The organism is Sandaracinobacteroides sayramensis (assembly GCF_022014495.1).
Lineage (GTDB): Bacteria > Pseudomonadota > Alphaproteobacteria > Sphingomonadales > Sphingomonadaceae > Sandaracinobacteroides > Sandaracinobacteroides sayramense.
In genome coordinates this window covers 1-57,671 of record NZ_JAKLSQ010000001.1, presented here as the reverse complement: position 1 = coordinate 57,671, position 57,671 = coordinate 1, and the positions used below count along the sequence as shown (strand labels likewise).

General features: G+C 68.0%; 44 protein-coding genes (1 of these 44 running past the window's edge). 23 read left to right on the top strand and 21 right to left on the bottom strand.

Annotated features, from left to right (window positions below):
- Both L6Q21_RS00220 and L6Q21_RS00215 read left to right on the top strand, forming a co-directional pair.
- Positions 1-440: the 3' end of a DegT/DnrJ/EryC1/StrS family aminotransferase gene (locus tag L6Q21_RS00220; protein ID WP_237828337.1), read on the top strand. 664 nt of this gene lie to the left of the window's left edge; the window shows 440 of its 1,104 coding nt (coding positions 665-1,104); its start codon lies beyond the left edge, outside the window; the stop codon is at positions 438-440.
- A complete protein-coding gene (locus tag L6Q21_RS00215) occupies positions 437-1,489 on the top strand; it encodes an FAD-binding oxidoreductase/lyase (RefSeq protein ID WP_237828335.1) in 1,053 nt (350 codons plus the stop codon). The genes L6Q21_RS00220 and L6Q21_RS00215 overlap by 4 nt, the downstream gene beginning before the upstream one ends.
- On the opposite strand, the gene serB is transcribed toward L6Q21_RS00215, so the two are convergent.
- On the bottom strand, positions 1,465-2,388 hold the full coding sequence (gene serB / locus L6Q21_RS00210) for a phosphoserine phosphatase SerB (protein WP_237828333.1): 924 nt from the start codon (positions 2,386-2,388) through the stop codon (positions 1,465-1,467). The genes L6Q21_RS00215 and serB overlap by 25 nt on opposite strands.
- Between serB and miaA the strand changes: the two genes are divergently transcribed.
- From miaA to L6Q21_RS00180, 6 genes are all read left to right on the top strand, one after another.
- Positions 2,366-3,271, top strand: coding sequence for a tRNA (adenosine(37)-N6)-dimethylallyltransferase MiaA (gene miaA, locus L6Q21_RS00205; protein WP_418895785.1), 906 nt, complete (start codon positions 2,366-2,368; stop codon positions 3,269-3,271). The genes serB and miaA overlap by 23 nt on opposite strands.
- A gap of 120 nt (positions 3,272-3,391) precedes the next feature.
- Positions 3,392-4,543, top strand: coding sequence for a collagen-binding domain-containing protein (locus L6Q21_RS00200; protein WP_237828331.1), 1,152 nt, complete (start codon positions 3,392-3,394; stop codon positions 4,541-4,543).
- Positions 4,544-4,846: 303 nt separating this feature from the next.
- A complete protein-coding gene (locus L6Q21_RS00195) occupies positions 4,847-6,598 on the top strand; it encodes an acetolactate synthase 3 large subunit (protein ID WP_237828325.1) in 1,752 nt (583 codons plus the stop codon).
- Positions 6,598-7,131: an acetolactate synthase small subunit gene (ilvN, locus tag L6Q21_RS00190; RefSeq protein ID WP_237828323.1), complete on the top strand. Its 534-nt coding sequence runs from the start codon at positions 6,598-6,600 to the stop codon at positions 7,129-7,131. Before L6Q21_RS00195 ends, ilvN begins: the two co-directional genes overlap by 1 nt.
- Positions 7,132-7,188: 57 nt before the next feature.
- Positions 7,189-8,208 carry a ketol-acid reductoisomerase gene (gene ilvC, locus L6Q21_RS00185; protein ID WP_237828322.1) on the top strand — a complete coding sequence of 340 codons (1,020 nt, stop codon included), beginning with the start codon at positions 7,189-7,191 and terminating at the stop codon, positions 8,206-8,208.
- 218 nt (positions 8,209-8,426) lie between these two features.
- The gene (locus L6Q21_RS00180; protein ID WP_237828320.1) at positions 8,427-8,930 is read left to right on the top strand and encodes an EF-hand domain-containing protein; all 504 of its coding nucleotides are present in this window, start codon (positions 8,427-8,429) and stop codon (positions 8,928-8,930) included.
- A 4-nt stretch (positions 8,931-8,934) separates the two neighbouring features.
- Here L6Q21_RS00180 and L6Q21_RS00175 read toward each other — a convergent pair whose 3' ends face one another.
- From L6Q21_RS00175 to L6Q21_RS00165, 3 genes are all read right to left on the bottom strand, one after another.
- Positions 8,935-9,471, bottom strand: a complete 537-nt coding sequence (locus tag L6Q21_RS00175; protein ID WP_237828319.1) for a hypothetical protein — start codon at positions 9,469-9,471, stop codon at positions 8,935-8,937.
- A gap of 230 nt (positions 9,472-9,701) precedes the next feature.
- Positions 9,702-13,292, bottom strand: coding sequence for a transcription-repair coupling factor (mfd, locus tag L6Q21_RS00170; protein ID WP_237828317.1), 3,591 nt, complete (start codon positions 13,290-13,292; stop codon positions 9,702-9,704).
- Position 13,293: 1 nt separating this feature from the next.
- Complete coding sequence (locus L6Q21_RS00165; protein ID WP_237828316.1) at positions 13,294-13,566, bottom strand: FAD assembly factor SdhE; 273 nt, start codon at positions 13,564-13,566, stop codon at positions 13,294-13,296.
- Positions 13,567-13,639: 73 nt separating this feature from the next.
- Between L6Q21_RS00165 and recG the strand changes: the two genes are divergently transcribed.
- Both recG and L6Q21_RS00155 read left to right on the top strand, forming a co-directional pair.
- A complete protein-coding gene (recG, locus tag L6Q21_RS00160; RefSeq protein WP_237828315.1) occupies positions 13,640-15,721 on the top strand; it encodes an ATP-dependent DNA helicase RecG in 2,082 nt (693 codons plus the stop codon).
- Between the two features lie 51 nt (positions 15,722-15,772).
- Positions 15,773-16,270: a tetratricopeptide repeat protein gene (locus L6Q21_RS00155; protein WP_237828313.1), complete on the top strand. Its 498-nt coding sequence runs from the start codon at positions 15,773-15,775 to the stop codon at positions 16,268-16,270.
- A gap of 51 nt (positions 16,271-16,321) precedes the next feature.
- Here L6Q21_RS00155 and L6Q21_RS00150 read toward each other — a convergent pair whose 3' ends face one another.
- The 4 genes from L6Q21_RS00150 to L6Q21_RS00135 form a co-directional block, all read right to left on the bottom strand.
- Positions 16,322-17,788 (bottom strand): AMP nucleosidase, encoded by a 1,467-nt coding sequence (locus tag L6Q21_RS00150; RefSeq protein WP_237828311.1) that lies wholly within the window; start codon positions 17,786-17,788, stop codon positions 16,322-16,324.
- A 148-nt stretch (positions 17,789-17,936) separates the two neighbouring features.
- Positions 17,937-18,272: a 2Fe-2S iron-sulfur cluster-binding protein gene (locus L6Q21_RS00145; protein ID WP_237828309.1), complete on the bottom strand. Its 336-nt coding sequence runs from the start codon at positions 18,270-18,272 to the stop codon at positions 17,937-17,939.
- Complete coding sequence (locus L6Q21_RS00140) at positions 18,269-19,402, bottom strand: cysteine desulfurase family protein (protein ID WP_237828307.1); 1,134 nt, start codon at positions 19,400-19,402, stop codon at positions 18,269-18,271. The genes L6Q21_RS00145 and L6Q21_RS00140 overlap by 4 nt, the downstream gene beginning before the upstream one ends.
- Positions 19,392-20,483, bottom strand: a complete 1,092-nt coding sequence (locus tag L6Q21_RS00135) for a cysteine desulfurase family protein (protein WP_237828304.1) — start codon at positions 20,481-20,483, stop codon at positions 19,392-19,394. Before L6Q21_RS00135 ends, L6Q21_RS00140 begins: the two co-directional genes overlap by 11 nt.
- A gap of 96 nt (positions 20,484-20,579) precedes the next feature.
- Between L6Q21_RS00135 and L6Q21_RS00130 the strand changes: the two genes are divergently transcribed.
- Both L6Q21_RS00130 and L6Q21_RS00125 read left to right on the top strand, forming a co-directional pair.
- Positions 20,580-21,227 (top strand): alpha/beta hydrolase, encoded by a 648-nt coding sequence (locus tag L6Q21_RS00130; protein ID WP_237828303.1) that lies wholly within the window; start codon positions 20,580-20,582, stop codon positions 21,225-21,227.
- Positions 21,228-21,506: 279 nt separating this feature from the next.
- Entirely contained in the window at positions 21,507-21,842 is a 336-nt protein-coding gene (locus tag L6Q21_RS00125) for a UrcA family protein (protein ID WP_237828301.1), read from the top strand.
- Between the two features lie 219 nt (positions 21,843-22,061).
- Here the strand turns inward: L6Q21_RS00125 and L6Q21_RS00120 are convergent, their stop codons facing one another.
- Positions 22,062-23,180 (bottom strand): anhydro-N-acetylmuramic acid kinase, encoded by a 1,119-nt coding sequence (locus L6Q21_RS00120; protein ID WP_237828299.1) that lies wholly within the window; start codon positions 23,178-23,180, stop codon positions 22,062-22,064.
- A 25-nt stretch (positions 23,181-23,205) separates the two neighbouring features.
- On the opposite strand from L6Q21_RS00120, the gene tyrS reads away from it, so the two are divergent.
- Positions 23,206-24,417 carry a tyrosine--tRNA ligase gene (gene tyrS / locus L6Q21_RS00115; protein WP_237828298.1) on the top strand — a complete coding sequence of 404 codons (1,212 nt, stop codon included), beginning with the start codon at positions 23,206-23,208 and terminating at the stop codon, positions 24,415-24,417.
- A gap of 194 nt (positions 24,418-24,611) precedes the next feature.
- On the opposite strand, the gene L6Q21_RS00110 is transcribed toward tyrS, so the two are convergent.
- Positions 24,612-28,247: a TonB-dependent receptor gene (locus tag L6Q21_RS00110; protein WP_237828296.1), complete on the bottom strand. Its 3,636-nt coding sequence runs from the start codon at positions 28,245-28,247 to the stop codon at positions 24,612-24,614.
- Positions 28,244-36,697 carry an SdrD B-like domain-containing protein gene (locus L6Q21_RS00105; protein WP_237828294.1) on the bottom strand — a complete coding sequence of 2,818 codons (8,454 nt, stop codon included), beginning with the start codon at positions 36,695-36,697 and terminating at the stop codon, positions 28,244-28,246. The genes L6Q21_RS00110 and L6Q21_RS00105 overlap by 4 nt, the downstream gene beginning before the upstream one ends.
- 405 nt (positions 36,698-37,102) lie before the next feature.
- Here L6Q21_RS00105 and L6Q21_RS00100 point away from each other — a divergent pair, with 405 nt between their 5' ends.
- Both L6Q21_RS00100 and L6Q21_RS00095 read left to right on the top strand, forming a co-directional pair.
- The gene (locus L6Q21_RS00100; protein ID WP_237828292.1) at positions 37,103-37,549 is read left to right on the top strand and encodes a hypothetical protein; all 447 of its coding nucleotides are present in this window, start codon (positions 37,103-37,105) and stop codon (positions 37,547-37,549) included.
- A gap of 72 nt (positions 37,550-37,621) precedes the next feature.
- The gene (locus L6Q21_RS00095) at positions 37,622-38,419 is read left to right on the top strand and encodes an SDR family NAD(P)-dependent oxidoreductase (protein WP_237828291.1); all 798 of its coding nucleotides are present in this window, start codon (positions 37,622-37,624) and stop codon (positions 38,417-38,419) included.
- A 4-nt stretch (positions 38,420-38,423) separates the two neighbouring features.
- Here L6Q21_RS00095 and mtgA read toward each other — a convergent pair whose 3' ends face one another.
- The 7 genes from mtgA to L6Q21_RS00060 all read right to left on the bottom strand — a co-directional run bounded on the left by mtgA (position 38,424) and on the right by L6Q21_RS00060 (position 46,193).
- On the bottom strand, positions 38,424-39,101 hold the full coding sequence (gene mtgA, locus L6Q21_RS00090) for a monofunctional biosynthetic peptidoglycan transglycosylase (protein ID WP_237828289.1): 678 nt from the start codon (positions 39,099-39,101) through the stop codon (positions 38,424-38,426).
- Positions 39,098-39,814, bottom strand: a complete 717-nt coding sequence (locus L6Q21_RS00085) for an N-formylglutamate amidohydrolase (RefSeq protein WP_237828288.1) — start codon at positions 39,812-39,814, stop codon at positions 39,098-39,100. The genes mtgA and L6Q21_RS00085 overlap by 4 nt, the downstream gene beginning before the upstream one ends.
- A gap of 225 nt (positions 39,815-40,039) precedes the next feature.
- Entirely contained in the window at positions 40,040-40,348 is a 309-nt protein-coding gene (locus tag L6Q21_RS00080) for a hypothetical protein (protein ID WP_237828286.1), read from the bottom strand.
- A gap of 476 nt (positions 40,349-40,824) precedes the next feature.
- On the bottom strand, positions 40,825-41,349 hold the full coding sequence (locus L6Q21_RS00075) for a type III secretion system chaperone family protein (RefSeq protein ID WP_237828285.1): 525 nt from the start codon (positions 41,347-41,349) through the stop codon (positions 40,825-40,827).
- Between the two features lie 181 nt (positions 41,350-41,530).
- On the bottom strand, positions 41,531-41,839 hold the full coding sequence (locus tag L6Q21_RS00070) for an accessory factor UbiK family protein (RefSeq protein ID WP_237828283.1): 309 nt from the start codon (positions 41,837-41,839) through the stop codon (positions 41,531-41,533).
- 92 nt (positions 41,840-41,931) lie between these two features.
- Positions 41,932-45,072, bottom strand: coding sequence for an efflux RND transporter permease subunit (locus L6Q21_RS00065; protein WP_237828282.1), 3,141 nt, complete (start codon positions 45,070-45,072; stop codon positions 41,932-41,934).
- Positions 45,069-46,193: an efflux RND transporter periplasmic adaptor subunit gene (locus L6Q21_RS00060; RefSeq protein ID WP_237828281.1), complete on the bottom strand. Its 1,125-nt coding sequence runs from the start codon at positions 46,191-46,193 to the stop codon at positions 45,069-45,071. The genes L6Q21_RS00065 and L6Q21_RS00060 overlap by 4 nt, the downstream gene beginning before the upstream one ends.
- Positions 46,194-46,524: 331 nt before the next feature.
- Between L6Q21_RS00060 and clpS the strand changes: the two genes are divergently transcribed.
- The 5 genes from clpS (at position 46,525) to pheT (ending at position 51,327) form a co-directional block, all read left to right on the top strand.
- Positions 46,525-46,860, top strand: a complete 336-nt coding sequence (gene clpS, locus L6Q21_RS00055; RefSeq protein WP_237828280.1) for an ATP-dependent Clp protease adapter ClpS — start codon at positions 46,525-46,527, stop codon at positions 46,858-46,860.
- A gap of 303 nt (positions 46,861-47,163) precedes the next feature.
- A complete protein-coding gene (rpmI, locus tag L6Q21_RS00050) occupies positions 47,164-47,367 on the top strand; it encodes a 50S ribosomal protein L35 (RefSeq protein ID WP_140929513.1) in 204 nt (67 codons plus the stop codon).
- Between the two features lie 13 nt (positions 47,368-47,380).
- A complete protein-coding gene (rplT, locus tag L6Q21_RS00045; protein WP_237828279.1) occupies positions 47,381-47,740 on the top strand; it encodes a 50S ribosomal protein L20 in 360 nt (119 codons plus the stop codon).
- Positions 47,741-47,893: 153 nt separating this feature from the next.
- Positions 47,894-48,967 carry a phenylalanine--tRNA ligase subunit alpha gene (gene pheS / locus L6Q21_RS00040; RefSeq protein WP_237828278.1) on the top strand — a complete coding sequence of 358 codons (1,074 nt, stop codon included), beginning with the start codon at positions 47,894-47,896 and terminating at the stop codon, positions 48,965-48,967.
- Positions 48,964-51,327, top strand: a complete 2,364-nt coding sequence (pheT, locus tag L6Q21_RS00035; protein WP_237828277.1) for a phenylalanine--tRNA ligase subunit beta — start codon at positions 48,964-48,966, stop codon at positions 51,325-51,327. Before pheS ends, pheT begins: the two co-directional genes overlap by 4 nt.
- Positions 51,328-51,384: 57 nt before the next feature.
- On the opposite strand, the gene L6Q21_RS00030 is transcribed toward pheT, so the two are convergent.
- Complete coding sequence (locus tag L6Q21_RS00030) at positions 51,385-52,077, bottom strand: YiaD family glycine zipper/OmpA-like lipoprotein (protein WP_237828276.1); 693 nt, start codon at positions 52,075-52,077, stop codon at positions 51,385-51,387.
- 351 nt (positions 52,078-52,428) lie between these two features.
- Between L6Q21_RS00030 and L6Q21_RS00025 the strand changes: the two genes are divergently transcribed.
- Positions 52,429-53,727 carry a hemolysin family protein gene (locus L6Q21_RS00025; protein ID WP_237828275.1) on the top strand — a complete coding sequence of 433 codons (1,299 nt, stop codon included), beginning with the start codon at positions 52,429-52,431 and terminating at the stop codon, positions 53,725-53,727.
- Complete coding sequence (locus tag L6Q21_RS00020; RefSeq protein ID WP_237828274.1) at positions 53,724-54,128, top strand: hypothetical protein; 405 nt, start codon at positions 53,724-53,726, stop codon at positions 54,126-54,128. Before L6Q21_RS00025 ends, L6Q21_RS00020 begins: the two co-directional genes overlap by 4 nt.
- Before the next feature lie 151 nt (positions 54,129-54,279).
- On the opposite strand, the gene L6Q21_RS00015 is transcribed toward L6Q21_RS00020, so the two are convergent.
- Together L6Q21_RS00015 and purD are read right to left on the bottom strand one after the other, a co-directional pair.
- Positions 54,280-55,365: a phosphotransferase family protein gene (locus L6Q21_RS00015; protein WP_237828273.1), complete on the bottom strand. Its 1,086-nt coding sequence runs from the start codon at positions 55,363-55,365 to the stop codon at positions 54,280-54,282.
- 42 nt (positions 55,366-55,407) lie between these two features.
- Positions 55,408-56,682 carry a phosphoribosylamine--glycine ligase gene (gene purD / locus L6Q21_RS00010; RefSeq protein ID WP_237828930.1) on the bottom strand — a complete coding sequence of 425 codons (1,275 nt, stop codon included), beginning with the start codon at positions 56,680-56,682 and terminating at the stop codon, positions 55,408-55,410.
- 78 nt (positions 56,683-56,760) lie between these two features.
- On the opposite strand from purD, the gene xseA reads away from it, so the two are divergent.
- The coding region (xseA, locus tag L6Q21_RS00005) for an exodeoxyribonuclease VII large subunit (protein WP_237828928.1) at positions 56,761-57,671 on the top strand (911 nt) is incomplete at its 3' end.

Here is a 57,671-nt window from a genome sequence, read left to right as displayed (position 1 = left end):
CGCTGTTCCGGGAGTTGGGCTACAATTCCCAATTGCCCAGTCTGGCCGCCGCCATTCTCAACCTGAAGCTTGACCGGCACACGGAATGGACAGCGCGGCGCGCGGCCCTGGCGGACCGCTATCGAGCCGGGCTGGCAGGCCTTCCCGCACAGCCGCTGCCTTTGGAGGAGGGGGTGCGCCATGTCTGGCACAAGTTCGTCCTGCTCGCGGACGATCGCGACGAGCTGGCGCTTGCACTGGGCCGCGCGGGCATCCCCACGCGCATCCATTACGAGCGTCCGCTGCACCGGGAATCGATCTTTCAGCAAAGTCAGCCCGACGGTGAATTTCCAAACGCCCTGGCCTATGCGGATCGCACCCTGTCGCTGCCGATTCACAGCCATCTTTCACTGGACGATGTGGACAGGGTCCTAGACGGCATCGCCCGCCACTACGCATGACGCGACCGGCCACGATGCTCGCCGTGGGCACCAGCCCGCTGATGATGATGCATGCGCTTGCCCATGCGCGCGCCGGCTGGCGCGTGACCGTCCTGGACCGGGCGGACGTCGTCGGCGGATCCTGGTCGACCCCCGCCATGCTCGGCCTCTCGCAGGTGGAATGCGGGGTGCATCTGCTGGAGAATCGCCCGGAGTTCCATGCCAGCCTGCAAGGGCTCGGCGTGGCGCTGGAGCGGGACGATCGCTGCTTCTCGCTCTGGCGGGGGCGACGGTCCGGCATGCGGGGCTCGCGCGCGCTGTTTCATACGCTCGTCGCCCTGAAGGCTGCGCGTGGCGGCCGCCTGGATTCCTTTCGCCGCATCAGCCGCAGCGCCCTTCTGAGCGCGCGGCACTCAGCCACACCCTTTCATTACCCCCGGCAGGGTTGCCGGGAAATCAACAGCCGTCTCGTGCAGCTGCTGGAGGCGGCGGGGGCGGAAATCCGCCTGCGCATCGCCATAGAAGCGATCCATGTCGAAAGGGGTGGCGGGGTGGTCTGCGCCACTGCCGCCCAGAGCTTCGAGGCCGAGCGGATTCTGATCGGCTCGCGCGCCCATGCTCCCATCCATATCGACGGAATGGCGCAGACTATCCCGATGGAGAGTTCCGGAACTCTGACGATCCTGTTGCGCTGGAGCGGCGATTGCCCGCCGGGCTATTCCTATGTGGAGATTCTCGGGGACCGGCTTCTGAAACGGGTGCGAGACATAACCGCCTTCGCGCTTCCGCTTTTGCCCGATGGCCAGTTTCTGCTGGCGGCGCAGTTGCGCGATACGAATGCAGGCGCCCTTTCAGCCCCGGGTGTCGCCGAAATCATCACGCAGCTTCGAAAGCTGCAATTGCTGCCCGCGGATGCCCGGATCGCAGAATGGGATTGCGCGGCCTATCCGTTGCAGACGATCGGCGACCGGGATCTCATGGAGCTTGCCGCGCGATCGGCTGGACGTATCGTTGCTGTCCGCACGACCGATCTGGCCGATGGTTTTCAGGCCGCTCCGATTCCGTCCTGAGCGTCCACCCAGTCGGCGCGCGGCAGGCCCTGCGCCCATAGCAGCGTCGTCAGATCGCCCACCCGCACGGCGGCGTCGGCGGCGGCCGCCGCCTTCGGCTTGGCGTGATAGGCGATCCCGAGCCCGGCGGCTTCCAGCATCGGGATATCGTTGGCGCCGTCGCCCACCGCCAGCGTCTCGGTCGCGCTCAGCCCCAATGTATCGCGCTCGGCGAGCAGCGTCGCCCGCTTCACGGCGGAATCGACGATAGGCTTGCCGACGGTGCCGCTCAGCCTGCCTGCCTCCACATGCAGCAGATTGGCTTCGTTGCGGTCGAAGCCGATCCAGCCGGCGATCGGCCCGGTGAAGGCGGTGAAACCGCCCGACACCAGAACCGTGCGCGCGCCCAGCGCCTTCATCGTGGCGATCAGCGTCCGCGCGCCGGGCATCAGCTCGATCCGCTCTTCCAGACAGAGCCGGATGGCATCGGCGTCCAGCCCGGCGAGCGCCGCCACCCGTGCCTCCAGGGCTTGGGCGAAATCCAGCTCGCCCTGCATCGCCCGCTCGGTGATGGCGGCGATTTCCGCCTTCAGCCCGGCGAAATCCGCCAGTTCGTCGATGCACTCCTGCCGGATCATCGTCGAATCCATGTCCGCCAGCAGCAGCCGCTTGCGCCGAGGCCCGGTGCCGGGCTGCACCACCACATCCACGTCCGGCAGCATCGCTTCCAGCACGCCGCGCGCTTCCGCCGCCGCCGCGCCGCGCACGATCAGGTCGGTGGCGTGCGGCGGGTCGAAGGCGACTTCGGCGCTGACGATTCCGCCGAGGGCGTTGAGCGCCTCGCTTGCAGTGGCGACATGCGCCTGCGACAAGCCGGCAGGGGAAATCAGCGTGACGATGAGCGGGTCAGATACAGCCATGGGTTCGGGAAAGCCTCCGCTCGCCGTCATTGCAGGGCCGACCGCCAGCGGCAAGTCGGCAATGGCGCTGGAAATGGCGGAAGCGGAAAAAGGCGTGATCATCAACGCCGACGCCAGCCAGCTTTACGCCGAGCTTTCGATCCTGTCCGCCCGCCCGTCCGCCGCCGAGATGGCGCGCGCCCCGCACCGGCTGTTCGGTGTGGTCGACGGGGCGGAAAGCTGCACCGCCGCGCGCTGGGCCGAACTTGCGCGCGCGGAAATCGCCGCCGCGCATGAAGCCGGGCGGCTGCCGATCCTCGTCGGCGGCACCGGCCTTTATCTGCGCACCCTGCTGGAGGGGATCGCCCCGGTGCCGGAAATCCCCGATGAGGTTCGCGCCGATGTCCGCCGCCTGTCGACCGGGGAGGTCCGCGCCGCGCTGGAGCGGGAGGATCCGGCGATGGCCGCGCGCCTCCACCCGCATGACACGCAGCGCAACGCCCGGGCGCTGGAAGTCGTCCGCGCCTCGGGCCGGTCGCTGGCAAGCTGGCAGCAGGCGGAAGCCGATGGGGGGCTCGGCGCCGAGGTCGCGCTCCGGCCGCTGGTGATCGACATCCCGCGCCCCGCGCTGGTCGAGCGGATCGACGCCCGGGTGGGCGCGATGTGGCGGGAAGGGGCCTTGGAGGAGGTGCGGCATCTGGCCGCACGCGGGCTGTCGCGGACGCTTCCGGTGATGCGGGCGATCGGCGTTCCGCCGCTTCTCGCCTTGCTGGCCGGCACGCTTTCCGAGGAGGCGGCGCTGGCCCGCTGGCGCCTCGACACAAGGCAATATGCCAAGAGGCAGGCCACCTGGCTGCGCAACCAGATGGGCGGCTGGCCCAGAATTCCCGCGCGGCTGGGCTAAAGCCGGCCCGGCCGAGGCCGTGAGAACCGTTACAATCCGTCACGGTTAACGCTCTGGAATTCTGCTAAGGGGTTCCCACATCGAATGTATCAGAACAACTTTTTCGGGACGCAACGCACCATGAAACTCCGCACCCTTGCCGCCTTCGGGTTCGGCGGCCTCATCCTTGCAGCGCAGCCGGCTCTTGCCGCTGCTCCGGTCGGCGATCCGCTCGCCGGCCTGCAGGCGATGCGCGAAACCAACGCCATCATTCTCGGCAACGCCCAGGGCTGGCTCACCGTCGAAGGCAAGACCTTCATCGGCGGCAATCTTTCGGGCGGCGGCCAGTTCGGCGGCGGGAACGGCACCCAGGGTGCGGCGGCCTCGAACCGCGCCACGCTGACGGTCGGCGGCAACACCAGCGGCGGCATCGTCAGCCTGTCGAACGGTTCCAACGGCGGCAACGGCAATGTCGGCGCGCCGGCGAGCGTGGTGGTCGGCGGCGACTTCGGCGGCGCCAATGTGAACACCAGCGGCGCGACGGTGAAGGTCGGCGGCAGCGTCAGCAACATCAATGGCTCGCAAGGCACCACGGTGGAAGCCGGCGGCGCCGGCAAGGGCTATCTGAACGCCGGCGGCGGCAGCATCGCCGTCAACAAGGGCGACCAGTTCACGACCGATCTCCGCGCCGGCATCGCCGCGGAAACCGGCAAGCTGGAAGCCGATCTGAAGGCGCTTTCGCTCTCGCTCGCGCAAGTGAAGCAGACGTCCGGCAACAGCATCGTCGAAAATTATGGCGCGCGGACCCTGAACGCGGTGGACAATGGCACCGGCGTCAGCGTCTTCACCCTCTCGGAAGCCGATCTCAACGGCTGGCAGTTCAAGCTGAACGTCGCCGATCCGGCGCTGACGGTGGTCTTCAACATCCTGGGCGACGGCAATTACAACTGGAACACCGGCCTCGCCGGCGCCTTCGGCCCGGACTTTGCCGGCAATGTGATCTGGAACTTCTCGGACGCGGCTTCGGTTCATGTCTCGCAAGGCGTTTTCGGCTCGATCCTGGCGCCCTTCGCGAATGTCGTGACCCAGTCGGCCGTTTCCGGCTCGATCGTCGCCAACGGCCTGCGGGCGCACAGCGCGGTGAAGCTCGGCACCTATGACGGCGGCAACCTCGGCTTCGGGGCCGCCGACGCGGTCCCCGAGCCCGCCACTTGGGCGATGCTGATCATCGGCTTCGGCCTGGTGGGCATGGCCATGCGCCGCCGCGAGGGGATCGCCCGCCTCAGCGCCTGAGGCGCGGCAAGCCATGGAACGGGTGGCGCCAGGCGCCACCCGCCAGACCTGCGGCTTGCGTCCGGCTGGCGGACATGGCCTTATCCTTTCCGCCGGCCGACTCAAGTTTCAGCTTCGTGGCCACGCCTTTCCAACGAATAGTGGCATTTTTTGCAGCAATAAAATCTTTTATGTCTCAATCATAAAATAAAATTACTCATAACAGTTTATGGTAGACATAAAATTCCATAACGGGCGTTGACAGCCCCGCATTGCATCCCTATGCCGCCCGCTCACGCCAGAAGCGGGCAGGAAGGAAGATCAATGCAAGGCCGGGAGTTGAGCGGCGCGGACATCATCGTGAAGGCGCTGGTCGATCTTGGCGTGGATACGATCTTCGGCTACCCTGGCGGCGCCGTCCTGCCGATCTACGATGCGCTTTTCCGGCAGAACAAGATCCGCCATATCCTCGTCCGCCACGAGCAGGCGGCGGTGCACGCGGCCGAGGGCTATGCCCGTTCCACGGGGCGGCCCGGAGTCGTGCTGGTCACCTCCGGCCCCGGCGCCACCAATGCCGTCACCGGAATCACCGACGCGCTGATGGATTCCATTCCCCTCGTCGTGCTGACGGGGCAGGTGGCGACGCATCTGATCGGTTCGGACGCCTTCCAGGAGTGCGACACGGTCGGCATCACCCGCCACTGTTCCAAGCACAATTATCTGGTGAAGGAGACGGCCCGCCTCGGCGCCGTCATCCATGAGGCGTTCCACATCGCCACCGCCGGCCGCCCCGGTCCGGTCGTCGTCGACATTCCGAAGAATGTGCAGGTGGCGACCGCCCGCTATGAGAAGCCTGCCCGCATCGAGCACAAGACCTATCGCCCCAGGGTGAAGGGCGATCTGGCGGCGATCGAGGCGGCGGTGGACATGCTGGCCTCGGCCGAGCGGCCTATCCTTTACATCGGCGGCGGGGTGATCAATTCCGGCCCGGGTGCCGCGCAGCTGCTGCGCGACCTCGCCCGGCTGAGCCATGCCCCGGTCACCTCCACGCTGATGGGCCTCGGCGCCTTCCCGGCCTCCGATCCGCAATTCCTCGGCATGCTGGGGATGCACGGCACCTATGAAGCCAATTTCGCCATGAACCAGTGCGACCTGATGCTGTGCCTGGGCGCCCGCTTCGACGACCGGGTGACCGGCCGTCTGGACGGTTTCAGCCCGTCGAGCCGCAAGGTGCATGTCGACATCGACCCGTCCAGCTTCAACAAGACGGTGCGGGTGGACCTGACGATCGAGGGCGACGTCGGCCATGTGCTGGAGGATATGGTGAAGCTCTGGCGCGCGCGCGGCCTGCAGCCGGCGGACCAGCAGGACTGGTGGTCGCGCATCCGCGGCTGGCGGGAGAAGAACAGCCTGGCCTTCCGGCAGGAGGGGGCGAAGATCCAGCCGCAGCACGCCATCCGCCGCCTGTGGGAAGCGACGCACCGGCGCAATCCGATCATCACCACCGAAGTCGGCCAGCACCAGATGTGGGCGGCGCAGCATTTCGATTTCGAGCAGCCGAACAAATGGCTGACCTCGGGCGGGCTCGGCACCATGGGCTATGGGCTGCCGGCGGCCATCGGCGCGCAACTGGGCAATCCGGGATCGCTGGTGATCGACATCGCCGGGGAAGCGTCGATCCAGATGAACATCCAGGAGCTGGCGACCGCCACCCAATATCGCCTGCCGGTGAAGGTGTTCGTGCTGAACAACGAATATATGGGCATGGTCCGCCAGTGGCAGGACCTGACCTACGAGGGCCGGCATTCGCAAAGCTATTCCGACAGCCTGCCCGATTTCGTGAAGCTGGCCGAGGCCTATGGCTGGAAGGGCATCCGCATCGAGACAGAGGACCAACTGGACGCCGGCATCGCCGAAATGCTGGCGCATGACGGGCCGGTGTTCGTCGACTGTCTGGTGGAGAAGCACGCCAATTGCTTCCCGATGATCCCGTCCGGCGCGACGCATGTGGAAATGCTGCTGTCGCCCGATCAGGTGTCGGGCAAGGTGGCGAAGTCGGCGGAGGCGCTGGTCTGATGGCGCCCCGCACGAAATCGCTCTTCCCCGAGGAAATCTCGGAACGGCACACGCTGTCGATCCTCGTCGACAATGAGGCCGGCGTGCTGGGCCGCATCGTCGGCCTGTTCTCGGCGCGCGGCTACAATATCGAAAGCCTGACGGTCGCCGACATCACCCAGGATGAAGCGGTCAGTCGCATCACCATCGTCACCTCCGGCCCGCGCCGGGTGATCGATCAGATCACCGCCCAGCTCGACCGGCTGGTACCGGTGCACAGCGTCACCGACCTGACGGAGCTCGGCCCGCATGTGGAGCGCGAGCTGGCGCTGGTGAAGGTGGCCGGCACCGGCGAAAGCCGCGCGGAAGCGCTGCGGCTGGCCGGCATCTTCCGCGCCCGGCCCGTCGACACCACCACCCAGAGCTTCGTGTTCGAGATCAGCGGCTCCACCGTCAAGGTGGACCAGTTCATCGAGCTGATGCGCGAAGTGGGCCTCGTCGAGGTGGCCCGCGGCGGTGTCGTCGCCCTCTCGCGGGGGGCGGAAGCCCGATAGTTTTCAGCCTGTCATGGCCGGCCAGACAGCCGGAGTCTTCAACCCAAGAGGAAGAATATGCGCGTTTATTATGATGCCGATGCCGATCTGGCGCTGGTGAAGTCGAAGAAGGTCGCCATCGTCGGCTATGGCTCGCAGGGCCATGCCCATGCCCAGAATCTGCGCGACAGCGGCGTCGCCGAAGTGGCAATCGCGCTTCGCCCCGGCTCGGCGACCGCAGCCAAGGCCGAAGCCGCCGGCTTCAAGCTTCTGTCGAACGCCGAAGCCGCCAAATGGGCCGACATCGTGATGATCCTGGCGCCGGACGAGCATCAGGCCGCCATCTACGCCGACGACCTCGCCGCCAATCTGAAGCCGGGCGCCGCGCTCGCCTTCGCCCATGGCCTCAACGTCCACTTCGGCCTGATCGAGCCGCGCGCCGACCTCGACGTGATCATGATCGCGCCCAAGGGACCGGGCCACACCGTGCGGTCGGAATATCAGAAGGGCGGCGGCGTGCCCTGCCTCGTCGCCGTGGCGCAGGATGCGTCGGGCAACGCCATGGACGTGGCGCTTTCCTATGCGTCGGCCATCGGCGGCGGCCGGTCCGGAATCATCGAGACCAACTTCCGCGAAGAGTGCGAGACCGACCTCTTCGGCGAGCAGGCGGTGCTCTGCGGCGGCATCACCCACCTGATCCAGGCCGGTTTCGAAACGCTGGTGGAAGCCGGCTACGCGCCGGAAATGGCCTATTTCGAGTGCCTGCACGAAACCAAGCTGATCGTCGACCTGCTCTATGAAGGCGGTATCGCCAACATGCGCTATTCGATCAGCAACACCGCCGAATATGGCGACATCACCACCGGCCCGCGCATCATCACCGATGAAACGAAGGCAGAAATGAAGCGCGTTCTGGCCGACATCCAGGCCGGGCGTTTCGTGAAGAACTTCATCCTCGACAACCGCGCCGGGCAGCCGGAACTGAAGGCCGCCCGCAAGCAGGCCGCCGCCCACCAGATCGAGCAGGTGGGAAGCGAACTGCGGGCGATGATGCCCTGGATCGCCAAGAACAAGCTGGTGGACAAGGCGAAGAACTGATCGCCCGAGATGGAAGGGGCGGCCATCGCCGCCCCTCTATCTATCGCCGGTTCAGGAAAGCGCGCTAGAACGGCGGGCATATCCGGAGACCCGCCATCCTGACCCTCATCCTCCTTCTCGCCGCAGCCGCCGAACCTCCCTCTCAGCCCGCGGGCCAGCAGCTTTTCCTCGCCCCTTCCGGCCAGCCTTTCCGCGCGGCCTCGGGCGCGCCCTATCCGGTGGCGGACTGGTTCCGGCAGGCGGACCGGGACGCGGACGGGCGCCTGACGCGGGACGAGTTCCTAGCAGACGGGGAAGCCTATTTCCGCACGCTGGACCTGAACGGCAACGGGCAATTGGAGGCGGCGGAGATCGACGCCTATGAAGCCGCCGTCCTCGCGCCGCTCACGCCCCGGCCGGGGCAGCGCGCGCCCGACGCAAAGGCCGAAGCGAATGCGGGCGAGCGCCCCATGCCGATGCCGGCCAGTGCCCCGCCCCGCCGCACCCGGCCAACGCCCGGCGCGCCACGGGGCGCGGGGCTTTATGGCGTCATAGACATCCGCCACCCGGTCAAGGCGGCCGATCAGGACATGAACAGCCGTGTCACCGCCGAGGAATGGCGCAAGGTCCTGAACGGCCGCTTCGCCATTCTGGACAGGCAGGGGCAGGGCTATCTGACGCTGGAGACTCTGCCGCCGACACCGTGGCAGACGATGCAGCCGGGCTTCAAGGCGAAGAAATAGCCGGTTATTTCTTCGGATCTTCCTGCACCACCGTCAGGTCGATCATCTCGGCATTGTAGCGATAGCCCAGCTCGATCCAGACCAGCTTGTCCTCCTGCCGGATCAGATATTGCCGGAAGCGATAGGGCCAGGGGTCGTAGAGATCCTGCACGAAGCGGGGCGCATTCTCCTCGATCAGCTTGCGCCCGGAATCGGGGATCGCGCCATCGAACACCCGCACGCCGCCCAGGCCGGTGATCTGCCGGTCGAGCTGGCTCAGCAGCAGCGTTTCGTTCCATTCGCCGCCGTTGGCGAAGATGTCGGCATGATAATAGGGGCCGCTGACGATCAGGGGCTGGCCGCCGGCGAAGATATATTTCTCCTCGAAGCCAAGCTTCTTGCCGTTGCGGGCGACGAAGCCCGCGGGAGCTTTCACGAAGGGGAAGCTGCCGAGGTCGTGCGCCGAAACCGGCACGGAAGCCGGGGCGGACTTCGCCTGAGCGGCGAGCGGCGCGGCGGCAAGGGCGATGGCGGCCATTGCCAGAAAGGCTTTTGAAATCACGGACATTCCTTGGGCATGCGATTGAAGCGGTCAGTGCCTAGGCGCCGCATATGACATTCATGCGTCAGCAGCCAGACAGCGCCCAGGTTGAGGACTCATATTCCCTGTCGTTTCGTCACCCCGGGCTTGACCCGGGGTCCAGCTTTCCGGCCGGCTGAGCCAGGAAGCGGGATCCCGGGTCAAGCCCGGGATGACGGAAAACACATCCATTACTTGTATGAGGTCTCAGCCTAGCGCCGTTTCGACTTGAACACCCCCGGCACCACCGGCCGCTTCGCAGCGGGCGCGACCACTGGCTGCGGCGCCTTTTCGCCGCCCTGCAACGCCGCCTGCGCCAGCCCGCGCGCCAGCGACAGCGCGCCCGCCAGCCGCGCTTCCGGGCCGCCGAAATCGCGGGCGAGGAACAGCTTCTGGTCCGGGCGCAGCTTCGCCTGGCCCTTCAGCCGGTTGATCCACTCGACGAGGCCGACCGGGTTGGGGAATTTGTCGTCCACGAAGGTGACGAGCGCCCCCTTCGGCCCCACTTCGATCTTCTGGATATGCGCCTTCTTCGCGGCGTTGCGCGCCTCCACGATCTTCAGCAGATTGGCGGCCGCTTCCGGCAGCTTGCCGAAACGGTCGATCATCTCGGCGGCGAAGGCTTCGATCCCCGCCCGATCCTGCAGCTCCGCCGCCCGGCGGTAAAGCGCCATCCGAAGCGCGAGGTCGGGCACATAATCCTCGGGGATCATCACCGGCGCATCGACCGAGATGGTCGGCGAGCCCGGATCCTCCGGCGGCCGCAGCCCCTTCGCCTCGGCCTTGGCGACGAGGATCGCGTCCTCCAGCATCGACTGGTAGAGTTCGAAGCCCACCTCGCGGATATGGCCGGATTGCTCGTCGCCCAGCAGGTTGCCGGCGCCGCGCTGGTCGAGATCGTGGCTGGCTAGTTCGAAGCCGGCGCCCAGCGAATCGAGGCTGGCCAGAACGTGCAGCCGCTTTTCTGCGGACGCGGTCAGCGTGCCGTCGGTCGCCGTCGTCAGCAGCGCATAGGCCCGCCGCTTCGCCCGGCCGACGCGCCCGCGCAACTGGTAGAGCTGCGCCAGTCCATACATATCGGCGCGGTGGACGATGAGGGTGTTGGCGTTCGGAATATCGATCCCGGATTCGATGATGGTGGTGGCCAGCAGCACGTCGAAACGGCCGTCGGTGAAGGCCATCATCCGCTCCTCGATCTCGCCCGCGGCCATCTGCCCGTGCGCGGTCACCGAACGCACTTCGGGCACCTGCTCGCGCAGGAACTGCTCGATGTCGGGAATGTCGGAGATGCGCGGCACGACGATGAAGCTCTGCCCGCCGCGATAATGTTCGCGCAGCAGCGCCTCGCGCACCACCACCGGATCGAAGGGGGAAACCGTGGTGCGGACCGCCAGCCGGTCGACCGGCGGGGTGGCGATCACCGACAACTCGCGGATGCCCGACAGCGCCATCTGCAGCGTGCGCGGGATGGGAGTGGCGGTCAGCGTCAGCACATGCACATCGTGCCGCAGCGATTTCAGCCGCTCCTTGTGGGTCACGCCGAAGCGCTGCTCCTCGTCGACGATGACGAGGCCGAGGCGCTTGAACTCCACGCCCTTCGAGAGGATGGCGTGGGTGCCGACGACGACATCCACCTGGCCGTCTGCCAGCCCGTCGCGGGTGGCCTTTGCCTCGGCGGCGGGCACCAGCCGGGAAAGCGCGCCGACCGAAAGCTCCGTCTGCTCGAAGCGCTGGCGGAAGGTCTGCGCGTGCTGCCGGGCGAGAAGCGTGGTGGGGCAGACCACCGCCACCTGCGCCCCGGCGGCGGCGGCCACATAGGCCGCGCGCAAGGCCACCTCCGTCTTGCCGAAGCCGACATCGCCGCAGACCAGCCGGTCCATCGGCCGCCCGGCGCAAAGGTCATCCAGCACCTCGTCGGTGGCGCGCAACTGGTCGTCGGTCTCGGCCCAGGGGAAGCCGGAGAGGAAGGCGGCATAGCCCTGCTGCTCCACCTCGAAGCTGTCGGCGGAGCGGGTGGCGCGGAGCGCGGCGGTCTTCAGCAGGGCGTGGGCGATCTCGCGGATACGCTCCTTCATCCGCGCCTTGCGCTGCTGCCAGCCGGTGCCGCCCAGCTTGTCGAGCGCCACGCCCTCGCTCTCGCTGCCGTAGCGCGACAGCACGTCGAGATTCTCGACCGGCACATAGAGCTTGTCGCCGCCGGAATATTCCAGCGCCACGGTGTCATGCTCGGCGCCGGTCACCCTGATCGCCACCAGCCCGATATAGCGGCCGATGCCATGCTCCTGGTGCACGACCAGCTCGCCGGCCTCCAGCGATTGCAGGTCTTTCAGGAAAGCGTCGGCCTTGCGGGCGGAGCGGCGGCGGACCAGCCGGTCGCCCAGCATGTCCTGCTCGGTCCAGAGCTCGATTTCCGGCAGGCGGAAGCCGCTTTCCAGCCCGAGGACGACGGCGGGCACCAGCCCCTTCGCCGCCAGCCCCTGCGCTTCCTGCCAGTTCTTCACCGGCTCGATCGCCCCGGCGCCCTGCTCGCCCAAAAGCCCCAGCACCCGCTCGCGCGAGCCTTCGGAATAGGCGGCCAGCGCCACCCGGCGGCCAGCGGCCAGCGCTTCCTTCAGCCGCTCGGCGACCGCCTGATAGATGGTCGGCCCGCCGGCCGCGGCGGCGACTCGCGCGGGCGTGAAGTCCGGCGCGCCCAGCGCCCCCAGATCGATCCCGACTTCGCCGGGAAGCGGGCTGGTTTCATGCGCCCGCCCGGTGTCGGCCTTCCACTCCCCGGGCGAAAGGTAAAGGGCGTCGGCCTCCAGCGGACGATAGACCGACGCGCCCAGCTTCGCCTTGCCCTTGCCGGCCGGCGCTTTCAGCGCGGCCAGCCGGTTCTGGTGGTAATCGGCGATCGCCTCGAAGCGGGCCTCCGCCGCCGCGCCGACTCCGCTGTCGGTCAGGATGATGTCGCTGTCGCCCAGCCAGTCGAACAGAGTCACCAGCCGCTCTTCGAACAGCGGCAGGAAATGCTCGAGGCCGGGGATGCGCCGGCCTTCGCTTGCCGCCTGGTAGATGGGGTCGGCTGTGGCGTCGGCGCCGAAACGCTCCAGCCAGCGGCCCCGGAAGGCGCGGATTCGCGCTTCGTCCAGCAGCAGTTCCGAGACCGGCAGCAGGGTGAAGCCTTCGGCCCGGCCGATGGTCAACTGGGTGAGCGGGTCGATGGTGCGGATGGCGTCCACTTCGTCGCCGAAGAAATCCAGCCGGTAGCCGCGCAGCTTTTCCCCGTCAGCCGGCGGCACCAGATCGACGAGGCCGCCGCGCACGGCGAAATCGCCGGCGTCGGCGACGGTCTCCACCCGCGTATAGCCGGCGCGCATCAGCGTCTGCACCAGCGCTTCCCGGTCGATCCGCGCGCCTTGCCTCACTTCCAGCGAGGCGCCCGCCACCACCTCCCTCGGCAGCAGCCGCTGGCTGGCGGCGGCGACGGTGGTCACCAGCAATTCCGGGCCTTGCGCCGGACGCGCAAGCGCCGACAGGGCGGCCAGCCGCTCGGCCAGCACCTTCTGCGCCGGGCTGGCCCGGTCGTAGGGCAGGCAGTCCCAGGCGGGCAGCCAGATGGTCTTCAGTTCCGGAGCGAAGAAAGTGGCGGTTTCCACCACCGCCCGGCCTGCGGCCTCGTCGCTGGCGATGAGAGCCACGCGCCGCCCGTCCAGCCCGCCCGCTCGCGCCAGATCGGCCAGCAGCCAGGGCAGCAGGCCGGCGGGTGCGCCGGTCAACTTCAGCGGGCGCAGGCTGGCGGCGATCTCGGCGACCGGCAGCATCTCAGCGCGGCACCAGCCTGATATAGTCCAGCGCCTTCAGCCGCTCGAACATCGGCCCTTGCAGGCGCTCGGGCGGCTCGCCGCGCCCGAAGGCCCAGGCCATGATGTCCACGTCCTGCTCGTCCATCAATTCCTCGAACCAGGCGATTTCCGTTTCGTTCAATTCGGTCAGCCAGCGGTCGGCGAAGCCGCCCACCATCATGTCGGCTTCCCGCGTGCCGCGATGGTGGGCCCGCCAGAGCAGCTGTTTCCGCCTCGTTTCGTCTAGCGCCATCGCCGGTCATCCAATGCAGCAGGGCGGCACGCGCGATTTGCGGGCCGCCGATCACTTCGCTAGCGCTTAGGGCATGCGCCCCGAACGGCTCAACCCCTTGTTCGCAGACGTGGCCTCGCTGGCTGGAGTCGGTCCGGCCGCCGCGCGCGCGCTGGAGCGGCTGGAGATCCGCCGCGTGCGCGACCTGCTGTTCCACTTCCCCATCGGCTGGCGCCACACCAGCCGCGTGGAAGGGTTGGGGAACGCGCGGGAAGGGGAGAGGGTCTCCCTCTCCGTCGACATCCTCTCGCACGAACCCAGCCGGGGCCGGGGGCCGTTCCGAATCACCGCCGACGACGGGTATGGAATCGGCCTGATCCTGGCTTTCTTCGGCCCCAAGGGCTCCGGCCTCGCCAATCGCTTTCCGGTCGGCTCGGCCGTCACCGTCGCCGGCCGGCTGGAGTTGTGGAACGGGCGTTTCCAGATGATCCACCCGGAACTGGTGCGCGCCGCCGATTCCGAAGGCGGTGCGGACTGGGCGGAGCCGGTTTATCCGCTGACCGAGGGTTTCACCAGCCGCCGGCTCGCCACACTGACACAGGCGGCGCTGGAGAAGCTGCCGGAACTGCCCGAATGGATCGAGCCTTCGCTGCTAGGCGCGCGCGGCTGGCCCGGCTTCGGCCCGGCGCTGCACAGCGTCCATGGCGAGCCCGAAAGCGCAAGCGCCCGCGACCGGCTCGCCTATGACGAGCTTCTGGCCGCGCAACTGGCCTGGGCGCTGGTGCGCGCCCGGAGGCGGCGCAAGCGCGGCACGCCGCTTCAGGGCGACGGGCGGCTTTCGCGGCCGCTGCTCGCCGCCTTGCCCTTCCGCCTGACGGGCGCGCAGACACAGGCCATTTCCGAAATCGCCGGAGACCTCGCCGCGCCGCACGCCATGCTGCGGCTGCTGCAAGGCGATGTCGGCGCGGGGAAGACGCTGGTGGCGCTGATGGCGCTGCTGCTCGCGGTGGAAGCGGGCGCGCAGGGCGCCTTTCTCGCGCCCACCGATCTTCTCGCCCGCCAGCATATGGCGACCTTGCAGAAGCTCATCGGGGACTTGCCCGTCCGGCTCGGCTTCCTGTCCGGGCGGGAGAAAGGCAAGGCGCGCGAAGCCCTTCTGGCCGACCTCGCCGAGGGGCGGATCGACATATTGATCGGCACGCACGCGCTCTTCTCGGCCGACGTCAACTACCGCAATCTCGGCCTGGCGGTGGTGGACGAGCAGCATCGCTTCGGCGTGGCGCAGCGGATGATGCTGGCGGAAAAGGCGGACCGGCCGCCGCATCTGCTGGTGATGACCGCGACCCCCATCCCGCGCACGCTGGCGCTCGCCAATTATGGCGAGATGGACATCTCGAAGCTCGGCGAACGCCCGCCGGGCCGGCAGCCGGTCGACACCCGCGTCGTCGCGCTGGGCCGAATCGAGGAAGTGCTGGACGGGCTCGGCCGGCATCTGGCCGCCGGCCGCCAGGCCTATTGGGTCTGCCCGCTGCTGGAGCCTTCCGAGGAGGAGGTGGAAGGCGCGCCCACCCCGGCCGTCACCCGCGCGGAAATGCTGCGGAAGCGCTTCGGAAACAGCGTCGCCCTCGTCCACGGCAAGCTTCCCGGGCCGGAGCGGGACCGGGAAATGGCCCGTTTCCAGTCCGGCGAGGCGAAGCTGCTGGTCGCCACCACCGTCATCGAAGTGGGGGTGGACGTGCCCAACGCCAGCCTGATGCTGATCGAATCCGCCGAGCGTTTCGGGCTGGCGCAACTGCATCAGTTGCGCGGGCGTGTCGGGCGTGGTTCGGACAAGTCCGTCTGCCTGTTGTTACGCGGCGAGACGCTTTCGGAAACCGCGCGCGAGCGGCTGAAGATGATGCGCGCGACCGACGACGGCTTCGCCATCGCCGAGGCGGACCTGAAGCTGCGCGGCGCCGGCGAACTGCTGGGCACCCGGCAGTCCGGCGACGAGGGATTCCGCCTGGCCACGCCGGAGCAGGTGCAGCGCTTCATCGAAACCGCGAGGGACGACGCCCGCCTGCTGGTCGAACGCGGAGGCGGCAACAGCCTGTCGGGCCCTCGTGGCGAGGCCGCGCGTCTTCTCCTCTATCTGTTTGAAAAGGATGCGGCGATCGCGACGCTCCGTGGCGGCTGATCGGCAGACGGCACTTGGAAAGCGGCCGGCACTGGGTTAATCAGCGCCATAATGCGAATGTTTTCCATTGCGTCGGCGGCGGGCCTGATCGCGCTCGCCACGGCTTTGCCCGCCTCCACGCAGCCGGCGGGGGTGCCCGTTTCCCGGCTCCTGGCTCCGGAGGCGGCTGCCGAATCCACCATGCAGATGGGCCTCAGCGCCTTCAAGGCCGGCGACCACAAGGCCGCGCAGCGCCACTTCCGCACGCTTGCGAGCCGGGGCGACCCGGCGGCCGAGACGCTTCTGGGCACCATGGCCGCCAACGGCCAGGGCGGCGCGCGCGACGACGCGGTCGCGGCCGCCTGGTTCCTGCGCGCTGCCCGGCGCGGCTATGCGCCGGCGCAACTGGCGCTTGCCGACAGCTTCGCGCGCGGCCGGGGCGTGCCGCAGGACCTCGCCCGGGCACGCACGCTCGCCCGCGCCGCCGCCGTGCAGGGCCACCCCGGCGCGGCCCAGTTCGCCGCCCGCATCACCCCGGAACGCTACGCCCTGCTGGCGGTTCGGCGCTGAGGGAAAAGCCGGGGTTCGTTCCCGGCTCGTGCCCGGAACGCAGACCCTGACTCAGCGGAACGGCGGCTCGTCGAAGGCGCGGAGCTTGCGGCTGTGCACCTTGCCGCCTTCCGCCCGCAGCCGTTCGACGGTGGAAATGCCGATTTGCAGATGCTCGGAAATGGCGCCTTCGTAGAAGCGATTGGCCTGCCCCGGCAGCTTGATCTCTCCGTGCAGCGGCTTGTCCGACACGCAGAGCAGCGTTCCATAGGGCACGCGGAAGCGATAGCCCTGCGCGGCGATGGTCGCCGATTCCATGTCCACCGCCACCGCCCGGCTCTGGTTGAAGCGGCGGGCCGTCAGGCCGAAGCGCAATTCCCAATTGCGGTCGTCGGTCGTCACCACCGTGCCGGTGCGCAACCGGGGCTTCAGCGCCTCCTGGTCGAGGCCGGTGACGGCGCTGGCGGCGGCGGACAGCGCCAGCTGCACTTCGGCGATGGCGGGAATCGGGATTTCCGGCGGCAGCATGTCGTCCAGCACATGATCGTCGCGCAGATAGGCGTGCGCCAGCACATAGTCGCCGATGGACTGGCTGGGGCGAAGCCCGCCGCAATGGCCGATCATCAGCCAGGCCTCGGGCCGCATCACCGCCAGATGGTCGGTGATGGTCTTGGCGTTGGAAGGGCCTACGCCGATGTTCACCAGCGTCAGCCCCTGGCCGTCCGCCGCCATCAGGTGCCAGGCCGGCATCTGGTGCCGGCGCCAGCTTCCGTCCCCCTGCGCCGCTTCCGGCGTGGCGTTCGACGCATCCAGCAGCGCCCCGCCCGAGCAGGAGAGATGCGTGTAGCGGCTGTCCGGCTTCGTCAGTTCCGCGCAGGCCCAGCGCACGAACTCGTCCACATAGCGGTGGTAGTTGGTGAACAGGATATGGTTCTGCGTGTGGTGCGCCGGCGCGCCGGTGTAATGCTTCAGCCGGGCGAGCGAGAAATCCGTGCGCGGCCCGTCGAACAGCGCCAATGGTCGGGCTTCCTCCGGCGCTTGCAGCCAGAGCCCGTCGGGCAGTTCGTCGCCGATATGCTTCAGGTCCGTCGTCGGGAAATGCCGCGCCAGCTCGCGCGCGGCGGTGGCGTCCAGTTCCAGCCCGGCGCCGTCCAGCACATAGGGGAAGGGAATCTCGACTCCGGACAGGCCGGCTTCGAAGCCGGCGCCATAATCCTTCACCAGCAGCGCCATCTGCTCGGTCAGATAGCGGCGGAAATGGTTGGGATGGGTGATGGTGACGGCATAGTCCCCGGGCTGCACCAGCCGGGCATAGGCGCGGCTCAGGCGCGGCGGGCTGGCCTCCGGATGGTAGGAGAGGCGAAGCTCGGGATAGGCGAAAAGCCCGTTCGCGCGTTCGTCCGCCCCGGGCGGCGGGCCGCCCTCCAGGAAGCGCTTCAGATGCGCGCGCAGATTCTCGACGGAGCGGGCGTGGAGGCGGGCCAGTTCATCGACCAGGGCCTCGGGCGTGGTTTCGATTCTTGTCGTTGGGATGTTCATCCCCGGGGTCTATGCCACGACATTGTGGCATTTGCCAGACAAGCGGAAGGCGCCTGACCAGAACCGGCCGATACCATCCGTCACCCCGGGTCAAGCCCGGGGTGACGAAGAGCTGGAGACGGGCGCTGGTTTCCGTGCTTCCGCCGCTTCAGCGCCCCTGCATGTTGGCGTGACCAGGCGGCAGCTTCACTTCCAGCCTCTCCAGCGCCGCCGTCAGCTCGATCTGACAGGCCAGGCGGGAAGTCGGCCCGACATGCGGGGTGAAATCCAGCATGTCCTCTTCATGCGCGCTGGGGGCTGGCAGCTTCGGTAGGTCCGCCGGGGCCACCAGCACATGGCAGGTGGAGCAGGCCATGGCGCCTTCGCAGGTGCCTTCCAGCGGCAGGCCCAGAATCTGCGCCACGCTGAGCAGCGACTGCCCCGCGGCGGCCTCCGTCTCGATCGCCAGGCTGCCGTCCGGGTTCAGGATGGTGAGGCGGGTCATGCCGCCGGCCGAAGGCGGGTGGCGGCGGCCACAAGCTGGTGGAGGGCATCCAGAAGCATGTCCGCCGAAATGCCGTCGTTCCAGCCGAGGCGCAAGGTCTGCCGCGCCTCGACGGTCGGCAGACCCAGCGCCGCCAGCACATGCGAAGGCCGCCCCGACCCCGAGGAACAGGCCGAGCCGGAACTGAGAGCAAGGCCGGGAAGGGCGGAAATCAGCCGCCCGGCTTCGATTCCGGGGAAGGTGACGGAGAGGTTGCCGGGCCAGCGATCCGGCCCCAGCGGCGCCGGGCCGTTGATCCGGTGCGGCACGGCCGCCAGAGTTTCGAGGGCGATTCCGGCCAGAAGCCGCGCATGCGCCTCTGTCGCCTTCGGGTCGGCGGCGCTGGCGGCGGCACCGAAGCCGGCAGCCAGCGCCGGCGCCTGCGTGCCGGAGCGGATCCCCGCTTCCTGCCCGCCGCCGTCCATCTGCGGCACCAGCTTCACGCCGGGGCGGACCCAGAGCGCGCCGATCCCCTTCGGCCCGCCGATCTTGTGGGCGGAAAGGGAAATCATGTCCGCGCCGGAGCCGGAAAGCCCGAGCTTCGCGAAGGCCTGCGCGGCGTCGGTGTGGAAGCGCGCGCCATGGGCATGGGCCATCGCCGCCATTTCGCGGATCGGCCAGATGCTGCCGACTTCATTGTTGACCCACATCGCCGAAACCAGCGCGACCTCGCCCGTCGTCAGCGCCGCTTCATAGGCGGCAAGATCCGGCAGGCCATCGGCGCGGACCGGCAGCAGGATCAGCGGAACGCCCTTCCTTTCCAGGTGCCGGGCGGATTCCAGCACGCAGCTATGCTCGGTGGCGAAGGTCAGCAGCGCCTTGCCCGGCGCGGACTCCATATAGCCCTTCAGCGCCAGATTATTGGCCTCCGTCGCGCCGGAGGTGAAAACCAGCCCTTCCGCCGCCTCCCCCAATTGCGCCGCCACCTGTGCCCGCGCCACCTCCAGCGCCGCTTTGGCGATTCGGCCGCCGCGATGGGCGCTGTGGGGATTCCAATGCTGCCCTTGCAGCAGCGGCAGCATCGCCTTCAGGGCCGCGGGCGAAAGCGGGCTGGTCGCCTGCGCGTCGAGATCGATCGGCTCAGGCGGCACTGCGCGCCTTCCGGGCGAGCGGCGCATAGGCTTCCAGGAATTTGTCGATCTCCGCCTCGGTGGTGCGCCAGCCGGTGGATATCCGCAGAGACTGGCCGGCCGCCTCTAAAAGCCCCATCGCCTCCAGCGTCGGCGAGGATTTGAGCGTGCCGGACGAGCAGGCGGAGCCTTGCGAAACAGCGATGCCCGCCATGTCCAGCTGCATCAACTGCGTGGCCGCCGGCACGCCGGGCAGGTGCAGGCTGCTGATGGTGGGAAGGCGCGGCGCACCCGCGCCGTTCACCCGGGCGCCCACCTCCACCGCCGCTGTCTCCAGCCGCTGCTGCAGCGCCGCCGCCCGCGCGGGAAATTCGGCGTTCCACAATTCCAGCGCCGCCGCCCAGCCGATGGCGCCGAGCAGATTTTCCGTGCCGCCGCGCCAGCCCTGCTCCTGCCCGCCCCCCCTTTGCACCGGCCGGAAACCGTCCTTGCAGCGCACGACGAGCGCGCCGATCCCGGCCGGGCCGCCCAGCTTGTGGCCGGAAACCGCCACGAAGTCGGCCGGGGGAATCGGCAGCTTGCCGGCCGACTGCACGCAGTCCGCCAGCAGCCGCGCGCCGGCAGCGTGCACGGCCTCGGCGATCCGCGCCATGTCCTGCACCACCCCGGTTTCGTTGTTCGCATGCTGAATCGCCACCAGCGCGCCTGCCGGGATTTCCGGCAGTTGCGCCCGGCCTTCGCGGTCCACGGGGATGCGGATGGCCCCGGGCGCGGCTTCCAGCACGGCCGGATGCTCGGTGGTCCCCAGCAGCCGTTCGCGCGCGTCGGCGCCGTTCAGCGCCAGCGCCAGCGCCTCGGTTCCGCCGCTGGTGAAGATCAGCGCGTCGGCGGGCACCCGCAGGAAGGCGGCGATGGTTTCCCGCGCGGCGTTCAGCGCCCGGCGCGCGGCCCGGCCCGGCGCATGCACCGAGGAGGGGTTGGCATAGGCCCCCGATTCCAGCTTCGAAGCGGCATCCGCCATTGCCGTGCGCGCGGCCGGATGCAGCGGCGCGGTCGCCGCCCAGTCGAGATAGGCCTTCGGGATTTGAGTGGGAGCCTTCATGGTGCTTGCAATATTCCTGCCGGCTTTCTTATAGGCCAGCTTTCCCGGATGCCACCCGGCGCTGCAAGAGACGCCGGGCAAGAATAAGGAACGTCCGTGCCGGAAGTGATTTTTCCCGGACCCGAGGGCCGGTTGCAAGGCCGATATCAACCCGCCGGAAAGCCCCGCCCGCCGATCGCCATCGTGCTGCACCCCCATCCGCAGGCCGGCGGCACCATGAACAACGCCATCAATCTGGCACTTTACCAGATGTTCGTGAAGCGCGGCTTCGCCACCCTGCGCTTCAACTTCCGGGGGGTCGGCCGCTCGGAAGGGGTGTTCGACAATGGGGTCGGCGAATTGTCCGATGCGGCTTCCGCTCTCGACTGGCTGCAGGCGATGAACCCCGAATCGTCGGGCACCTGGGTGGCGGGCTACAGCTTCGGCGCCTGGATCGGCATGCAGCTGCTGATGCGGCGGCCGGAGGTGAAGGGCTTCATCTCCATCGCCCCGCCGGCCAATCTCTACGACTTCGGCTTCCTGGCGCCCTGCCCCTCCAGCGGCATCATCGTGCAGGGCACCTCGGACGAGGTGGTGACGGAGCCGGCCGTGCAGAAGCTCGTCGACAAGCTGAAGACGCAGAAGCACATCACCATCGATTATGAAAAGATCGAGAACGCCAACCACTTCTTTGCCCATGAGATGGACGAGATGATGGGCAAGGTGGAAGCCTATCTGGACCGGAGGCTGATGAGCGCCCGCTGATCGATATCCTGTTGCGGAATAACGAAAAAGCCCGACTTGTTCGGGCTTTTTTTGCGCCTGGAAGGCAGGCATGGGATCGATGTATTTCGAATCGGGAAAAATATTATAGAGATTTTAGTTACAGTTTAATGACGATCGATTGACATATTTCTGACATCGACATAATCTCCAATTTGTAAGGGAAAGATTGCCGGCCGGCACGGCGCCGACGGCGAGGGAAGGCGGAGGATCCGACGACCGGCAATGGAGCCCCTTCATGACGCATGAGGGAGTTTGCGTATGTCTATCTTCTCGAAAGCCGCCGCAGGGCTTGCCGCGGCCGCCCTGTTCACCCTTCCGGCCATCGCTGCCGATCCCGCCAGCCAGCCGCAAGGCGTGCGCACCGTGGCGTTCAGCGACCTGAACCTGGAAACCGAAAACGGGCGCCTGGAATTGCAGCGCCGTCTGGTGCGCGCCGCCAAGTCGATCTGCGCGACCAACCCGGTGCTGGAAAGCTCCGCCATCCGCGCCGAGCGGGAGCGCTGCGAAACCGAAACCGCAGCCCAGTTCGACGCCCAGATCGCGGCCGCCATCCAGGCGAACCGCGCCCGGGCGGAAGCCTACGCCAGCCGCTGAAGCCTTTCCACGGGAGGGAAGGAGAGGCCGGGAGGGGAAACCCTTCCCGGCCTTTTCCTTTGGCGATCATGCAGTTTACGAACCAACGGCAATTGTGCGCTCGCCGACCTGAGAACGGACATTTCCAACACCGTCACCCCGGGTCAAGCCCGGGGTGACGAGGGAGTTTCATAGCCGCCCGCACAATCACCCTTCCTTTTGTGCGTGGCGCCCCTCACGTCACGACGGGCGGACGAGGCGGCCACCGCCAGCCGGCGCTGGCACCCCGGTCGTCTCGGGCCAGCTGAGCGGCAGGCCCTTCAGGTGGCGAACGGCGAGCCAGGCGAAGGCCTCGGCTTCCAGCGCGTCGCCGTTCCAGCCAAGCTCCTCCACCGGCCCGGCGGGCAGGCCGGTGCGGCTGGCGATCATGTGCATCAGCGTCGGATTGTGGCGCCCGCCGCCGGTCACGAACAGGCGCGTGAGCCGGACGGGCAGATTGTCGAGCGCCAGCGCGACCGTCCGCGAGGTGAAGGCCGTCAGCGTCGCCGCGCCATCCTCGGGGGAAAGGGCTGCCACCGCCGCAAGCGAGAAATCGTCCCGGTCCAGCGACTTAGGCCCTTGCGTCCGGAAATATTGCAGGCCTTCCATCCGCTGCAATATCGGCTCATCTACCTTGCCCGCCGCCGCCAGCCGCCCGCCCGCATCGAAGCGGCCGCCTCCATGGTGGGCGACCCAGTCGTCGATCAGGGCATTGCCCGGCCCGGTGTCGAAGCCCCCCCAGCGGGCGCCCGGATCGGCTGGATTCTCGAACCAGGTGAGATTGCCCACCCCGCCCAGATTCAGCACGCCGACGCCCCGATCCAGCCCTGACAATCGCGCCCGGTGGTAGCCGGGCGCCAGTGGCGCGCCCTGCCCGCCCGCCGCGACATCGGCGCTGCGGAAATCGTGCACGACCGGCCGCCCCGTCAGCCGCGCCAGCAAGGCCGCGTCGCCGATCTGCCAGGTGAAGGCGGCCGGGTGGCCGGAACCGGGGGGGCGGTGCGCCACCGTCTGCCCATGGAAGCCGATCAGCGTCGCCTGTTCCTGCCCGGGCAGGCGGGCGAGCAGGTCGGCGTGGGCATGGGTGAGAATCGCCTCGGCCTCGGCGATCAGCGGGTCCGTCCCCGGCGCCTGCATCTCCAGCGCCCGCTGCGATGCGGCCCGGATCAGGCCACGCTCCGCATCGTTGTAGGGGCGGTCGGCGAAGGCGAGGGCGCGGATTTCCGCTTCCCCGTCCGTCTCCAGCAGCGCCGCGTCCACGCCGTCCGCCGACGTGCCCGACATGAAGCCTATGACGAGATGCCGCTTTCCATCGCCCATGGCTTTCTTTAGACCGCCCGTCGCCATGACCTACAAGTCCGATTATCTGCAGACGCTGCAACGCCGCGGCTATATCCACCAGATCACCGACGCGGAAGGGGTGGACGCGCGCGCGTCGAAGCCCGGCCTCATGGCCTATATCGGCTTCGACCTCACCGGCCCGTCGCTGCATGTCGGGCATCTGATGTCGATCATGATGCTGCGCCGGCTGCAACAGCATGGCGGCAAGCCCATCGCGCTGATGGGCGGCGGCACCACCCGCATCGGCGATCCTTCCGGCAAGGACACGCAGCGCCAGTTGCTGGACAACGACACCATCGCCGCCAACAAGGCGAGCATCCGCCGCGTGTTCGAGCGCTTCCTCACCTTCGGCGACGGCCCGAACGATGCGATGATGCTGGACAACGCCGACTGGCTGCTGGACCTGAACTATGTCGAGTTCCTGCGCGACTATGGCCGCCACTTCAGCGTCAACCGCATGCTGACGATGGACAGCGTCCGCCTGCGGCTGGACCGAGAGCAGCCGCTTTCCTTCCTGGAATTCAATTACATGGTGTTGCAGAGCTACGACTTCGTCGAGCTGAACCGCCGCTATGGCTGCGTCATGCAGATGGGCGGCTCCGACCAGTGGGGCAATATCACCATGGGGGTCGACCTCGGCCGCCGCGTGGCCGGCGCCGAGCTTTACGGCCTCACCACCCCGCTCATCACCAACGCCGACGGCTCTAAAATGGGCAAGACGGCGGCCGGCGCCGTCTGGCTGAACGCCGACATGCTGGCCGACTGGGACTATTGGCAATTCTGGCGCAACGTCGACGACCGCGACGTAGGCAAGTTCCTGCGCCTGTTCACCGACATGCCCGACGACGAGATCGCCAGGCTAGAGGGACTGGAAGGCGCGGAAATCAACGACGCGAAGATCGTTCTGGCCAACGCCGCCACCACGCTCTGCCGCGGCGCGCATGCGGCGGAAGCCGCCGAGGCCACCGCCCGCGCCACCTTCGCCGAAGGCGGCGCCGGGGAGGCGCTGCCGCATGTCTCGGTGCCGTTTCCGATCGCCCTCGTCGACGCGCTCACCGCCACCGGCCTTGCCGCTTCGAAGGGCGAGGCCCGGCGCAAGCTGGGTGAAAACGCTGTCCGGCTGGACGGCGAACCCGTTTCGGACCCCAACCATCTGATCTCCGGCCCCGCCAGGCTGAGCCTCGGCAGGAAGCGCCACGCGCTGCTGGTGAAGTGATCCCGGAGCGGGTTCCGGCAAGCCAGCCGGAACCCGTCCGGATAGGGCGTGACTAGCTTGGGCCTCCTATTCCCCTTCGTCACCCCGGGCTTGACCCGGGGTCCAGCTTTTCGCCCGGCGTTGGCAAGAAGCGGGATCCCGGGTCAAGCCCGGGATGACGGAAAATACATCCGTTGCGCCAATGGGTTATCGACCTAGAACTTCCCGATGATGTTCACGAACACCCCGCCGTCGTCATAGCTGAGGTCCGAGAGGTCGTCGGAATAGTCGGTGAAATTATAGCCGACGCCGATCTTCAGATTGTTGCCCAGATGGCGATAGACGCCGACGAGGGCGCCGAGCCTCGCGTCCTCGGCTTCCTTCACCGCCAGACGGCGGACTTCGGCCAGCACGTCCCAGCGGGCGATCACCCGATAGTCGGCGCGCAAGGCCCAGAAGGTCGCCTCGCTGGCGAACCACTGCGCGCTCTCATCGCGGGAGGCGCGAAGCTCGCCGCGCCGATAGGCGACCTTCGCCCCGACCGCCAGGCGCGGCGTCAGCTGATAGGTGCCGTCCACCGCGACGATATGGCTGCGCTGCGCATAGTCGAGGTTGAGGCCGAGGCTGTCCACCTGCGCGGGGGAGGGCAGGTCGTAGAGGAAGGTGTATTTCGCCAGCACGTTCAGCCGGTCGTTGTCGACCGGGCGGTATGCGCCCGCCACCACGAACTCGTAGAAGTCCGCGTCCAGCGAGGTGCCGCTGTTGTCGCCTTGCGAGACGGAGACATTGGCCCGCCCGAACAGGCGCAGCGCGTCCGTCGCGCGGAAGGTGATCTGGTTGCGCGTGGCATAGGTGTGCCGGTCGCCCAGGCTGTCGCTGTCGTCGCGGCGATACTCCACCGCCGTCGCCCAGCGCAGTTCCTCATTGCCATAGTCGACGGTGCCGCCGACCACTTCGCGGCGGATGTTGTTGCCCAGCGCGTCGGCCAGCGCCCCGCGCTCGTAGCGGGCGCCGAACGTCCAGCCGGGCAGCGGCGTGAAGTCCACCCCATAGGCCTGCGTCAGTCCTGTGGGGCCGGCGCCATGCTCGTAGCGGCCCTCGGCGAAGACCGAGGTGGAGCTGCTGAGCCGCTCCCGGGCACCCGCCGTCAGCCGGCCGAGGCGGCCGCTGTTGAAGGAGTCCGGGTTTTCGGCGGCCAGCGCATAGCCGAGGTAGAGCGAGCCGCGCTCGCCGCGATTGAAGGTCGCCCGCGCGTCGGCGCCGAAGCCGAGGTCGCCGTCCGACAGGGCGCCGCGCACGCCGAAGCGGTCGGACACCTGCATGTCGCCCTGCACGCCATAGCGGTCGTTGCGCTGGCGGCCGCCGCTGCGGTCGAGCGTCTTCTGCCCGAAGACCGAGGCCGACCATGGCCGGTCCTTCAGCATCGGCGTGCCCTGCACGGGCGCGGCGATTTCGGGCGCATGCCGGTAGCCGGCGCTGACGGCGAGGTCGGTGCGGGTGCCGGTGAGGTCGGGGCTGGAAGGGAAGGGGGAATAGGCGCTCGCCTGCCCCTCCTGCTTGTCGGAGCGGAGGCCGGCGCTGCCGAACCAGCCCTTCACCGGCTCGTAGCGAAGCCCGCCTTCGATGGCGTGGCGGGAGGTGATGTCACCCTGCGTCAGGTCGGCTTTCGCCTGCAGCCGCAGGTTGTCCGTCAGCTTCACGTCCGCCTTGCCGCCGAACTGGTCCAGCCCTTCGGAGAAGGTCAGTTCGCCCGGCCCGGAATAGCCGGCTTCGCGGCGCTTCCAATAGGCCGCGACCTGCCCGTCGCCACCGAAGATTTCGGCGAGATCGGCGACGCCCTCCACGTTGAAGGCGTTGGCGGAGGTGTCGGTGGTGGCGATCTGCGTGAAATCATAACCGCCGGTCGACGACCAGGAAGCGCCGGTGCCCGGCCCCCTGGAATGGGCGAATTCGCCCTTCAGCCAGGTGCCTGGCTGCAGGCGCAGCAGGATGTCGGTGCCGTAAAGGTCCTGCGAGGCCTGATCCTCGCCCTGATGGTAGCCGGTCACGCCGACGCGGATATTGTCCGTCAGCCAGTGCTGCGCCCGGCCGCCCAGCGTCATCGCGTCGGGCCGGGTGAGGCCGGGCACATATTCGTAGGTGGCGACCAGCCAGACGGGATTGCCGGCAAGCGAGGCGTTCTGCACGAACAGGCTGTTGTCGGCGGTCAGCGGCAGCGCCTCGCGCAGCATCACCCGGCCCTGGATATAGTTCACTTCATAGTCGCGCGCGGCGATCAGTTCCCGCCGTTCGAGGACGAGGCCCGAATCCTTGTCGCGCACTTCCACGAACAGCCGCTCCGATCCGGCCGCCAGATCGCGGTTGCGCAGATAATAGACGGAGCCGCCAGTGGAGGTGAAATCCTCCCGCGCGCCGATGGTGCCGGGGTCGGCGGCGAAGCCGGTCACGTCCGTCCGCCGCTCGCCGAAGCTGGTCACATCCGGGTTGCGCCACTTCGCCTGCGCCCCGTAGAGGCCGCGCTGGTAGCGGATCAGCTCGTTGCCGGCGAGCTGGGTCTGGAAATTCCCCCACATCGCCTCGGTCGTCTCGCTCTCCGCCCGCACATAGAAGCGGCCGTAGGTGGGCGCGTCCTCGATGGTGGTCGAATCGTCGCCATAGACCGGATAGTGCCGCTCCGGGTCGAGTCGGCGCAGCAGCGAGCGCGGGTCGCGCTTCAGGAAGCCGTCGAACAGGTCGGAAACCGGATGCTCGCCGGTGTCGGCCGAGGCCGTCAGCCGCCAGTCCTCCGAAAGCCGGCCCCGGTAATAGAAGGCGAGGCGGCCGTCGACGAAGTCCTTGCGGGTGTCGCCCTGGTCCTCGCCCTGCAGGATCTGCCGGTTGCGGTCGAAGCTGCGATGCCCCGCCGTCAGATCGGCGATGGCGACGAGGAAATGGTCCTCGTTCGGGGCGTTCAAGGCGCGGCGATAGTCCATCGCCGGGCCGCCCGGCTCCGCCACGCGCACGACGATCTCCTTCGTTCCGGCCGGCACGATCTGCTGGCCGACGAAGCGCCGGGCGGGATCGACCGGGATGCGGGTGCCGAAGGCCGAAACCTCGGCCGAGGCGTCGGCGACGCCGCCGCTCACCGTCACTTCCGTGCCCTTGACCGGGATGTTCGCCCTCAGGCGCATATTCTCGAACGAGGGGCCGCTGCGCGCGTCGTCGTGGCGATCCGGATGCGCGGCGGTCGCCCGCACTTCGGCGGGCGCGGTCTCGTCGAAGAGGCCGGCCTTGTCGTAGACGCGCAGCAGGATTCGGTAGCTGCGCTCGCCTGCCTCCTCCGGCACGGTCCAGAGGGTCGGCTCGCCCAGCCGCACCGGCACCACCGTCAGCGGCGTGCCTTCCGGGCTGTCGCCGGGGCCGAAGATGCGAAGCTCGGCCCGGTCGATGAAGGCGGCGTAGTTGGTAAGCGTCTCCACCTTCAGCGTCGCGCCGGGGCGGATGTTGGGAACTACGGGGGCGACGCTCAGCATCGGCACCGCGTCCAGCCGGGTCACCTGCACCAGGATTCCGGATTGCGCGAGCTCCTTGTCGGCCGCGCGTTGCAGGTCGGCGTCGGCCGGCGTGTCGCTTTCGCCATCCACCGTCACCCGGAAGGCATCGTCGGTGGAGGCCGAGGTGGGGGCCGGCGCGCCGCGCTCCAGATTGGGGGCGACCCCACGCCGGGGCGTTGAGCTGTCGTCGTGGAACGGGCCGCAGGGGCGTTCCGTGGTGCCACAATGCGCCTGCTCCTGCGCGAAGGCGCCGGAAAGCGTCAGCGGAGAGGCGCTCAGCATCAGGGCCGCGAGGGTGCGCAAGGGAAGGCGGTTCATTGGGCGTCTCCCTTCTTGGGCTTGGCCGGGATGCTGGTCTCCTCTTCGATGATCAGGCGGTATCGGTCGGGCTCGCTTCTCCAGCGGTCGCGGATGGCGTCCTTCACGGCTTCCAGCCGCGCCTTCACCAGCCGCTTCTCCTCGCCCCGCACCCCGTAGGAGAGGCGCAGCACCGAGGGCTTTTCGGCCAGCGTCGCCACCAGCGCGTCGAGGCGGGGCAGGAACGCATCCGCCAGCTTCTCGCCGGCGAAGGCGTCGCCGTTCACGTCCAGGCGAACCACCCGGCCAAGGGCGGCGGCGAAGTTCATCGTCACCATCTTGCCGCGCGTAAGGCGAACCGTGTCCGGGTTGACCGAGATCATCCGGTAGCCGGTCGGCAGGGTGCGCTCGTCCAGCTTCAGGATGAAGTTGGAGCCACGGTCCTCGTTCGGGATCATAGGACAGGTCACATGGTAGCGGCCTTCCGAGTCCGTGGTGATGAGGAGGCCGCGCGCCGAGGCGACGCGAACGCCCGGAAGCCCCGGCTCGCCCTTGTCCTGCACACCGTTCATGTTGCGGTCGTCGAACACCTTGCCGATCACGTCCGAGCAGTCGAAGTCGGGATCGGGGATGATGCGGACCGTCGCGTCGGCGATGTTGGAGACGATCCCGCCCACCAGCGTGTTCACCGCATGGGCGCGGTTCACATGCTCGCCCTCGCCGACGCCGGCACCGACCGTCAGGATCAGCTGTACGGTCTTTTCCTGACCGGCGGTGAAGCTCTGGTTCGGCCAGCTCAGCGTCCGGCCGGAGACGACCGGCTCGGTCGGCACGCCGTCCACCGTGGCGCTGCCTTCGCGGTAGCGGAAGCCGGCCGGGGTCACGTCGGTGATGGCGATGTTGCCGATCGCGCCCGACAGCGTGTTCCGGGCGGTGATGGTGTAGGGCACCAGCTGGCCACGGCTGACGTTCGTCATCGGCGTGCGCTTCGTCACTTCGATGGCGCCCTCCACGACCGGGTCGAGCGGGATGTGGTTGTTGACGATGTTCGCCGACACGCCGGGCACCAGGGCGAAGGCCAGATAATAGGCCGTCGTCTGCCCGCCGGGGTTGCAGGCGGCCGCCGCGCTGGTCGGCGGGGCGCTGTTGTAGGTGGACATCAGCAGCGGGTCCGGCTCGCGCTGGACGCTGTAGGCGCCGCCGCAGGGCGGGATCATCGCCGAGGGCTGCAGCGGGTTGTAGCTGCCGTTCGGCGGCGTCACCGCCAGCGTGTAGGTGCCGGCCGGAGCGCCGGGCAGCAGCAGGAACTGGTAGATCCCGCTGGAACCCGTCACCTGCGAGGCATTGGCCGCCCCGCCCAGCAGATGCACGGCCGGATCGAAGCCGGCCGGGCCGCCGATGCGCACGGTGGCGCCCTCGACGGGCGTGCGGCGCACGGCGTCATAGACCACGCCCGACGGATCGAGCGGCAGCGACTGCTGGCGGATGTCGGCGCCGGGCTGCACCGTCATGGCGGAGAGCGTGCCGCCCTCCATGGTGGCGCCGGCCGGGTTCGCGGGCGAGACTTCGCCGTTCACCGCCGCAGCGCCGGTTTCGTTCGGGCGGGCGCTGCCGAAGGCGGCGTTGTTCACCGGGTTGCGGAAGCGCACACCATAGCCGCTGCCTGGCGCCACGCCCTCGAAGGCGTAGCCGCCATCAGCACCGGTGGTGGTGGTTTCCACCACTTCGCCGTTCAGCAGCAGCTCGACGATCCACTCGCCCTGCAGCGCTTCGCCTGCGCCGAGCGCGCGGTCGTGGTTCGAGTCCAGCCAGACATGGCCGGAGATGCGTGCGCCATCGCCCTGCTCGCCGAAGAGATAGCCGCTGGAGTCGATGCCGCCGCCCAGCTCGATCGCCGAGATGACGTCGCCCGAGACGATGCCGCCCGAGGTGCCGGCGCTGTTGCTGTGCGTGCGGTAGCCGGCCGGCTGGGTTTCGCGGATGCTGTAGCTGCCGCCCACGAGCGCGGTGAAGCGGTAGCTGCCGTCGGCCGCGGTCACCACCGTCTGGCTGACGGGGTTGCCGCGCGCGTCGGTGCCGCTCAGCGTCAGCATGACTCCGGGGATTCCGGGCTCGCGCGGATCGAAGGCGCCATTGCCGTTGGTGTCGTTATAGACGCGGCCGGCGATGGAACCCACCCGCTCCCCGAAGTTCACCGGGGTGACGGGCTGGTCCACGCCCACCTTCAGCGGCACGCGGTTGCCGGGATTCTCCGGCCCCTCGCCATAGCCGGCGGGCTGCTTCTCGACGATCACATAGTCGCCGGCTTCGATTTCCGCGAAGTCGTAGCGGCCGTCCGGGCCGGTGGTGACGCTTTGCACCACCGTGCCGTCCGGGCGCTGCAGTTCCACGGTGACGCCGGGGATTCCGGGTTCGCCCGGATCCTGCACGCCATTGTTGTCCAGGTCGACATAGACGGTGCCGCCCTGCGCCTGCCCGCGCTCGCCGAAGCCATATTGGCCGGCGTCGATTCCGGCGCCGAGCGCAATGCCGCTGACGACATCGTTGCCGACGGTGCCGCCGGCGGTGCCGGCCGAGTCCAGCCCGTCCGAATAGGCGGAGGGCTGGGTTTCGCTCAGCGTGTAGCTGCCCGACAGCAGGTCCTCGAAGCGGAAGTCGCCGTTGGCGTCGGTCGTCGCCGTCCGCTCCACCGGATTGCCGGCAGCGTCGGTTCCGGTCAGGCGAATGCTCACGCCTTCGATCCCGCGCTCGCCGGTCTGGCGCACGCCGTCGTTGCTGCTGTCCACGAACACCGAGCCGGAGAGGGTCGAGAGCGTCTCGCCGAAGTCGATTTGCGCGGATTCGCCCGCCGTCACCGCCACTGAGCGCGAATCCGGCGTGGAGGAGCCATAGCCGGCCGGCTGGGTCTCGACGACGGTGTAGCTGCCCGCCGGCAGATTGTCGAAGCGGTAGCTGCCGTCCGCGCCGGTGGTGGTGGTCGCCACCACAGCGCCATTCTGCATCAGCGTGATGGTCACGCCGGCGATGCCGCTTTCATTGTCGTCGACGCCGTCGCGGTCGCGGTCGAGATAGACCCGGCCGGAAAGGCTGGTCGCCCGCTCGCCGAAGTCATAGCCGCTGCCGTCGGCGCCATTGCCCAGCGGGATGGCGGTGATGCCGTTGGTGGCGGCGCCGGGGCCGAAGCTGCCGTTGTTGACGCTGCCGCCCGGCGTGCCGGCGGATTCGCGGCCATCGGCATAGGCGCTCGGCTGGTCCTGCACCAGGTCGTAGCTGCCGGCCGGCAGGTCGTCGAAGCGGTAGTTGCCATTGGCGTCGGTCGTCGCGGTGCAGGAAAGCGCCGGATCGAGGGCGGCGCGCAGCGCGCAGATGTCCTCGCCGGTGGCGGTCCGGCCCGAAAGCGTGACGGTGACGCCGGGAAGCCCTGCCTCGCCCGGCTGGCGGATGCCGTCGTCATTGCCGTCGATATAGCTGCTGCCCGAAAGCGAGCCGGCGCGCTCGCCGAAGGCATAGTTCACCCCCAGCTCGCCGGTGCCGATGACGATGCCGGAGATGACATCGTTGCCGGCGGTGCCCCGCACCACGCCGTTCACCGTGCCGGCGGCGTCGGCGCCATCGGCATAGGCGGAAAGCGGCGCGCTGGACTGGGCCTGCTCGGTCAGCGTGTAGCCGGCCGTGGAGGAGCCCGGCACCTGGTTGAAGAGGAAGGCGCCGCTGGCGTCGGTGGTGGCGGTGCAGGCGGTGATGGCGCAGACATCCTGCCCGTTTGCGGTTTCGCCCGACAGGGTGATGCTCACCCCGGCGATCCCGGGTTCGCCGGCGTCGCGCACGCCATTGTCGTTGCGGTCGACATAGACATAGCCGCCGAGGCCCTGGCCGGTGGCGCCGAAATCGTAGCGGGTGGCGCTGGTGCCGCTGGCGATCACCACATTGGAGACGCTGGTGTTGGCAACGCCGGGCGCCGCGACATTGCTGCCGCTGACGCCGCCCGAGGTGCCGCCGGCCGAGCCGATGAAGGCGCCGCTGGGCGTCAGGCCCGCGGGCGGGGTCTGGCTGACGGCATAGGTGCCGGGGCGCAGCACGCGGCAGTCCGGGTTGGAATCGCCTTCCAGCGGGAAGCTGTATTGGCCCGTCGCCGTCGTCGTCAGCTGGCAGTCGACCGTCTGGCCGAGGTCGTTGGTGCCCGTCAGGCGGACCAGCGCGCCGGCGAGGCCGGTCGTTTCGTCCGCATCCCTGGTGGCGTTGGAGTTGGGGTCGAGGAAGACCGTGCCCGAAAGGCTGGACGACGGCAGTTCGCCGAAGTCGCGGTTGGTGAGCGCCTGGCCGGGGGCGAGCGGGCCGACGACGATGTCCTCGGGCGCGGTCCGCCCGGCCGAGCCGGCGATCACCGCGCCGATGCCGTTGCGGTCGAGGCCGTCCGACAGCCCGTTCGGCTGCACCAGCTGCGTCACCCGATAGCCCTGCGCGTCCGAAGGGGCGAGGTCGTCGAAGAGATAGCCGCCCGTGGCGTTGACGCTGCGGGTGAGGTTCACGGCGTTGCCGGCATAGTCGGTGCCGCTGAGTCGCAGGTGCGGCGCCGACGGGAATTCGCCCGGCCCGACTCCGGTCTCGCCGGCGTCGAGGGCGCCGTTGTTGTTGGAGTCGCGGTAGACGGTGCCGGCGATCGAGCCGGCGGCCAGTTCCTGGAAGATGTAGCCGGTGGCGTCGGTCTGGGCGGCAAGGGCGATGGCGGAGATGCTGTTCTCGGCCGGGGCGCTGGTGAAGGCGCCGTTGTTCACAGTGCCGCCGCTGCTGCCGGCGACTTCGCGCCAGTCGTGGAAGCCGGCGGGCTGGGTTTCGACCAGCGTGTAGGTGCCGGGCGGCAGGCGGTCGAAGCGGTAATTGCCCGAAGCGTCGGTGGTGGCGGTCGCCGTGATCGCGTTGCCGAAGCTGTCGGTGCCGGAAAGGCTGATCCCGACTCCCGCGATGGCTTCGCCGGCCTGCATCGCGCCGTCGAGATTGTTGTCGGCGAAGACGGTGCCGGCGATCGACGAGGCGACGATCCGCACCGCCGCCGTCTTGCTGTTGTTGCTGTCGTCGGCGTCGCGGGCGAGGTCCTGCCCTTCCGCGTCCTTGCCCGGGGCGATGGAGGCGGTGTTGGTCTGGTCGGCGTTCAGCGCGCCGGCGAAGGGGTGTGCGGCCCTGGCGGACAGCAGGATCGTCACCTGCGAGCCGTCCGGCGGGAAGCTGCCGTCCAGCACGCAGAGCAGGCTGCTGCTGCCCGTGCAGGCGATGCTGGAAACGCTGGCGGCGCCCGAAGCGGTGGCGGTGGGCGTGGGCGCTGCAAGAACGAAGCCTGCCGGCAGATTGTCGGTCACCCGCACCTGCGCGATGGGCGAGACGCCGTTGTTGCGCACCACGATCCGATACTGGATCGGCTCGTTCACGGACGCCGGATTGGGCCCGACCACCGACTTCGACACGACTTCGAGATCGACGGACGGCAGCACCGTCGTCGTCTGCACCGCCTTGTTGTTGTCGAGCTGCGCGTCCGCCTGGCTTATGCTGGTGTTGTCCTGCTCCAGAGCCACCACTTCCGCGCGGTTGCTGAAGGTCAGCGGGCCGGTGGGGGCGGTGCCGGAGGTGGTGAAGCGCAGGCGGAAGATCACCTGCCGCTCCGCATCCAGGAAATTCTGCGCGGTCTGGCTGGCGTGCAACCGGCATTCCACCTTGCCGCCATTCAAGGCGCAATTCGGCGCCGGCGGGGTGTAAAGCGTCATATTGCCGTTGGCCGGCACCGGGTTCACCTCGAACCCGGCGAAGGCCATACCATAGCCGGCGGGCGGCTCGGGCGTGTCGATGATGGTCAGGTTGGTGGCGCGCGACGGCCCGTAGTTGGAGACGCGCAGGTCGTAGACCAGCTCGTCGCCGAAGCGGCGGGGGTCATATTCCGGCGAAGGCTCCTGCTTGGTGATCGCGAGATCGAAGCCCGGCGCGTTGACGTCATGCTCCACCGATCCTGCGTTGTTGGCGGTGGTGGTTTCCGCAGTCGTGGTCGTCACCGAGGCGGTGTTGGTGTGGCGGATCGGGAAGCCGGAAGTGGCGCCGCCGAAGGGGAACCTCGGCCGCACCTGCTGCTGGATCTGAAAGGTCTGGCCGCGGGTGAAATCCGCCATCTGGCAGCTCACGAGGCCGGTCGCCGGATCGGCGGTGCAGACGCCGCCCGGCTTCGTGGTGGTCGGGTTGCCGACGAGCTCGAACCGGGCCGGGTCGATGCTGTCGGTGACGACCACGTTCTGCGCGGTGTTGCCGCCCTCGTTCCTGACGTTGATGGTGTAGTGCGAAAGCGTTCCCACCCGCGCCGGATTGGGGGTGATGGTCTTGCCGGTGACCGCCATGTCGGCCAGCGGCACCACGTCGTAGAGCGCGCTCGACTGGTTGTTGCCGCTGTCGCTGTCGATGGTGTCGGGGGACGAGATGCGCGCGGTGTTGGTGTAGGCGCCTTCGGCGAACGGCCGGGTCATGCGGACGACGGCTTCGCGGCTGCCGCCGGGCTCCAGGTTGCCGAAGGTCCAGACCAGTTCGCCATTGCCCGCCGTGTAGGAGACGGCGCCGGCGGTCGCGCTTTCCTGCGCCACCGGAGTCTGGAAGCCGCCGCCGTTGAGCCGGTTGGGCAGGGTGTCGCGAACGACCACCGTTTCCGCGGTTTCCGTGCCGAGGTTGGAGGCGACGAAGCGGATGTAGAGATGCTGGCTGCCGGCCGGCACCGTCAGCGCCGGGGTCTGCGTCCAGGGGCCGGCCGGGCTCAGCCCCACCTGCTTCAGCACCGAGAGATCGGTCGTCACCGTCGTCGAGCGCGCGGTGGCGCCGGCGCAGTCGTTGCCGCTGTTGCCGTCGGCCGGAAGGGCCAGCGAATTGGCGGTGGAGCCCGAGCAGGCGGTGTTGGTGAGATTGACGTTGGCGGTGGCCCCCGCGCGCGTCACCAGGTCCAGATCGATACGGCCGTTGACGGCGACCGATCCGGTTCCCGTCGTCCGGCAGGTGATGATCGCCGCATCCTGGCTGCAGGCCCAGCCGGCGCTTGCCGACACATAGCTTTCGTCGGCCGACACCGTGTCGGTCACGACCAGCGGGTTCGCGGGGCTGTAGTCCAGCCTCGACGGCCCGTCGTTGTGCACCCGGATATGGCTGGTCATCAGCTCGCCGGCCTGAACCGGGTTGGGCGTCTTGGTCTTGGTGACGAAGAGGTCGGCAGACGCCGGCACGATTCGATAGGATGCCGTGGCGCGGTTGTTTTCCGTATCGGGTTCGGAAAGGCCGCTGGGCGCGGTCACGACGGCGACATTCTGCTGCGTGCCCGCCGTGGGCGTCAGCGCGGTGACGGGAATCTGGAACTGGCGGCTGGTGCCGCTGGCGAGGTTCCCGGCGCTGCAGGTCACCGTCTGTCCGCTCCGCGCGCAACCGGCCGGCAGCGTGCCGATCTCGAAATTGCCGGCGAAGCTGTCGCTGATGCTCGCCCCGTTCACGCTGAGCGGGCCGTCATTGTAGATCGTCAGGGTGACGATGGTGGAATTGCCCGCGACGATCGTCGTGTCGTCGAAGGATTTGCCGGCGCGCAGGTCGCTGCCCTCGTTGATGAGCGTGACGACGGGGGTCGCGGCGTTGTTGCCGATATGCGGGTCCAGAACGGACGGGCTCGTCAGTTCGGTGAAGGCGTTGTTGGTGATGGTGCCGCTCGACTGGCGGATGACCCGGCCGGTGATGGTGATCGGCGGAAGCGCCCCCTGGATGGAAGCGCCCTGCCAGGTGCAGGTCACCACCGTTCCCGATCGCTGGCAATTCCAGTTGCTGCCGCTGGCCGACTGGAACTGGAAATCGCTGGCGGGGGGCAGATTGTCGATCACGCGGATCGCGGCCGTGGCGTTCGGCCCGTCGTTGCGGGGCGACAGCGTGTAGCTGATAAGGCCGCCGGCGACGATCGAGCTGCCGAGCAGGTTGTCGGTCTTGGTGACGCTGAGGTCGGCGCCGGAAACCACGGCCGGGCTCACCGTCAGGCTGTTGTTGGACGGGTTGGGGTCGGTGCCGCTGGTCAGCGCGATGCTGGCCGTGCTGCTGCTGGCGCCGGTGGAGACGGCGGTCGCCTTATAGTCCAGCATCTGGTTGCCGACCGGGAACTGCTCGATCGTGCAGCTGAGCGTCTGGGCGCCGGCGGCGCCGGCGAGGGTGCACGAGCTGGGGAAATCGCCAGCGGAAACCTGGAAGCGGCTGGGGACGGAAACCGTGACCACGGCGCCGCTGACGGCGGTCGGGCCATTGTTGGTCAGCCGGATGCTGAACTGGGTGGTGGCGCCATTGGGCACCGGGTCGGGCTGCCAGCCGTAATCGGAAACCTGGACGTCCGATGCGAATGCCGGGGCAGTCGCCCCCAGCGCCAGCGCGCATGCAATCAGCTTGACGAAATCCGTGGCGCGAAAACGCGCGAATCGATTGAACACAGCACGACCCTGTTAAGATAATGTTAACGATAATTGGCGCCGCGCTTAGCAAAGGTCGTGCGAAAGGCAAACCAAAGCGGTTTGGATTTTACATTTGGTTGCAATCGATGGGATGCTTGGGCCTGTTTTCCTGAAAAAGGGCAGTTTTCTTGAAAATCACCGGTTAGCGATCTGTAAAATCGATGTTTGTCGCGATTGATCGCGGGATCTGCCCAGCCGGCATTGCGGCGCTGTCATGCCGGAACAGCGCTGCACGATGTTCCTTATCGGTAAACTGCGACCTTCTGCCGCATGGTTTCCATTTGTTAACCATAATGGGAAGAGCCGGAAGCAGTCTGTCGCCAGCGGCAATCGAGTGTCGACGTTCGCGAAATCCGCTATGATCGCCGCGGGAGGACCAATCTCATGGCCAATGCGGAACAACGCCCGGCACCATGGCATCACTGGCTGGTGTCGCTTCTCGCCATCGTCTGGAACGGCTTCGGGGCTTTCGACTACAGCATGACCCAGTTGCAGGGAGAGGTCTGGCTGCGGCGGATGAACATGACTGAAGCGCAGATCGGCTTCATGAACGCCATGCCGGGCTGGGCCTTCGCGGTCTGGGCGGTCGGGGTATGGGGCGGGGTGCTTGGCGGCCTGCTGCTGCTGTTCCGAAGCCGCTTTGCGGCACCTGTGTTCCTGCTGTCGCTGGCGGCTTTCCTGCTCAGCCTCGTCAACAGCTATCTTCTCATGAACGGCGCCGAGGTGATGGGCGGCCCGCAGGCTTTCGGGATGAACGCCATCATCCTCGCGGGATGCCTCTTCTTCCTCTGGTATGCGCGCCGGGCGGCGGCCAGGGGCATATTGCGCTGATCCTCTCCGCTTCGGCAGCTTGGGCGCCCGCCAGGCCGGGGCCATGATGCCGGGCAAGGAAGGGAGAGGGCGATGAAGCTGAAGGGGAAGGTGGCGCTCGTCACGGGCGCGGCAAGCGGCATTGGCCGCCAGGCGGCGCTGGCGCTGGCGCGCGAGGGCGCCGCCGTGCTGGCGACGGACGTGGACGAAAGCGGCGGCGCGCAAACGCTGGACTCGATCCGCAAGGCCGGCGGCGAAGCGCTGTTCCGCCCGCACGATGTGAAATCGGAAGAGCAATGGGCCGATGCCGTGGCGACGGCGCTGGAGGCGTTTGGCCGGCTCGACATATTGGTGAATAACGCCGGCATCGGCTCGGGCCAGCTTGTGACCGAGATGAGCCTCGACTCCTGGAACAATCTTGTCGCCGTCAACCTCACCGGGGTTTTCCTCGGCTGCAAGCACGCCATCCCGGCGATGCGCGCCGGCAGGGCAGGCGGCTCCATCGTCAACATATCCTCGGTCGCCGGGCTGGAAGGGGCGGCCGGGCTTGCCGGCTATTGCGCCACCAAGGGCGGGGTTCGCCTCTTCACCAAGGCCGTTGCCAAGGAATATGCGGCCGACGGCATCCGCTGCAACTCCGTCCATCCCGGGATCATCGACACGCCGATCTGGACCAGGATCGACGAAGGCGGGCTTGCCGGCACGCGCGAACAGCTTGGAACGCCGGCCGGCGCCAATGCCATAGCGGTGGACGCCATCGCCATGCTGGCGCCACTGCAACGCCCCGGCCTGCCGGAAGAGATCGCCAACGGGATAGTGTTCCTCGCCTCGGACGACAGCAGCTACATGACGGGCTCGGAACTGGTGATCGACGGCGGGATGAGCGCCTGACCGGCTATTTCCAGATGCAGCCGTCCAGGCCGTCGTTCGCCACCACGCGGGTGCGGCTGGCGATGCGATCGGCGTAGCGCCTAGTGTAGCGGCCCGGCGAGGCCGCGTCGCGCTGGATGGGCTGCGGCAGGATGGCGGCCAGCCGCGCCGCTTCCTGCCGGCTGAGCTTGCTGGCGGGCTTGTCGAAATAGTGCCGGCTGGCGGCCTCCACGCCGAACACGCCCCGCCCGAATTCGGCGATGTTCAGATAGACTTCCATGATGCGGGGCTTGCCCCACAGGAATTCGATCAGGATGGTGAACCAGGCTTCCACGCCCTTGCGGACCATGGTGCGGCCGGGCCACAGGAAGGCGTTCTTCGCGGTCTGCTGGCTGATGGTGGAGCCGCCGCGCAGCTTCCGGCCCTTCTCATTCGCCTCCATCGCCTTTTCGATGGCCTCGACGTCGAAGCCGCGATGCTCGCAGAAACGCGAATCCTCCGCGGCGATCACCGCGCGGGGGATATGCCGGGACATTTCATCCAGCCCCACCCATTGCTGCTTCACCTCCACGCCGTTCAGCCGGTCGCGGATCATCAGATAGGTGGTGGGCGGATCGAGAAAGCGGTAGACGCCCACCCAAAGCAGGGAAAAGGCGATGAGGCCCAGAAAGGCCTTGATCAGCAAGGCCAGAAAAGCCTTCACAGCCCTTCCAGCGTCGCGGCGATGGCGCGGGCCACGATGGCGGCATAAAGGCCGGCCCCCGCTTCGTCCGAAATGAGATCCTGACGGATTTCAAAGCCGAGATAGGGCAGGCCGGCGGCTTCGGCATGCCGGTCCATCGTGTAGTTCAGAACCTTGCCGGAATAGGGCTCGTTCGCACCGACCGGCCCGGGCAGGCCTGGCTCCGCCTCCAGCGCGGCGATGGCGAGTTCGGCGGCGCGATAATCCGCGTTCCACAAAATGGCGATCGGCCATGGCCGGGGGGTGGGCGCCGAAGCCAGCGCCGGCGTGAAGCTGTGGATGGAGACCAGAAGCCGGGGTTGCCGCTCGGCCACCAGCGAGCCGATGCCGTCGTGAAACAGATCGTGCAGCGCGTGGCGCGCCTGCATTTGCGCCGGGGAAAGGCCGATATTGCCGGCGATCAGGATGCCGTCGCTCTTTTCCGGAACGCTGTGGTCGGGCGGGCGATTGCAGTCCACCACCAGCCGCGACACGCTGGCGAGCCAGGCGCCGCAACCGAGTGCATCGGCCACCCGTTCGGTCACCGCGGCGGCGCCGATATCCCAGGCGACATGCTCCTGCATTATGTCGGCGGCGACGCCGAGGTCGATCCCGGGCGGGACGGCGTTGGAAGCATGGTCGCAGAGTAGAAGAAGCCGATGGTCCGGCCCGTCGATCAGGCGCGGTCTCATCATGGACAGGCTATGGTCATCTGGAGGTGATTCTGCCGATACTGGGTGCGGTTGCCCGTTTGTGGCAGCAGCGGCAGCCGGCCTCAAGCCCCGCCGGCCAGTCGGGCATGGCCCAGAAACGAAAAGGCCCAGAAACGAAAAGGGCGGCGGTTCCTTATGGAACCACCGCCCTTTGGGTGGGACAGGCCGCGTGGGAGGGGGAGGGAGAGCGGCCCGTCCGGGAGGATGTTACTGCACGTTCGCCGAGGCGGTCGGGCTCATCACGGCCGCGATGTCGGTGCCCAGCGACTTGGCGGCGAGGTTGAACTTCTTCACCGCTTCCGAACGGTTGCGGGCTTCGCACAGCGCTTCGCCCAGGGCGATGTTGCGCTCGGCCTTCTTCGCGGCGGTCGCGTCGGAGGTGGCGGCAATGGCGCGGAGCTTGGCGGGGGCCGAATCGCAGGTTTCGGCGTTGGCGAAGGCCGGGGCGGCCGTGGTGGCGGCAAGGGCGACGGCGAGGGTCATGATGGCGCGCATGGCATTATCCTTCCTGTTCATCGCCGGCGTGCCTCCTTTGCCGAGACCATCCGGCCGACCGTCGCATCCCATAACGTCCGGCAATCGGGATCCGGAGTTTTTCGAGCGACGCTCAATTCGATACAGGGCTAATTAAAGTTTCGCTCAGTTTGCGTCAATGGCAAAATTGAGCGACGCCCGGATCCTTGCAGCAAATTATACCGCAGTGCAGCGAGGCTTTGGCATGCAGATTGAAATAAGTCATTATTGCTAAGCCGTTACAGCGGCCTATCAGTTCTGCCATGCCGAAAATCGACTGGAGCCATGCGAAAAAAGCATGGATTATGTCTGTAAGGTCCAGGTCGAGGACTCATGTTCCCCATCGTCATCCCGGGCTTGACCCGGGGTCCAGCTTTTCGGCCAGCCTGGTCAAGCCCGGGATAACGGAAACATATCAATTGCCTGTATGAGTTCTCAGCCTGGCGGCAACAGGCGAGTCGCGGCGCCCGGCCGGCTTCTCAGGCTTCGCCTTCGGTTTCGACCATCGCCGCCGCCAGCGCCTCGCGCGGGGTCTTGCCGCCCCACAGCACGAACTGGAACACCGGGTAATAGCGCTCGCATTCGTCCAGCGCCGCGTCCACCAGGGCATGCGCCTGCGGCATGGAAAGGGTGGCGTCTTCCGGCCCGTCCAGCAGCACGGCGTGGCGGAAGAGGATGGCGCCGTCGGCCGACCATTGTTCGAAATGGCCGATCCAGAGCTGTTCGTTGATGAGGGCCAGCGCCTCGTAGAGATTGGCGCGGGTTTCCGGCACGCCGCGCGCGGCGGTGGCGTTGATTCCGGTCAGCGCGATGAACTGCAGCACCCGGTCGTCCTCGCGCCAAAGGGCGCGAAGCTCATAGTCGGACCAGCTTCCTTTCACGGTGGTGACGATCTCCTCGTCGCCCTCGCGCTCGAAGCTCCAGTTATGGCTGGCGAAATATTGCTCCAGCATGTCGATCGGCGCGGAAGCGTCGGCGCCCAAGTCGAACTGCAGGCTCGTCATTTCATCATCCCCGAAATCATCATCTGCATTCTGGCCCCCGCCAACCCGCCTTGCCGTCCCATTGCTAGGGGCGTCAGCATGTGCGGGCCACCAGATATTGCGGGCAGGCCATCCGCTTGGCAAGCACCTGCGGCCGGCATCCCGCATGAATCATGTGGATAGACGGAGTCCGCGAAGCCGCTCAGCTTATGTCGATCTTGCTGGCCCTGGCGCGCGGGACGCGCGCCGGCTGCGCGGCGCTGCCGCCGGGAATGGAACTGCGCAGCGCCTCCAGCTCGGCCTTCAGCGCTTCCAGTTCCGCCTTCGCCTCGGCGGCCATAGCCTTCACGACCTCGAACTCCTCGCGGCTCACCATGTCGATTCCGCCCACCGCCTCGCGCAGCTTTTCCTTCATGCGCGTTTCAGCTTCACGCCCCGCCCCGGCCACCGTCCCGGCGAGCGAGGACATGAGGCGAGACAGGTCTTCGAACACCTGATTCTGGTTCTGCATGTCGTCAATCTCCGTTGGTCAAAGGGGCTGGCCGCCAATAGGGCGCTTCCGGCAGGTTGCGAAGATAGGAAGCGAAGCCCGCTTCTTCCAGATCATTCCGCCGGCTGGGCCACAGCCTCCTCGCCATCTTCTTCCCGGCGTCCCTTCATCTGCCGCTCCAGCTCGCGCGCGATGGTTTCGGGCGACTGGGTGCGGCGCGCGAAGGCGGCGTAGAATACGGGGATCACGAACAGGGTCAGCAAGGTCGCCAGGCTGACGCCCCAGACGATGACGATGCCGATCGCCTCGCGCGATCCGGCGCCGGCGCCCCGGGCGAGCATCAGCGGCACGGCGCCGGCGACGGTGGCGATCGACGTCATCAGAACCGGGCGCAGCCGCCGTTCGGAGGCCTGCATGATGGCGTCGCGGAAGGCGACCCCGTCGTCGCGCAGCTGGTTGGCGAATTCCACGATCAGGATGCCGTTCTTGGCGGCCAGCCCCACCAGCATCACGATCCCCACCTGCGAGAAGAGATTCAGCGTGCCGCCCATCGCCCACAGGCCGAACAGCCCGCCGCCCAGCGCCAGCGGCACCGTCAGGATGATGACGGCCGGGTGCACCCAGCTTTCGAACTGCGCCGCCAGCACCAGGAACACCAGCACCACGGTCAGCCCAAGCACCACCCAGAGCGACGAGCCGGTCTGCCGAAGCTGATGGCTTTCGCCCTTGTGGCCGATGGCCGTCACCTGCGGCTGTTCCAGCGCCACGCCTTCCAGGAAGTCGAGCGCTTCGCCCAGCGATGTGCCCGGCCCGAGATTGCCCTGGATGGTGATGGCGCGCTGTTTGTTGAAGCGTCCGAGCTCGCCCGCCTGCGCCGCCTCGCGCAGCCTCACCAGGTTGGAAAGCGGCACGAGGTCGCCGGTCGTCTGCGAGCGGACATAGATGTTGGCGAGGTTGCCGGGGCTGGCGCGGTCGGCGTCTTCCGCCTGCAGCACCACATAATATTCCTCGCCCCGGTCGATGAAGGTCGTCACCCGGCGGCTGCCCATCATCGTTTCCAGCGTCGCGCCGATGTCGGCGATCTGCACGCCGAGGTCGCCGGCGCGGGTGGTGTCGATGTCGACGATCAGCTGCGGCCGGGTTTCCTTATAGTCGCTGTCCAGGTCGACGATCCCGGGATGCCCTTCGGCCGCCTGGAAGATGGCGTCGCGGGCCTCGGCCAGCTCGTCGAAGCTGGAGCCGGCGATCACCAGCTGGATCGGCCGCCCGCGCCCGCGCGAAAGCGTGTTGCCGCTCGACGCATTGCCGCGCACGCGCGGATCCTCGGCGATCACCTGCTGCGTCGTGTTCATCACGTCGCGGGTGGTCACGTCCCGGTCTTCCCAGGGCACCAGGAACACGGTCATGCCGCCGCTGGAGAAATCCTCGGTGGCGCCGAAATTGCCCGGCGCCCGCACCAGCATGCGGCGGATCGGCTCGCCCTCGCCCACCTTGGGCAGCATCCGCGCTTGGATATCCTCCATATAGCTCTTCATCCGGTCGAAGCCGGTGCCTTCGGCGGCCTGCACGTTCACGAAGAAATAGCCCACATCCTCTTCGGGCGCCAGTTCCGAGGCGAGCGTCGAGCCGAGGCCGAGGCAAAGCGCGACGAAGGCGATCGCCGCGCCGCCGATCTTCCACGGATGGTCCAGCAGCCGGTCGAGCAGGCGGACATAGCGGCGCTGCACCCGGTCGAACTGGCGGTCGAACCACTGGGTGAAGCGGTTGTGCCCGCCGTCGGGCTTCAGCATCTTCGAGCAGAGCATCGGCGTCAGCGTCAGCGCTACGAAGCCCGAGAAGGCGATGGCGCCGATCATTGCGCCCGCCAGTTCGCGGAACAGCAGGCCGGTGTTGCCGGCGATGAAATAGAGCGGCACGAACACCGCGCAGACGACGATGGTGGTGGCGATGACGGCGAAGCCCACCTGCCGCGCGCCCTGATAGGCGGCCATCAGCGGCGGCTCGCCCTTTTCCATGCGGTAATAGATATTCTCCAGCACCACGATGGCGTCGTCGACGACGATACCGATCGCCAGCACGAAGGCGAGCAGCGTCAGCAGGTTCAGCGAATAGCCCAGCACATAGAGCACGGCGAAGGTGGCGACGAGGCAGATCGGCACCGTCAGCGCCGGAATGATGGTGGCGCGCGCCGACCCCAGGAAGATGAAGATCACCGCCACCACCAGCACGGCCGCTTCCAGCAGCGTCATCCAGACGTTGCCGATGGCCCGTTCGATGAACAGCGAACTGTCGAAGCTGACCGCCAGCGACATGCCGGCGGGCAGGATCGCCTTCACATTCTCGATCTCCGCCTTCACGTCATTGGCGACCTGGAGCGTGTTCGCGCCCGACTGGCGGACGACGCCGAGGCCGATCGCCTGCTCGCCGTTCGAGCGGAAGAAATTGTAGCGGTTCTCGGGTTCCAGGCTGACTCGGGCAACATCGGCCAGCCGCACCAGATAGCCGTCCTGCCCGCGGCCGACGATCAGCCGCTCGAACTCGGCCTGGTTGGTGAACTGGCGGGTGACGCGAACGGTGAGGTTGGTCGCCTCGCCTTCGATTCGGCCTGCCGGAAGCTCGACATTCTGCCGGCGCAGCGCCGCCTCCACATCCGCCGCCGTCATCCCATAGGCGACGAGCTGCGAGCGGGAGAGCCAGATGCGCATCGCCTGCCGCGCCTCGCCGCCGATCTGCACGCGCGACACGCCGTTGACGGCGGCGAAGCGGTCGACGAGCACGCGCTGGGCGTAGTCCGTCAGCTGCATGGGCGTCCATTCCGGCTGGATCACGTTCAGCCAGAGGATCGGCTGCGCGTCGACATCGACCTTGCTGATTTCCGGCGGGTCGGCCTCGTCGGGCAGATTGTCGAGCACGCCCGAAACCCGGTCGCGCACATCGTTGGCGGCGGCATCGATGTCGCGGCTGGCGGAGAATTCGATGGTGATGTCGGACCGGCCGTCGCGCGAGCGCGAGGTGATGGTCTCGATCCCCTCGATCCCGGAAACCCGGTCCTCGATGATCTGGGTGATCTGGTTCTCCACCACCTGGGCGTTGGCGCCGCGATAGGTGGTGTCGATGGAAACGATCGGCGGCTCGATCGCCGGCAGGTCGCGGACCGGCAGCCGGCTGTAGGAGACGGCTCCGATCAGCAGCAGCATCAACGACATCACCGCCGCGAACACCGGACGGCGGACGGAAATGTCGGACAGGATCATGCGGCGGCTCCGGTCGGGGCGGATTCGGCGGCGGCGGGCGCCTTGGCGGCCTTGGGCTCGGTCGGCTGCACCGGGCCCGGCCCGCGCAGCTTAACCGTGCCTTCGGACACGACCCTATCGCCCGCGTTCAGCCCGGACAATATCTCCACCCGCCCGTCGCGCCGGCTTCCGGCCGAGACATTGGCGCGCCCGGCCTGGTTGTCCTCGCTGACTTTCCAGACATAGCTGCCGGTGCCTTCGCCGATCACCGCCAGTTCCGGCACGGTCAGCGCTTCGCGCGGCGGGGATTTGATGTCCACCGTCATCAGCATTCCGGGGCGCAGGCGCAGGTCGGAATTGGGCAGGATCGCCCGCGCCGTCGCGGAGCGGGTGACGGGGTCGAGCACCGGGTCGATCGAGGAAATGCGGCCGCGGAAGGTCTCGCCGGGGAAGGCGGCGGCGGTGGCGGCGATTTCCAGCCCGGGCTTCAGCGCCGGCAGATAGGTTTCCGGCACGGTGAAATCGAGCTTGATCTTCGAATGGTCGACGATGGTGACGATGGTGGTGCCCGCGTTCACCACCGTGCCGGGAGAGATGCGCCGAAGCGAGAGCCAGCCCGAGAAGGGCGCGCGGATGACGCGGTCGGCGATCTGGCTGTTCGCCTGCTGCGTGCCGGCGCGGGCGACGTCCACCGCCGCCTGCTGCTCGTCCACCCTGGCCTTGGTGGCGAAACCCTGCGTCTGCAGTTGCTTCAGGCGGGCGAGCTGCAATTCGGCCTCGCGCAGGCGCGCCTGATTCTGGTTGAGGGTGGCGGATTGCTCCGCCTGCACCAGCTCGGCGATGACCGCGCCGCGCGGCACATATTGCCCATCGGTGAAGTTGATCTTGGCGATCCGCTCGGTGACGGTGGAATTGATGTCGGCCTGCTCGTTGGCGCGCGCGGTGCCCACGGCCTCGACCGAATCGATGAGGGTGCTGTTCTGGGCGGTGGCGACGATGACGAGCGGAGGGCTGGCGGCGGCGCCCTTGGGCGCGCCCTTTTCCCCCTTCGCGCCTCCGCCGCCCGAGTCGCCCAGCAGCGAGCAGCCCGTGAGTGCGAAGAGCGCGGCGGAAAGCAGCAGGATCTGGGGGCGGCGGGTCAAGCGCGAGGTTCCTCGGACGTTAACGGAAACTGAAGAGCATTTCCGGGACAGAAGATGGCTGGCTCATGAACATGTTTCGGCGATGGCCGCAACCTTTGCCGTCACAATGCGCGCCGGTTGGGCCGGAGCCTCTTGCAATGGCGCGCCGGGCCGCCATTTCTGGCGGGGCTGCCGCGCCTTCGGCCGGCCTTTGACCCATTGGCGGTGATGGGATATTTGCATGGGCCTTCAGGCCCCTGAGCGAGGCGTGATGCGGATTCTCGAAAGACTGCCTATCTCGAACGAAGACAGGCTTCGGCAATCGGGGCGGATGATGGTGCGAGCGGAATTTATGGCGAACGGCGCCGATGGCGATGGCGGCAGGGAAGACGACACCGGCACCGGAGTCGTCACGAAGACTCGTGTGCGCACGGAAAAGCCGTCGCTTTATCGCGTGCTGATGCTGAACGACGATTACACGCCGATGGAATTCGTGGTGCATGTCCTCCAGCGCTTCTTCCGCATGGGCATGGAGGATGCGACGCGGGTGATGCTGCACGTCCACCAGCGCGGAGTCGGAGTCTGCGGCATCTTCACCTATGAGGTGGCGGAAACCAAGGTGACGCAGGTGATGGACTTCGCCAAGCAGCACCAGCATCCGCTGCAATGCACGCTGGAAAAAGCCTAGGCTTTCTCAAGCGGCTTTTTGTTTAGTCCCTCAGGCGCCGGGCGGCGGGCATCCGCCCACCTTGGCTTCCTCCGCTTCGGGCGGCCGGTCGGCCTTGCGGCGCTTTGCGCCGGGGAGGTCTGACCCGAGCTTGTCGGCGCGAAACGACTACAAACGCCGCCGCTTGCAAAAGCGCGCGGAAACCCATAATAGCCCGCGCTTCAATCGCGAGATCTGACGACGACCTGCCCGGCGAACATGGGCTGCCGCGGCCGGTCTTGAACTCGCCCCAATCCCCTTTCCCGGGGAACGAAAGGAGCCGAAATGCCCAAGCTGAAGACCAAGAGCGGTGTGAAGAAGCGCTTCAAGTTCACCGCCACCGGCAAGATCAAGCATGGCGTGGCCGGCAAGCGCCACCGGCTGATCAGCCACAATGGCAAGTACATCCGCCAGAACCGCGGCACGAGCGTCCTGTCCGAGGCCGATACGGCCCGCGTGGTCGCCTGGGCGCCCTACGGCCTGAAGTAAGGAGAGCGGATAGATGGCACGTGTAAAGAGGGGCGTCACCGCCCGTGCGCGTCACAAGCGCGTTCTCGACCAGGCGAAGGGCTATTACGGCCGCCGCAAGAACACCATCCGCGTTGCGCGCCAGGCCGTCGAGAAGGCCGGCCAATACGCCTATCGCGACCGCAAGGTTAAGAAGCGCAGCTTCCGCGCCCTGTGGATCCAGCGCATCAACGCCGCCACCCGCGAGCAGGGCGTGACCTATTCCACGTTCATGCACGCGCTTTCCAACTCGGGCCTCGATCTCGACCGGAAAGTGCTGGCGGATCTGGCGATGAACCAGCCGGAAGCCTTCAAGGCGGTGTTCGATCAAGTCATGGCTGGCGCCAAGGCCTGATCCCACGCGACCTTAACGCATCAGGGGCGCGGGGAGGCTTTGGCTTCCCCGCGCCCCTTTTCGTTTCAGCCCCCCCTTTTCAGTTCACCCCCTTTGCCTTTTCGAAGGCCGCCCGCTAACCCGCCGGGCGGACAAGCATAAGGACGAGCAGAAGTGACAACCGACGCCCTTCGCGGCGAAACGCTTGCGAGCATCGACGCCGCCCAGACGCCCGAGGCGCTGGAGGCGGTGCGCGTGGCGGCGCTTGGGAAATCCGGCTCCATCAGCCAGTTGATGAAGGGCCTTGGCGGCCTGGCGCCGGACGAGCGGCTGAAGGTGGCGCCTGTTTATCAGGCGCTGCGCGAGGAGGTGTCGGCGGCGCTGGAAGCGAAGAAGACCGAACTCGGCAAGGCGGCGCTTAGCGCCCGCCTCGCGTCGGAACGGCAGGATCTCTCCCTGCCGTCCTCGCCGCTGCTCTCCGGCACGGTGCACCCGATCTCGCAGGTGATGGACGAACTGTCGGAAATCTTCGCCGACCTCGGCTTCGCGGTGGCGGAAGGCCCGGAGATCGAGAGCGACTGGCACAATTTCACCGCCCTCAACATCCCGCCGGAACATCCGGCCCGCGCCATGCACGACACCTTCTACGCAACGCCGGCCGAAGGCGGCGAGCGGATGGTGCTGCGCACCCACACCTCGCCGGTGCAGATCCGCACGATGATGGCGGGCAAGCCGCCGTTCCGGATCATCGCCCCGGGCCGGGTCTATCGCTCGGACTCGGATGCGACGCACACGCCGATGTTCCACCAGGTGGAGGGGCTGGTGATCGACCGGGGAATCCACCTCGGGCATCTGAAATGGACGCTGGAGACCTTCGTGAAGGCCTTCTTCGAAGTGGACGATGTGACGCTGCGCCTGCGCCCCAGCTTCTTCCCCTTCACCGAGCCCAGCGTCGAAGTCGATGTCGGCTGCAGCTGGGAAGGCGGCACGCTGAAGGTCGGCGGCACCTCCAGCTGGCTGGAAATCCTCGGCTCGGGGATGGTGCACCCGAAGGTGATCGCCAATTGCGGCCTCGACCCGAACGAGTGGCAGGGCTTCGCCTTCGGCTGCGGCATCGACCGCCTCGCCATGCTGAAATATGGGATGACGGACTTGCGCGCCTTCTTCGACGCCGACCTCCGCTGGCTGAAGCATTTCGGCTTCGCCTCGCTAGACGTGCCCACCCTCTCGGCGGGAGTGGGCGCATGAGGTTCCCGCTGAGCTGGCTGAAACGCTACCTCGACACCGAAGCGAGCGCGACCGATCTCGCCGACGCCATGACCCGGCTGGGGCTGGAAGTGGAGTCGCTGGAGAACCCCGCCGAGGCTCTGAAGCCCTTCGTGATCGCCAAGGTGCTGACGGCGGAGCGCCACCCGCAGGCGGACAAGCTGCAGGTGCTGTCCGTCGACACCGGAGACGGCAAGGGGCTGCAGGTCGTCTGCGGCGCGCCCAACGCGCGGGCCGGGCTGCTGGGCGTGTTCGGCTCTCCGGGCGCTTATGTGCCCGGCCTCGACGTCACGCTGAAGGTGGCGGCGATCCGGGGCGTCGAATCGAACGGCATGATGTGCTCGGCGCGCGAACTGCAACTGGGCGAGGACCATGAGGGCATCCTCGACCTGCCCGCCGACGCGCCGGTGGGCGCGGGCTATGCCGAATGGGCCGGGCTGAACGACCCGGTGTTCGAAGTGGCGATCACGCCTAACCGGCAGGATTGCATGGGCGTCTACGGCATCGCCCGCGATCTGGCAGCGGCCGGCCTCGGCACACTGAAGCCGCTGGTGGTGCCGGCCATCGCCGCGCAGGGCGAAAGCCTCGTGCCCGTCCGCACCGACGATCCCAAAGGCTGCCCGGCCTTCTTCGCCCGCTCCGTCGCGGGCGTGCGCAACGGTCCTTCGCCGAAATGGCTGCAGGATATTCTCACCCGCGCCGGGCTGCGGCCGATTTCGGCGCTTGTCGATGTCACCAACTATTTCGCTATCGGGCTCGGCCGGCCGCTGCACGTCTATGATGTGGCGAAGCTGAAGGGCGGGCTGGTGGCGCGCCGGGCGAAGCCGGGCGAAACGCTGCTGGCGCTGAACGGCAAGAGCTACGAGCTCGACGACAGCATGACCGTCATCGCCGACGATACCCATGTCCATGACATCGGCGGCATCATGGGCGGGATGGACTCGGGCGTGTCGGAAACCACCACCGACGTGTTGGTGGAGGCGGCGTATTTCGATCCCGCCCGCATCGGCGCCACCGGCCGGGCGCTAGGCCTCACCTCAGACGCCCGCTCGCGCTTCGAGCGCGGGGTGGATCCGGCCTTCGTCGAGCCCGGCCTCGACCTTGCGGTGGCGATGATTGTGGAGCTGTGCGGCGGCACGGCTTCGGAAATCCTGAAGGCGGGCGAGCCGCCGCTGGCGGAAAAGACCGTCGGCTTCGATCCGGCGCGGACGCTGGCGCTGGGCGGGCTGGACGTGCCCGAGGCCGAGCAGCGCGCCATATTGGAGAAGCTGGGCTTCGTGGTCGCCGAAGGCGCGGCGCCCTGGGCCGTCGCCGTGCCAAGCTGGCGCCGCGATGTGGACGGCGCCGCCGACCTGGTCGAGGAAATCGTCCGCCTGCACGGGCTGGACAAGGTGCGCTCGGTGGCGCTGCCGCGCCCGGACGGCGTCGCCGCCCCGACAGCCACGCCGGCGCAGAAGCTGGAGCGGCGGCTGAAGCGGCTGATGGCGGCGCGCGGGCTGGACGAGGCGATCACCTGGAGCTTCATTTCCGAGGCCGAGGCGGCGAAATTCGGTGGCTGTCACTGGAAGCTCGACAATCCGCTGTCGGCGGAGCTGGCGGTGATGCGCGGCTCGCTGCTGCCGGGGCTGGTGTCGGCCGCCGGCCGCAATGCGGCCCGCGGCAGCCAGAGCCTGCGCCTGTTCCAGCATGGGCGTCGCTATCTGGCGGAGGGCGAACGCCCGACGTTGGCGGTGCTGCTGGCGGGCGACGCCACTCCGCGCGACTGGCGCTTCGGGAAGGCCCGCGCCTTCGACGCCTTCGACGCGAAAGCGGAAGTGCAGGCGGCGCTGGCCGCGGCCGGCGCGCCGGTCGAGCGCTTGCAGACCGTGCAGCCGGCGAGCGACCACTATCACCCCGGCCGCTCGGCGAAGCTGGTGCTGGGCAAGGCGGTGCTGGCGGAATTCGGGGAACTGCACCCGGATGTGCTGGGCGACCTCGACCGGGCGGTGGCGGCGGAAATCTTCCTGGACGCCATCCCCGAGCGCCGCCAGAAGCGCGCCCGCCCGGCCTTCACGCCGCCGGCGCTGCAACCCGTGCGCCGGGATTTCGCCTTCCTGGTGCCGGAAACGGTGCAGGCCGAAGCGCTGGTGCGCGCCGTGAAGGGGGCGGACAAGGCGCTGATCGCCGACGCGCAATTGTTCGACCGCTTCGCCGGCGCCGGCGTTCCCGAAGGCCAGTTGAGCCTAGCGGTGGCGGTGACGCTGCAACCGCTCGACAAGACGCTGACGGACGCCGACATCGAAGCCGTCGCCAGGGCCATCGTCGCGGCAGCCGGCAAGCTGGGCGCCACTTTGCGCGGCTGATAAAGGAAAGGGGCGCGGAAGTTCCCTTCCGCGCCCCTTTCCGTCAGGCCCTGCGCCTTACTGATGCTGCTGCATCTGCTCCTGGCTGACCGGGATGATGCGCAGTTCCACGCGGCGGTTCTGCGCCCGGCCTTCGGGCGTGTCGTTGGAGGCGACCGGCTGGGTGTAGCCGAAGCCGCGCACCTGCATCCGCGCGCGGTGGACGCCGAAGGTCTCCAACGTGCCGGCGACCGATTCCGCCCGCTGCTGCGACAGGCGCTGGTTCACTTCGGCGGAGCCGACATTGTCGGTGTGCCCGAAGACGCCGATCACGGTGGAGGGATATTGGTTCAGAACCTTCGCCACCTGCTCCAGTTCGCCGCGCATTTCCGGCTTCACCACCGCCGAGTTGAAATCGAAGGTGATGGTGTCGGGGAAGACCAGCTTGATCTCGTCGCCCTGCCGTTCCACCTGGATGTCGGTGCCGGCGGTCGCCTCGCGCAACGCCCTTTCCTGCTTGTCCATGTAGGAGCCGATTCCGCCGCCGGCGATCGAGCCGACGCCCGCGCCGATCAGCGCCCCGGTGTTGCCGCCGATCAGGCCGCCCAGCAGCGCGCCGCCGACGCCGCCGGCCAGCGCGCCCTTGCCGCCGCGCGAAAGCGACTGCTGCCCGGTGACCGGATCGGTGGTGCAGCCGGTGGTGACGATGAGCGCCGCAAGCGCGCCCGCGATGAGAAGCTTTGATTTCGAAGCATATTGGACGGTGGCCATGGCCTGATCCTCCTGTAGTCCCCAGCAACGCCGACGTGGCGCGCCTTACGGGGCGCCATTCGTACAGGCGGGCTTGCGCCATGCTTAACCCGATGGCGGACAAACGCAAACTGTTTGCGGAGAAAGCGGGCGCGTCGGTTCGAGTTTGTGGTCGGCGCCTGCCACCCCTCCTCGTCACCCCGGGCTTGACCCGGGGCCCAGCTTCTCTTCAGGCGCGGCGCCGGAGAAAGAAAGCCGGACCCCGGGTCAAGCCCGGAGTGACGGAGCGCGGGTTTCAATTCGAACCGGCCCCCTCTCCCAAGAAATGCGTGCTTGCGCTTCAGCCGGGCTTCCCGGCATAGCGGTCCCATCATGGGCTTACCCTGGACCGACGTCGCGATCATCCTCGGCCTGATCGCGCTCAACGGCTTCTTTGCCGGAGCCGAACTCGCCATCGTCTCCGCGCGCAAGCCGCGCCTTGCCGTGATGCAGCGGGCCAATGTGCGCGGCGCCGCCACCGCCCTTCGCCTGCAGGCGGAACAGGGCCGTTTCCTTTCCGCCGTGCAGATCGGAATCACGCTGGTCGGCGTGGCGAACGGCGCCTTCTCGGGCGCCAGCCTGGCGAAGCCGACGGCCGACATCCTCGCGGCGGCCGGAGTCCCGGCCGACTGGGCGAACGAGCTGGGTTTCGCGCTGGTGATCGTCGTCGTCACCTATCTGTCGCTCATCATCGGCGAACTGGTGCCGAAGCAGCTGGCGCTGCGCGCGCCGGAGCGGATCGCCGTCGTCGTCGCGCCGATCATGGAAATGGTGACCCGCATCACCAGCCCCTTCGTCAGCTTCCTCGACGCCTCCACCTCGCTCATCTTCCGGCTGCTGCGGATAAACCGCGAAGCCGACAATGGCGTGACCGAGGAGGAACTGCGCCATGTGGTGCAGGAGGCCGAGCAGGCCGGCGTGATCGAGGGGGAAGAGCGCGAGCTGATCTCGGGCATCATGCGCCTCGCCGACCGGCAGGTGCGCGGGGTGATGACACCCCGGCGCGAGGTGGACTGGCTGGACGCCTCCGCCCCGGACGAGGCGGTGCGCGCCCGGCTGATTTCCACCCCGCACACGCGGCTGGTGGTGGCGGAAGGCACAATCGACCATATCCTGGGCGTGGTGCAGGCGCGCGACGCGCTGGCGGCGCTGCTGGAGGGGCGCCCGCTGCAACTGAAGGCCCTCGTCCGCCAGGCGCCGGTGGTGCCCGATGTCGCGGATGCGACGGTCGTGCTTTCGGTCCTGCGCGACGCCGATGTGCCGATGGCGGTGGTGATCGACGAATATGGCCATTTCGAAGGCGTGGTGACTCCCGCCGACCTGCTGGCGGCGATCGCCGGGGAGTTCCGCTCCGACATGGACGATGTCCACGATCCGGCGATCGTCGAGCGGGTGGATGGAAGCTGGCTGATCTCCGGCAGCCTGCCGGCCGACGAACTGGCGGAAAAACTGGGCTTCGTGCTGGACGAGGAGCGGGATTATCAGACGGTCGCCGGCTTCGCGCTGGCCGAGCTTGAACATATCCCCGCGACGGGCGAGAGCTTCGAAATCCACGGCTTCCGCTTCGAGGTGATCGACATGGACGGCCGCAAGATCGACAAGCTGCTGGTTTCGAGGTTGGAGGCGCAATGAGGCAGGTGCTTTGGGTCGTGCTGGCGGTGCTGGGCCTGATCTGGTCGGCGCTGGCCTGGCTGTTCTATTCGCTGGCCGGCGCCGGAGGCGCGGCCGTGGTGCGCGTGACGCGCTGGTTCGACGCCGATCCTTCGACGACGCAGTGGCTGGCCGACGGGCTGTCGCTGGCGGGCGGCCTGGCGCAATGGCTGGTGGTCGCCGGCTGGCTGCTGGGCCTCGCCGTGCTGGGGCTGGTGGCCTGGCTGGTGAACCGGGCGGAAAAGGCGGTCCAGCAATCCAACCCCTATGCCGAAATGGCCTATCGCGAGCCGGCGCTGGACGGCGAAATCCGTTTCAAGAAGGTTTCCGACCCGGGGGAGGCCGGCGCAGGGCAAACCACCCCCGATCGAGGGCCGCGCTAGGTTGGGGGCTCCTGTCCCCCTTCGCCACCCCGGTTCCTCTCCGTCACCCCGGGCTTGACCCGGGGTCCAGCTTTCCGACCGGCGGGCAAGAAGCGGGATCCCGGGTCAAGCCCGGGATGACGGAAAATAGATCAATTGCTTCCATGGGTCCTCAAACCTGGCTGGCGCCGCCTTTCAGCGCCTGCGCCCAGGCCAGCTTCGCCAGCGGCTCGACATTGGCCGCCATCGCCTTCGCATGGGCGTTGCTGGCGTTTCCACGGAGCACGCGCCCCTTGATCCCGTGCAGGATCGCGGCAAGCCGGAACATGTTGTAGGCGACATAGAAGTCCATGTTCGCCGTCACTTCCAGCGGATCGCGGCCCACCGTCCGGCAGTAGCGCTCGATATAGTCCGCCTCGCTCGGGATGTTCATTTCCGCCAGATTCACTTCCGACAGGCCGACCGTGCCCATGGCCGGCATGCGGTACATCATCAGATGATAGGAAAAATCCGCCAGCGGGTGGCCAAGCGTCGAAAGCTCCCAGTCCAGCACCGCCAGCACCTTCGGCTCGGTCGGGTGGAAGATCATGTTGTCGCAGCGATAGTCGCCATGGACGATGGCGCTCTCGTCCCCGCCCGGGATGTTGGCCGGCAGCCATTCCACCAGCCGGTCCATTTCCGGCACGCGCCCGGCCTCGCTATCGTCCAGATACTGCTGCGACCAGCGGCCGATCTGCCGCGTGAAATAATTCCCCGGCTTGCCGAAATCCTCCAGACCGGCCTTCACCGGATCGATGCTGTGCAGATGCGCGATGGTGTCGTTCATCGCCTCGAAATAGCGGCGGCGGTCCGCGGTCGGCACATCGGGGAAGCTGCCGTCCCAGATGATGCGCCCGTCCACATTCTCCATCACATAGAACCAGGTGCCGATCACGCTTTCGTCGGTGCAGAGGCCGAAGCTCTCGGCGACGGGAAAGCCTTGCGCGAACAGCGCGGTGATCACCCGATATTCCCGGTCGACGGCATGGGCGGATTTCAGCAGCTGCCCCGGCGGCTTGCGGCGCAGCACATAGGAGCGGCCGGGCGTCACCAGCTTGTAGGTGGGGTTGGATTGGCCGCCCTTGAACTGCCGCACCTCCAGCGGGCCTTCAAAGCCTCGGACATTGCCGCGCATCCAGCGCTCCAGCGCCGCTTCATCGAAACGGGCGCCCTCCCGGACTTCGGTGGTGCCGGAAAACTGCTCCTGGCGGCTGGACATTCCCATATTCTCCCATTTGCCCGCGCCGGTTTCGCGGGCGAGCTAGCTTGCGGCCCGTTCCCGGGCGATTTCACGCCAGCCGATATCTGCCCGACAGAAGCCGTCCGCGAAGCTGATGCTTTTGATTGCCGCATAGGCCTGCCCGGTGGCGGCGGCGACGGTCGGCCCGGTGCCGACGACGCCCAGAACGCGCCCGCCGCTGGCGATCAGCCGGCCTTCGGCATCGCGCGAGGTGCCGGCCTGCAATATGGTGGCGCCCGTCGCCCCGGCCTCGTCCAGCCCGTCGATCAGCCCGCCCTTCGCCGGCGTTCCGGGGTAGCCCCGGGCGGCCACCACCACCACGGCGGCCACTTCCGGCTTCCACCGCGCCTCGACCGTGTGCAGCCGCCCCTGCGCCCCGGCCAGCAGGATTTCCGCCAGATCGCTTTCCATGAGGGCCATCAGCACCTGGCACTCCGGGTCTCCGAAGCGGACATTATATTCGATCAGCTTCGGGCCGTCGGCCGTCAGCATCAGCCCGCAGAACAGCACGCCGGTGAACGGCGTTCCGCGCGCGGCCATGGCGGCCAGCGTCGGCTCGATGATGTCCGCCATGGCGCGGGCCTGCAGTTCGGGCGTGAACACGCGCGCCGGGGCATAGGCGCCCATGCCGCCGGTGTTCGGCCCGCTGTCCCCATCGCCGACCCGCTTATGGTCCTGCGCAGCCAGCAGGGGCAGGGCGGTCCTGCCGTCGGCCAGCACGAAGAAGCTGACCTCCTCGCCCACCAGACATTCCTCGATCACCACTTCGGCGCCCGGTTCGGCGAAAAGTTCGCGCAGCACCGCTTCCGCCTCCGCATGGGTGGCGGCCACCGTCACGCCCTTGCCGGCCGCCAGCCCGTCGGCCTTCACCACCACCGGCAGCGCATGGGCGTTGCTGTAGGCGAGCGCCGGCTCCAGCCCATCGAAGCGCCGGTAGCGGGCGGTGGGAATATCGGCCTCGTCGCAAAGCGCCTTGGTGAAGGCCTTGGAGGCTTCCAGCCGGGCGGCGGCGGCGCTGGGCCCGAACACGGGAATGCCGGCCGCGTTCAGCGCGTCGGCCACGCCGGCCGCCAGCGGCGCTTCCGGGCCGACCACCACCAGCCCGACGCCGTTCGCCCGCGCGAACTCGGCGACGGCGTCGCCGTCCAATATGTCTAGGGAAGGCAGCAGCGTGGCGAGCTTTTCCATCCCGGGGTTTCCGGGCGCCACCAGCAGCCGGGCGCAAAGGGGCGATTGGGCAAGCTTCAGCGCCAGCGCATGCTCGCGCCCGCCCGAACCGAGAAGAAGGATGTCGATGGCCATGGCGTCCGTTACGCGGACGAGTGGCGCGAGGGAAGGTTTGAAGTGCCGGCCGGCTGTGGCTATGCCGGTCGCATGGCCTCCACCGCGCCCAACATTCCCGAATTCTCCGTCTCGGAACTGGCGCAGAGCGTGCGCCGCACGCTGGAGGACCGCTTTTCCCTCGTGCGCGTGCGCGGCGAGATTTCCGGCTTCAAGGCCTATGCCTCGGGCCACGGCTATTTCGATCTGAAAGACGCGGACGCCGTCCTCGCCAGCGTGATCTGGAAGGGCAATCTGCAGCGCCTGCCGTTCCGCCCGGAAGACGGGCTGGAAGTGATCGCGACGGGGAAGCTCTCCGGCTATCCCAAATCCTCGCGCTACCAGCTTGTCGTGGAGCGGATGGAGGTGGCCGGCGTCGGCGCGCTGCTGAAGCAGATCGAGGAGCGTCGGCGGCGGCTGGAGGCCGAGGGCCTGTTCGACCGGGCGGCGAAACCGAAGCGCCCCTTCCTCCCCACGCACATCGGCGTGGTCTCCTCGCCGCAAGGGGCGGTCATCCGCGACATCCTGCACCGCCTGCAGGACCGTTTCCCGCGCCGCGTCACGCTGTGGCCGGTGCCGGTGCAGGGCGATGGGGCAGCGGCAAAGATCGCGGCCGCCATCGCCGGCTTCAACGCCATGCCGGACGGCCGCCGGCCGGACCTCATGATCGTGGCGCGCGGCGGCGGTTCGATCGAGGATCTGATGGCCTTCAACGAAGAGGTGGTGGTGCGGGCGGCAGCGGCCAGCCGAATCCCGCTGATTTCGGCGGTCGGCCATGAAACGGACACGACGCTGATCGACTTCGCCTCGGCGCTGCGCGCGCCGACACCCACGGCGGCGGCGGAACTGGCCGTTCCCGTGCGGGCGGATCTTCTGGAAACGCTGGCCGACCTGTCGCTGCGCGCCCAGCGCGGCGAGCGCCGCGCGCGTCTGCTGCGCGGCGAGCGCCTGGCGGCGACGGCCGC

Excerpts from the sequence above, each read along its gene's own strand:
- pheT (WP_237828277.1), top strand. The coding sequence starts at position 48,964 with ATGAGGTTCCCGCTGAGCTGGCTGAAACGCTACCTCGACACCGAAGCG.
- L6Q21_RS00155 (WP_237828313.1), top strand. The coding sequence starts at position 15,773 with ATGCGAATGTTTTCCATTGCGTCGGCGGCGGGCCTGATCGCGCTCGCC.
- miaA (WP_418895785.1), top strand. The coding sequence starts at position 2,366 with ATGAGCGGGTCAGATACAGCCATGGGTTCGGGAAAGCCTCCGCTCGCC.
- L6Q21_RS00135 (WP_237828304.1), bottom strand. The coding sequence starts at position 20,483 with ATGAAGGCTCCCACTCAAATCCCGAAGGCCTATCTCGACTGGGCGGCG.
- serB (WP_237828333.1), bottom strand. The coding sequence starts at position 2,388 with ATGGCTGTATCTGACCCGCTCATCGTCACGCTGATTTCCCCTGCCGGC.
- L6Q21_RS00015 (WP_237828273.1), bottom strand. The coding sequence starts at position 55,365 with ATGTCCAGCCGCCAGGAGCAGTTTTCCGGCACCACCGAAGTCCGGGAG.
- L6Q21_RS00095 (WP_237828291.1), top strand. The coding sequence starts at position 37,622 with ATGAAGCTGAAGGGGAAGGTGGCGCTCGTCACGGGCGCGGCAAGCGGC.
- L6Q21_RS00125 (WP_237828301.1), top strand. The coding sequence starts at position 21,507 with ATGTCTATCTTCTCGAAAGCCGCCGCAGGGCTTGCCGCGGCCGCCCTG.
- L6Q21_RS00020 (WP_237828274.1), top strand. The coding sequence starts at position 53,724 with ATGAGGCAGGTGCTTTGGGTCGTGCTGGCGGTGCTGGGCCTGATCTGG.
- L6Q21_RS00145 (WP_237828309.1), bottom strand. The coding sequence starts at position 18,272 with ATGACCCGCCTCACCATCCTGAACCCGGACGGCAGCCTGGCGATCGAG.
- L6Q21_RS00150 (WP_237828311.1), bottom strand. The coding sequence starts at position 17,788 with ATGAACATCCCAACGACAAGAATCGAAACCACGCCCGAGGCCCTGGTC.
- L6Q21_RS00110 (WP_237828296.1), bottom strand. The coding sequence starts at position 28,247 with ATGAACCGCCTTCCCTTGCGCACCCTCGCGGCCCTGATGCTGAGCGCC.
- tyrS (WP_237828298.1), top strand. The coding sequence starts at position 23,206 with ATGACCTACAAGTCCGATTATCTGCAGACGCTGCAACGCCGCGGCTAT.
- mfd (WP_237828317.1), bottom strand. The coding sequence starts at position 13,292 with ATGCTGCCGGTCGCCGAGATCGCCGCCAGCCTGCGCCCGCTGAAGTTG.
- clpS (WP_237828280.1), top strand. The coding sequence starts at position 46,525 with ATGGCGAACGGCGCCGATGGCGATGGCGGCAGGGAAGACGACACCGGC.
- L6Q21_RS00215 (WP_237828335.1), top strand. The coding sequence starts at position 437 with ATGACGCGACCGGCCACGATGCTCGCCGTGGGCACCAGCCCGCTGATG.
- L6Q21_RS00065 (WP_237828282.1), bottom strand. The coding sequence starts at position 45,072 with ATGATCCTGTCCGACATTTCCGTCCGCCGTCCGGTGTTCGCGGCGGTG.
- L6Q21_RS00085 (WP_237828288.1), bottom strand. The coding sequence starts at position 39,814 with ATGATGAGACCGCGCCTGATCGACGGGCCGGACCATCGGCTTCTTCTA.
- ilvC (WP_237828322.1), top strand. The coding sequence starts at position 7,189 with ATGCGCGTTTATTATGATGCCGATGCCGATCTGGCGCTGGTGAAGTCG.
- L6Q21_RS00025 (WP_237828275.1), top strand. The coding sequence starts at position 52,429 with ATGGGCTTACCCTGGACCGACGTCGCGATCATCCTCGGCCTGATCGCG.
- L6Q21_RS00200 (WP_237828331.1), top strand. The coding sequence starts at position 3,392 with ATGAAACTCCGCACCCTTGCCGCCTTCGGGTTCGGCGGCCTCATCCTT.
- L6Q21_RS00165 (WP_237828316.1), bottom strand. The coding sequence starts at position 13,566 with ATGGCGCTAGACGAAACGAGGCGGAAACAGCTGCTCTGGCGGGCCCAC.
- L6Q21_RS00120 (WP_237828299.1), bottom strand. The coding sequence starts at position 23,180 with ATGGGCGATGGAAAGCGGCATCTCGTCATAGGCTTCATGTCGGGCACG.
- L6Q21_RS00030 (WP_237828276.1), bottom strand. The coding sequence starts at position 52,077 with ATGGCCACCGTCCAATATGCTTCGAAATCAAAGCTTCTCATCGCGGGC.
- recG (WP_237828315.1), top strand. The coding sequence starts at position 13,640 with ATGCGCCCCGAACGGCTCAACCCCTTGTTCGCAGACGTGGCCTCGCTG.
- L6Q21_RS00070 (WP_237828283.1), bottom strand. The coding sequence starts at position 41,839 with ATGCAGAACCAGAATCAGGTGTTCGAAGACCTGTCTCGCCTCATGTCC.
- L6Q21_RS00080 (WP_237828286.1), bottom strand. The coding sequence starts at position 40,348 with ATGAACAGGAAGGATAATGCCATGCGCGCCATCATGACCCTCGCCGTC.
- L6Q21_RS00195 (WP_237828325.1), top strand. The coding sequence starts at position 4,847 with ATGCAAGGCCGGGAGTTGAGCGGCGCGGACATCATCGTGAAGGCGCTG.
- L6Q21_RS00075 (WP_237828285.1), bottom strand. The coding sequence starts at position 41,349 with ATGACGAGCCTGCAGTTCGACTTGGGCGCCGACGCTTCCGCGCCGATC.
- ilvN (WP_237828323.1), top strand. The coding sequence starts at position 6,598 with ATGGCGCCCCGCACGAAATCGCTCTTCCCCGAGGAAATCTCGGAACGG.
- rpmI (WP_140929513.1), top strand. The coding sequence starts at position 47,164 with ATGCCCAAGCTGAAGACCAAGAGCGGTGTGAAGAAGCGCTTCAAGTTC.
- L6Q21_RS00100 (WP_237828292.1), top strand. The coding sequence starts at position 37,103 with ATGGCCAATGCGGAACAACGCCCGGCACCATGGCATCACTGGCTGGTG.
- rplT (WP_237828279.1), top strand. The coding sequence starts at position 47,381 with ATGGCACGTGTAAAGAGGGGCGTCACCGCCCGTGCGCGTCACAAGCGC.